Raw genomic sequence first — 56,169 nt, forward strand, 5'->3', positions numbered from 1 at the left:
CGTCTTTGGCGGCCCATATTCACGAGGCGCATCAGACCACCGCAACCCATTGCGATTGATGAAAATAATCCCACTTACAACACGCCGGTCGTCAACCCTCGGCTTGCCGTGGCTCTTCGGAAAGTAGGGCTGAAGGCGCTCCATCTGTTCGTCAGTCAGCCAGAATAGATTGCTCATGATACACCTCTGAAACTCAGTGGCTTGAAGCATGCAACAGAGACAGCAGCAACAAAATTAATGGGTCCAGAACCTAAGCACTTCCAGAAGTTATGCTGCGAAACCTGCTTTCAGCGGGTGTTTTTTTGTCGGCCCGCATGTGTTTCTGCAAGGTTACGAGTTTCGCCTGCACGCATATGGTTGAATAACTGATGGTTCGGGGATTTTCTATATATTATCAAATGGTTAATTTTGCTTTACTTAGATTGGCTACAAAAATTGAACTCTTATGCGTTACTGACACAAAATTTGGCGCCCTGAAGGTCAATTGACCTCCTGTGACAGTACAGCAAATATATACAGGGCCAATATCGGAGCCATCGAATGTTTCAGGCTGTGTTTCGATCGAGTATCTCCCCAGCCTCGTTGACCGTGGATTGCTTGGCGAACTTCTCATATTCCCAGTCAGGTCAGTTTTTGTGAAACTGGCGGAAAGATGCATGAGTAGGAATTCAGAAAGGCCGGCAGTTCGATCTACCCGACGAACCAGGAAGACCGGCCTGTTTAGGCACAGATTTTTGAAAGCCAAAGTATCGTGATTTCAGCTGAACACGGTATGAAATCAAACACCCCTGAGTGGCTGATCACCTCTGTGCTTGCAACCGCAGATGAACGCTGGCGTGATCCCTATTCACAAACCCAAAGGTCCCCCTTTCGCCAACCCCTTGCATTGACTATGTGTAGCTGAACGCCAGCGGAGCGTCGCCGGCCCTTGATGTCTGCCTTGAACAATCGGGAGCGCGCCAATGTTCTTTCTCCGTCCGGCACTTGCTGCATTTTGCGCATGCACATTGCCTGCAACCGCTATGGCACAGACCGAAGCAACTGCTTCGGGCGGCCTGCAAATCGAGCTGAATTCGGTTCAGGATGTCGAAAACGCATGTCGACTGACGTTTGTGGTGGAAAACCAAACCGGGACAGCCATTGACGAAGCCAGCTTTGAAACGGTGATCTTTGATGCTTCCGGCAGCGTGGTCAGCCTGACGCTCTTCAATTTCCGTGACCTACCGGAAGATCGCCTGCGTGTGCGCCAGTTCGTCTTGCGCGACAGGGGCTGCAGTTCGATTGGAAAGGCCCTGATCAACGGCACAAACACCTGCAAGGTGGCCGGGGAGGAGAGTTCGATATGTGAAGACAGTCTGAAACTGCAAAGCCGAATAGATGTGGAGTTGATTGGATGAGCCCCTTTGATGCGCTGCGCGAAATCCTTGATCTGGGCGGGCCTGTTGTTGCGATCCTGATTGCGATGTCGGTGGTGACCGTTGCGGTCACGCTTTATAAGCTCTGGCAGTTTGCCGCATCCGGCGTCGGGCGTCACCGAGTGTTGTCCGAGGCGCTGGCGGCCTGGGATGCAGGCGATCCGCAAACCGCCCACGCCCGCCTGGACAGAAGCCGCAGTTATCTTGCCCCCCTGGTACGGGCCGCGATGCAGGCCTCAGATACGCCGGGTCTGGACCAAAGGCTGGATGCCGAGGCCGGTCTGGCGCTTGCGGGGCTTGAGCGCGGCTTCCGATTGATGGACACCGTAGCGCAGCTTGCGCCGCTGCTGGGTCTGTTTGGCACCGTCCTAGGGATGATTGAGGCGTTTCGCAGCCTGCAATCCGCCGGGTCGTCGGTCGATCCATCATTGCTTGCCGGTGGTATCTGGGTCGCCCTGCTGACAACGGCTGTGGGGCTTGCCGTGGCGATGCCGACCTCGATGCTGTTGTCCTGGTTCGAAAGTCGCACGGCGCGCGAACGGGTCTTTGCGGACAAGGCGCTGCGCACAATTCTGGTGCCGGGGCAGGCCGTTCCGCAGGCCGACGATGTGCGGGCTGTGGCGACCGCCCCCGGACATGCGTAACACCGCACCCTTCGTACGGCGTCCCATGTCGATGACTCCGCTCATCGACGTGATTTTCCTGCTGTTGCTGTTCTTCATGTTGACCTCGACCTTTGCCAAATATGGCGAGATCGAGCTGAGCAATGCAGTGGGCGGCAGTACGACTTCGGCGACACCGACCGAGCGGTTGTTCCTGCAGTTGGGGGCGGAACGGCTGGTGCTGAACGGGCAAACGGTCTCTCTCAATGATCTGGAAACGCAATTGGAGGCCGGGCAGGTTCTGGTCAGTTTGGACCCGGATACAACGGCGCAGCGTGTCATCGACGTATTGGTCCGGCTGCGCGGGCGTGACGGGTTAAGCGTTCTGGTGCTGGAATGATCAAGTACAGGCGCCCCAAACGCAGACGTGACTCGACGATTGCCCTAATCAACGTCGTTTTCCTGATGCTAATCTTTTTCCTGCTCACCGGCACGCTGGCCCCGCCGTTGGATCCGGATCTTGAGCTGGTGAACACCGCAGACCTTGAAGGGCGCGAGCCACCTGATGCGCTGATCCTGCACGCCGACGGCACGCTGAGCTATCGTGGAACGCCAACAGATCCCGAAACGCATATGCGTGGCCAAGGGGGCGAAGCCGTGCGCATCGTGCCCGACCGAAACGCACCGGGCCCGCGTCTGATCGAGGTGACCGGTGCTTTACGCCGTCTGGGCGCGTCATCCGTCTTTGTTGTGACCGAGAAGGCGCTGGAATGATCCGCCGGTCGGTTATGATTGCGGTGGTGGCCATTCTGGTGTCGCTGTTTTTGCACCTGATGGGGTTAAGCGTGACCGGGCAGCGGCTTGCAGAAGACGCGCCAGGCGGCCAAGCGCCTGAATCAATTGAGCTAAGCACGACGTTCGAGGATCTTGCCGAGGTTGCCGCCGAGCCGGTTGAACCCGAACCGGCCGAGGCACCAGAGCCTCCGGTTGAAACACCGCCTGAGGAACCGGAAATCCCGGTCAGTGAGGCGCTTGTCGCGTCGGAAAACCCGCAGGAGGTTTACGCGCCCGATATCGGCGAAGCAGAAGTGGTTCAGCCGACTGCCACGGAACCGGTTGAGCCTGATGTGGCAGAGACCGAAAACACATCCGAAGGCGATGCCGCCGCCAGCGAAAATTTCAATGAAACACCGCCGGTCGAGGCGGAAACAGCAACCGAGGTGCCCGAAGGAATTCCCGAGGCAGAGGTCGTCGAGCCAGAGGTCGCGACCGAAGTCCAGCCCGTATCACCCCAACCGCAAGAGCTGGCGGCGCTGCCGGTCACCCCGTCGCCCGAGGCCGCGATTCCCGTTGTCCCGTTGGAGTCTGAGGCGATTGAGCCGGATGACCCGGTTGAACCGACCGACCAGGATGCGACGGAGGACGTGACAGAACTGGCCGTGACGTCTTCGATCCGGCCGCAGCGCCCCGACCGGCAACCAGCGCCCGAAAGGCGGGGCACACTGAACGGCGCGCGCGACTTCAGCGAGTTGCAGTTCCCGTCAGAGGTGGTTGAATCGCCCCTTTACGCCTACAGGCGCGAAGGTCTGGATGCCTTCACGTCGGGCAGCAGTGGCAGCCGTTCGGGCGGGCGTGGCCCCGGCAATTCGGACACCACCAATTATGCGGGTGAAGTCTTGGTCCACCTGAACCGCGCGCCCCCGGTATTTGTTGCTGCCCGGGGATTTGCCAAGGTGTTTTTCGAAATCAATCCCGATGGCACGCTGGCCTGGGTCGATGTCATCGACAGTTCAGGGTCGTCCGATGTTGACCGGGCCGCAAGGGCGCAAGTGCAGGCGGCCTCGCCCTTTCCGCTGCCGCCAGGTGGGGTCAGCCGCAAGTTGTCCTTCTTCTACACCAGCAATTGATTGGCGGGTTTAAGCGCTCCATCCGTCCAAACCAGGGCCAGTTTTGGGCGGGATTTCGCCCGAATCCACCATTTCCGGACATGCCGGTTAACAACTCTGGAAGTCTCATTTGCAAACCTGAACGATTTTTGCCATTTAAAGAGGTATCGCCGCATTTCTGTGATCAAATCTTTGTAATAAAATACGACTGAATACGAAAACACACGTAAATGCTCGGGAAATTGGACTGTCGGCATTTTCTGCATTTGCAAAGATGCAACAAGTGCCCAGTGTGCGCCACGAGAAATGCTGCGAAATCGTTGCGTGTGCTCGGAAATTGTTCGAATAGGCCAACGGTCGCTTTGGCGGCTACACTCCTCTCAAATCTTATGGGTTTACCATGAAAAATCTCCTCATTGCATCGACCGCGTTGATCGCAACCGCAAGCGTTGCTGCCGCGGATGTTAAATTCAGCGGCTACGGCCGTTTTGGTATTGGATATCAGGAAGACCGTACCGGTACTGTTGACAACTTCACCGTTGATCCGGCAACCGGCGCAGTTACCAGCGCCGGCACCGCGACCGTCGACACCGACAACACCATCCTGGTCTCGCGCTTCCGTCTGAACATCGACGGCACCGCAGAAACCGATGGCGGCGTTGAGTTCCAGGCACGTGTTCGTCTGCAGGCTGATGACGATTCCGGCAACGGCGAACAGAACAGCGCAGGCCTGAACGGCGCACGCTTCTCTGTCATCTACGGTGGTCTGCGTGTTGACGCCGGCAACGTTGCGGGTTCTTTCGACAACCTGGCAAACTACTTCGGTAATGAACCGGGCCTGGAAGAGTTCCTAGGTCAGTATTCGGGCGTTGACTACAGCTTCCTGGAGTACACCTCGACCGGTTCGGGCGCGAATGCCGTGTTCTTCCAGTACGCAATTGGCGATTTCGCATTTGGCGCGTCATATGACCAGGCAACTGTTGCTCTGGACGGTGTTCCGCAAGACGCAGACCGTTGGGACATCAGCGCAACCTACACATTCAACAACATTACTGCCGCTCTGGCTTATGGTCAGACCAAGGCGAACGTGAACAGCAGCAGCGAAAAGCAGTCGCTGACCGTTCTGACCCTGGGCGCAGAATTCGGTGACTTCTCGGGTACACTGTTCGTAGCTGACGATGACGTTGTTGATGACGCCGAGAACGGCACCGCATACGGTCTGTCGCTGGCATACGACCTCGGCGCTGCAACCACCCTGCAGTTTGCTTACGGTGACGGTTCCGCTGACAACGATACCCGCAATATCGGTATTGGCGCCATCTACGACCTGGGCGGCGGTGCATCGCTGCGTGGTGGTATCGGCGAAATCAAAACGGGTGACGAGGACGGGCGCATCCGCGCTGACTTCGGTGCGCAGTTCAACTTCTAAGTTGAGCTAAACCACAAAGTTTAAGGGCAGGTCTTCGGACCTGCCCTTTTCTTTTGCTGCTAGCTTATTTCTTCTCAAAGAACAGAATGACCTCGCCCAGCCGGACGCCATAACGCGAGACATAGGCTCGGTTCAGCAGATGGTCATCGTCCAGCAGCCAAATCCAGTCGTCAAAGTTGACCCGCATGGTGCCTTCTTTGATTGGCAGGTCGATCTTGTATGTCCAGTTGAACGTATCGCCGCGCTCGACACCGCTGGCGGTTCCAAGAACGCCGGGGGCCGTGCCGGTCCAGGTGTCCTCGCCCGTCTTGGTTAGCGTCCAGACACGCTGTTCGGTGGCGCTGTCATCATAGACGAAATCCTCAACCAGGGTCAGGGTTTCACCATCCCACGTTCCGTCGATATCCACCGTAAATCGGCGCGGTACGTTGCCCAGAACATCCTGAAACTGACCATAAGCGACGGTTTTACCTTCAAAAAACTCTTCAAGGTTCAGCTGCCGGTCTGACAGAAAGGTCTTGGGAATGCGCGGTTTAGCTGAACAGGCAGTCAGAACAGCCAACCCGGCGATCGCCAGACCCGCAACAAGGACCCGACGCGAGATCATTGCAGCGGCCTTTGTTCTGCGTCCGCAGCATAGCCGTTTGAACTGGGGACATGTGCGGATTTAACCTCGGGCGCGGGGCGCATCGTGGCAATCAGCTCTGCGACCTTGATGCCGAACTTGCGCATCTCGGACCGGTTCATGATTACACCGTTTTCGGTCAGGTACATCCAGTCGGTGACGTCCAAAGTGTGCCCACCGGCATCCTCGGGAAGAATAATGCGGTAGGTAAGTTTGACAGTTGATCCTGAAATTGTTCCATGACCTTCACCGACGATGTCATCCGCCGTGGCGATGAACGTATTGCCGGTGCCCAGCGTCAGATACCATTTACGTGTCATCTGTTTGCCGTTGGAATAGGTGAAATGCTCGGACAACGTGCCGGTGTTGCCATCCCAGTTCCCAACCATACGGGCGACAAAGCTGTTCGACATCTTGCCGTTCGGACCATAGATCAGCCCTTCGGACAGGATCTCTCCGTTCAGAACCTCTTTCATTTTGAATGCAGGCCCAGTGCCGGTGTAGTCGGCCGGTGTTTGCGACCGGAAGCTCAGGAAACGGTTCTTGGCGATAAACAAAGCGAGAGCGGCGAACAGTAAAACAACAAGCGTTTTCATTTGGCTGAGACCTCCGTAGGCAACGTCAGGACCATGCCAAACGCGCCAAGTTTCAGGATGCAGGGTAGTACCGCATAAGCCAGATTGAGTGTGTCCAGGGCTTGGGCGGAATTCGATTGGCCAGGTGAAAAGCCGCTGCGTTCCAGCAGGGGCAATGTAAAGAAGGCGGCCAGCGCAAGGCCCAGTTTGCCAGCAAAGGACCAGATACCGAACGCGGCTGAGGCGTTCAGGCCGGCGCGGGTCAAAACGACCGAGAACATGGCAGGCAGGACCACCATGTCAGCCCCGAGCGCCGCGCCAGAGGCAAGGCAAATCAGAGCAAAACCCAAAAGCTCACCCGCTGGCAACATCGCAGCCCCAATAAAGCCGGCTATGGACAGCGGCATTGCGATGATCAGAGTCTGTTTCGGACCAATGCGATTGCTGAGTTTGGCCCAAAGCGGCACGCTGGCGCCGGCGCTGAGGAAGAACAGGATCAGCAAGGGACCCGCTTTGCCCGGAAGTTGCAACCGGTCCTCGACGAAAAACAGAAACAAGGTCGAGGTGATGGCGACCGGCAGGCTGTTGACCAGAGCCAGCGCCAGAAGGCGCAGCGCCCCGGCCTGATCCAATCCGGTGAAAGACAGGCCCGCACCCGTAATCGGTGTCCGCCGCCACATTGGAAATGTCAGCGCGATGGTTACGATCGACAGGACGCCCAGAAACAGCCCAAAGGCGGGATATCCCTGCGCGCCGGCCCCTAATGCGACGAACAGGGCGGGTGCGCTGGCAGCAATGACAACACCTGCCAATTGTCCACCTTCACGGAAGGCTGCCAGTGTCATTAACTCTTTTGCGTCTGGTGTTTTGGCCAGGGTTGCGCTGCGCCCGTAAAGCAGGATGGTCCCGAGGCTGTAGGCCGAGAACAGCAGGATCAGGATCAGGATCAGCGATGTCACGCTTGCGCCCTGTGGCAAGGCAAAGAGCAGCGGAAAGCCAACCGCCAGCCCAACGGCGGCCATGGCGGCGAACAGCAACTGACCCTTCGGCCATCGGTCAATCGCCCAGCCTATCAGCGGGTCTTGCACAAGATCCACAAGCCGGATCAACAGCAGTACCGTTCCAATCACCCCAAGGCTAATCCCAAGGTTAACCGCAGCAAAACGCGGCAGGTGGATGTAGAGGGGAATACCCGCCGCTGCGAGCATCAGTGCATAGAGGCTGACCCGGGGATACAGCATCACTGTCCCTTCAATTGCCGCGTAAAGCTTGCGGATCTGGTATTGTCTCCCAGAAAGATCGACATGAATGTCTTTTTGACGCCTTGCCCGGACAGGGTGCAGGTTTTGCGCCCGTTCCGCCAGAAACCAACCTTGTTCGGCCCTTCCGAGATGGCCAGATAGCAGTCGCCTTTGCTGACAGCCTGAAAGCACTGTTCAAGCTGGGCTTGTGTCAGCCCGCTGTTTCCTTGCCGTGTCATCTCATCCAGCGTGGATTCGACCAGAGCCTTCTGCTTGAGGTTTTTGCGGTAGGTCAGCTGCAATCCGAAATCATCGCTCCAACTGAACGGGGCACCGTCTGGCGTGAACAGCTTTGCGTCATAGATCGGCAGGCCAAGGTAACGGAACGTGGCGGACCCGCGCAGTTCGGCGTTCGGCAATTCGTTCGACACGGTTGACGCCGCCAGCCCGACTGGGGCCAGCAAGGTCAGCGACAGCAGAGCAACGCACCAGACCGAGCTATTCGGCCGCGACAGGGATGACCGGGTCATTTTTGGCAACGCCATTTTCAGCTCCGATGGTTTGCGGGGTGCCATTCAACTGCGCGACAACATGCATCGCGCTGGCAATCCCGTCTTCGTGAAAACCATGCCGGTTATATGCACCGGCAAACCACGTTTTGTTCTGTCCCTGCATGTCGCGAATTTGCTTCTGGGCCTTCAGTGCGGCTTGATCGAAAACCGGATGGGCGAATTCGACTTCGTCATAGATTTTGTCTGCGGGAATATCCGCCGCAACATTGAGCGTTACAAACATCGGATCACTGTCCGGAATGTTCTGTAACCGGTTCATCCAGTAGGTAACGCCGACATTTCCGGCCTGTGAACGATAGGTCCAGCTGGACCAGCAGGCCCGCCTTTTTGGCATCTGGCCGGGATCGCAATGCAAGACGGCCTTGTTGGGTTGGTACTTGATCGCGCTAAGGGCGGCCGTTTCCTCGGCTGTTGCGCTGTCACCCAGAATGGCCAGCGACTGGTCGGAATGGGTGGCAAGGATGATCTCATCATAAAGGTCAGCCTGGCCTTCGCTGAGTACGGTAACGCCCAGTTCATCCCTCTGAACATGCTGCACGGGGGAGGCGACGCGGATTTCGCAACCGCGGGCGCGCAATGCAGCCTCGATCCGGCGGACATACTCAATGCTGCCACCTTTGACCGTCCACCACTGATGCTGCTTTGACCGATCACCGGCCAGCAAGGCATGGTTTTGGAAGAACTGCACCAGCGAACGTGCGGGAAAGCGGTCAATGAATTCCACGGGGGTGGACCAGATCGCGCCGCACATAGGCATCAGATAGTTGTGGCGGAACCAGTGGCCCAGTCTCAGTTGATCAATCAGTTCCCCAATCGTGGTGTCATCGTCCTTGGCTGCTTCTGGCGCCTCTTTTCCAAAGCGCAGGATGTCAGAGATCATCTTGTAATAGGCCGGCCGCATCAGGTTACGCTTTTGCGCGGTCAGAGTGCGCAGATTGTTCAGCCCGTATTCGAGGCGACCATTGTCGATCGTCGCACCAAAGCTCATCTCGCTTTTGATTACGGGGACGTTCAATTCATCGAACAATTTTGTCAGGTTCGGGTAGGTGGCATAGTTGAACACGATAAAACCGGTGTCGACCGGTTGATCACCATTTTTGCCAGCCATAACCGTTCGGGCATGGCCGCCCAGTCTTGGCTCGGCCTCATAGACCGTTACATCATTGTCTTCGGATAGATAGTAAGCTGCGGATAGGCCTGATATTCCTGCACCTACAATTGCGATTTTCTTGCGTGCGCCCCTTGGTTCGTCGAACATGTGATCCTCTTAGTTCGGCAATTTAAAAGGATTACGCATCAGATGCGGGTACGGATCAATCACGTTGGACTTTTTTTGAACGTGCGTTACATCGTGATGCCTTGCCCGGTTTTTTGAGCGTTAACGTGATCCAGCTTTGTTGCCGATCCGTAAAATCCTTAAAATGTCTGAAACAACACGAAACCAATGTCCGGGCCATATGTACCCGACAGTCCGGATGGCCCAAGCATGAGCAGTTTTGACGGAAAAACCTATTGGATCGTTGGCGGCAGTGAGGGGCTGGGCCGATCTTTGGCCCAGGCGCTAAGCCGAAAGGGGGCAAAACTGATCCTCTCGGCGCGCAATGCGGCGCGATTGGCCGAGATTTGCAAAACCCTTCCGAACGCGCGGGCGGTGCCGTTTGATGTGACCGACCTGGCGGCTGTGCGCCGGGCCGTTGCAGATGTCGGCGTGGTGGATGGGCTGGTCTACAATGCCGGTGCCTACGAGCCTATGAAATCGGCCGATTGGGATACCGAAGCTGTTCTGTCCATGACAGACGTGAACTACCTTGGCGCGCTGCGTGTGTTGGGTGAGACGGTGCCAGGGTTTCTACGGGCCGGACAGGGCGACATTACCCTGATCGGGTCTTTGTCTGGCTATCGCGGGCTTCCGGCTGCTGTCGGATACGCGGCCAGCAAGGCGGCGCTGGTCTCATTGGCTGAAACGATGCGATTTGATCTGGCGGGCACGGGGGTAACCGTGCGGATCGTCAATCCGGGCTTCATCAAGACCCGGTTGACCGAAAAGAACACTTTCAAGATGCCGATGCTGATGACTCCCGAGGACGCGGCGGACCGGGTGGTCAGGGCGATGTCACGTCGCCGGTTCCGCACCGATTTCCCGGCACCGTTCTCTTGGGTGATCCGTTTGCTGGATTACCTGCCGGATTGGCTGATTTACTGCGGAAAATAGACTCTAATCAGGAGTTCTAACCAAACTGCCCGTGACAGAACCAGCCTGCCGACATCGTGCCGCCATGGCCGTAAAACAGCCACAGCCGCTCACCCTGTTCGGTGACAACCACCCAGTAGTCCCGCACGCCGCTGCGCCAGTTGGGGTCGTCCAGCCACCATTCGGGTGCGATCCGTTCCGGACCGGTGGCCTGTGCCAACTGCCAGTCGCGCCCGCGCCAGCGAAAGGCGGCTGGAACATCCGGGGCTTCAGCGGCCATCACCGGTTCGGGCTGCCACATCTGCAACGGGCGTGGGCGCGACGGGGCAGGCCAGTCACGGGCGGGTTCCGACCACGCCGCCGCCAACGTCTGCGCGGTTTTTTCGGGGATATGTGAGGCCGCCGGGTGCCGCCGGGTGATCACGTCCAACCCGACCCGGGCGCCCAGTTTGCCGATCAGGTCATCCACGGCTGTATTGCCCTCAAGCCGATTGCGAGCCACGCGGCGCGCCTCGGCGTGACCGGCCACTGTGCGGGTGTGGATGGGCTCGGTCTGGATCGCCTCAAGCCGCAGCATGTCGATGCCATAGCCTGCGTCGATCTTATCGATTTTCATCTCTAACAAAGGGCGAATGCGGTGTTTGTCGTAAGTGGGCCGAGCCAAACCAACCTTGATGATCTCAGCCGCCTGATCGGCGCGATGCGCCTCAAGCCGCAGGGTGCGGACGCCACGCGCCTTCTCTTCGAGCTTCGCGCACAGCGTGGGCAGCACCCGGTCGATGGCGGCCATCACGTCCTCGATCAGGCCGATCGGATTGGGCAGGGTCATCCGCACCGCAAAGTGATGCGGCGGACGCGCGGGGGATACCGGTTCGGGCGCGCTGCCCATCGCTTGGTCCAGTCTCATCACCAGCCCGCGCCCGAACCGTCGGGCGAGAGAAGCCCGGGGTTGGCCCAAAAGATCGCCGATCCGGCGCAGGCCCAGCCGGTTCAGTTGTGCCACAACCTGATCTTCCAGCCGCAGCGCCGCAATCGGCAGGGGGCTGAGCGCGCCATAGGATTGGCCCGGTGCTGCGATCCGTGCGCCACCGCCCAGAGCCATCACCTGCGGCGCGGCCCCACCCTTGGTCCAGTGCCGCCGTTTCCCTGCGCGCGCGCGGGTGGCGCGTGCCTCTTGGCTGATGGCGTCGCCGTTGCGGTCAGACGTGGCCTCTTGCCCCGCATAACGCGCCAGCGCCCAGGCCGCGCCCAGCGTGTCGGCGATACCCATCTGAACGCTCAGCCCCATATCGGCGCAGTCGGTTTCAATGACGCTCAGCAGCGCCTCCTCCCCGCCGAACAGATGCGTGCAGCCCGACAGGTCGACGATCAGGCCATCGGGGACCTCTTCAGCCACCCATGGGCTGAACTTGCCGGCCCAGCGGCGCAGCGCGGTCAGAAACGCGGCCTCGGCGGGGGCGTTGCGGTGTCGTGTGATCAGGGTCGCGCACATGGCATGGGCATCACGCACGGGCTGCCCCGCACGCAGACCTGCGGCCTGCGCTTCTGCGTTCAATGAGGTGATCACCTGCATGTTCGACTGTTCCGCAACCACCGCCAAAGGGCCAACATGCAGCCCCCGCGCGGCACGGATCAGCCGTTCAGCCCCCAGACGGGGGAACCACAGTGAGAGTATTCGGCGTTTTGGCATTGGCAGACATCAAAATGTTCCCATTTTGTTCTTATCGTAGAATCATGCCTCGAGTCCACGCTTACCCGCAGGTCAGGCGTTGAATGATTCCGGCTCCGTTCACGAAAACATTCAGCCGGTCGATGCGATAATCCTGTGTGGCAATGTCATCAGGACCCAGAACACGCGACCGCTCGGGCAACTGGGCTTGGATGGTCGAAACCGGTTGGCCGATGGAATCGGCAAAATCGCCACCCAGGCAAAAGGCCAGATCAACCGGCGCGTCCGTTGAGGCAGGTGTTTCCACAGGTGCAGTCGTCTCGGCACAGCCTGCCAGCAGGATCAGCGCGGGAATAATTCGGTGCATTGGCGTTTCTCCTTCTGACAATGTCGTTACTGCAATATCAAACAATTAGCCAACCTGCCAACAAAGCGCAGTTGAAAACACCCTGCAATTGACGCAGGGTCGGGGCAAATAAGACAGGGAGACAACGATCATGCGCACCCGTGCCGCCGTCGCCATTCAGGCGGGCAAACCATTGGAAGTGATGGATGTGAACCTCGAAGGCCCCAAGGCGGGCGAGGTTCTGGTCGAAATCAAGGCCACCGGCCTCTGCCACACCGACGAATTCACCCGGTCAGGCGCTGACCCCGAAGGCCTGTTCCCGGCCATTCTGGGCCACGAGGGCGCGGGTGTGGTTGTCGATGTCGGTCCGGGCGTCACCAGCCTGAAGCCGGGCGATCACGTGATCCCGCTCTACACGCCTGAATGTCGTGAGTGCGAATACTGTCTGCATCCCAAGACCAACCTCTGTCAGGCGATCCGCGAAACCCAAGGCCGGGGCCTGATGCCCGACGGAACCTCGCGGTTTACGACTTTGGATGGTGACCCGATCCTGCACTACATGGGCTGCTCGACCTTTGCCAACCACACGGTTCTGCCCGAGATCGCGCTGGCCAAAGTGCGTGAGGACGCGCCTTTCGACAAGATCTGCTACATCGGCTGTGGCGTGACCACCGGCATCGGTGCCGTCATCAACACTGCCAAGGTTGAGATCGGCAGTCGCGCCATCGTGTTCGGTCTGGGCGGCATTGGCCTGAATGTCATTCAGGGCTTGCGTCTGGCCGGAGCGGACCAGATCGTTGGCGTCGACCTGAACCCATCAAAGGTCGAGATGGCGACCAGGTTCGGTATGACCGATTTCGTCAACCCATCCGAAGTTGAAGGCGATCTGGTGCCATATCTGGTGAACCTGACCAAAGGTGGTGCGGATTACACCTTTGATGCCACCGGCAATGTTGGTGTGATGCGCACAGCACTTGAGGCGGCGCATAAGGGTTGGGGAGAATCGATCATCATTGGTGTGGCGCCTGCGGGGGCTGAAATCTCGACCCGCCCGTTCCAGCTGGTCACCGGTCGTTCGTGGCGCGGCACCGCCTTTGGCGGCGCACGGGGTCGGACCGACGTGCCCAAGATCGTCGACTGGTACATGGACGGCAAGATCGAGATCGACCCGATGATCACTCACACCATGGGTCTGGACGATATCAATCACGGATTCGACCTGATGCACAAAGGCGAAAGCATCCGGTCTGTGGTCCTTTACTAAGGGTCTAAACCTTCGGAAAACGCTATTACGGCGCGCTAAACAGCGCGCCGTTTCTTATTCCCCCGGCCGCGTTGCCCCGGTATCTGACCGAGGTGATCGCACGCGCAGAACCGGGGTGTTGGCCGAGGTGGTGTTGATCCGGCTTTCGCGCCAGACCACATAGACGCCGGATGCGATGATGATGCTGGCGCCCACCGCAACCCAGATATCCGGGCGTTCACCAAAGAAGACCATGCCAAAGATCGTAGCCCAGATGATCTGGCTATACTGGCTGGGGGCAATAACTCCGGCGGGTGCCGCGCGATAGGCCAGAATGATCAGGTGCTGGGCGATGACCGAGAATACGCCTACCAATGCCATCATCGCCAGATGCAGCAAGGATGGCGGTTGATAGACAACGGGTTGTGCAAGGCTCATCACCGCGATGGCCAACAACATGGGGTACAGGATCAGCACGGCCGATCGTTCCTCATTCCCGATCTTGCGCACCAACACGGATGCAAAGGCGCTGCAAAAGGCGGCTGTCAGGGCGGCCAGATGGCCCAGCGTGATATCTGTTGCGCCGGGGCGTAAGACAATCAGCACGCCGATCAAGCCCACGCCCACGGCGGCCCAGCGCTGGACGCGGACTACCTCGCCGAGAATGGGGATCGACAGGACCGTCACGATCAGTGGAAAGGAGAACAGCAGCGAATAGACCTCGGCCAGCGGCAATACGGAAAAGGAGTAAAACGCGCAGGACATTGCGGTGACCATCAAGCCCGACCGCAGCAGCACCAGCCATGGGTGGCGGGGCAGGAAGTTCCCGGTTGTTCGGTCGGTCAGAATCGTGACAGCCATGGGCACAAAGGAAAATAGCGTGGCGAAAAAGATGATCTGCATCACCGAGTAGACGCCGCCAAGCGCCTTGATCAGCGCGTCATGGCTGGCAAAGACCGCAAAGCCCAAAAACGCATAGCCGAGTCCCCGGAGGGTGGAGTTCTGAGTGCTCATCTTTGTGGCCCCGGGTGATGTCTCGGTGTTGTGACTGTGCCATCACACCGCGTATGTTGCGGGTGGCTTGCCTTTGAGTAAACCCATTTTGGTGGCGCGCATAGCCCCTAATTTACCGCTAACATTGCATGGCCGCCATGACGTGGGATCATCGCAGGATCGGTGGTGCGTCCTTGGGTTGGCGTGCGGATTGCACGCCCGCTTTCATTCCCACCCCGATGCGACGGGCCAGCGCGACCCAAGGAGTCGCGGTTTCAGAGGGCAGCGTTTGGGTTGCGACCTCTTCGAACAGGTCCAGCCAATGGGCGAAGAACTCGGGCTTTACGTCGGGCCGCTCGATATGGACTCGTTGCGGGTTGCCGTCATAACTGCGCTCGAACAAAATCGCGTTGCGCCAGAACGCGGCGATCTTCTCCTCATGTGCGGGCCAATCGTGGACATGTTTGTTGAAGACCGGTCCCAGTGTCGCGTCCTCACGCACGCGGGCGTAAAAGGTGCGGACCTGCGCGTTGATCTGATCTGGCGTCGCGGGAAAGCGTGGGGGCAGGGTGGGTCTGCTCATTGGATTGGTCCGATTTTGACTCTGTTCCGGGGCAATATCCCGTTCTGCAGTCATGCGACAGGCGTGGTTTTGTCACGCTGCTTGGGCGTCAGCAGATGCCGCAGCAGGGCGACGGGATGCGCCTTGAGGCTGAGGCGGGTGGCGACGTAATCCTCGACCACCTGCTCGCCCAATGTCATTTTCGGCAGATAGGCCTCGGGTTCATCCAGCGCCTCCCCCTCCAGATCTTGCGAGAACAGCGGCAGGGGTTTGGCTGTGGCGATCGCTTTGGCCTGCCACAATGCCTCGCGCCGTGTCAGGTCGCAGGCGGCGAAGGCATCCGCCTCGGCCAGCCGTTCGATCACCGATGGTCCCAAACCGGCACGGCGCCAGACATCGTCGACCTGATGGTAGCCATTGCCGCGCGCGGCTGTCAGCCAGCTGGCATCTTCCTCGCTGAGGCCCTTGATCTGGCGGAAGCCCAGCCGCAGCGCCAGCCCTCCCTGACCGTCAGGTTCCATCACATTGTCCCAAAAGCTGGCATTGATGCAGACCGGGCGCACTTGAACCCCATGCTCGCGCGCATCACGGACGATCTGGGCGGGGGCATAGAACCCCATTGGCTGCGAATTCAGCAGGGCGCAGGCAAATATCCCCGGATGGTGGCATTTGATCCAGGCCGAGGCATAGACCAGCAGCGCAAAGCTGGCCGCGTGGCTTTCTGGGAAACCGTAAGAGCCGAAGCCTTCGATCTGGGAAAAACAGCGTTCGGCGAAGTCCTGTTCATACCCGTTGCGTTTCATCCCGCGCAAGAAAAGCGCGCGGAATTCGCTGACATTGCCGTGCTTCTTGAAGGTTGCCAGAGACCGGCGTAGCCGGTCGGCCTGTTCCGGGGTAAAGCCTGCGCCGACAATGGCGATCTGCATGGCCTGTTCCTGAAACAGCGGCACGCCCAGCGTTTTGCCCAGCACCTCGCCCAACTCGTCCGAGGGGAAGCTGACCTCCTCCTCTCCGTTCCGGCGGCGGATATAGGGGTGGACCATGTCGCCCTGAATGGGGCCGGGGCGGATGATGGCGACCTCAATCACCAGATCATAGAAATTGCGGGGCCGCATCCGGGGCAGAAAGTTCATCTGTGCTCGTGATTCCACCTGAAACACGCCAATCGAGTCCGCCTTGCACAGCATGTCGTAGACGACAGGGTCCTCGGGCGGCAGGGTCGCCAGCGTATAGCTGGTCTGATGGTGCTGACCGATCAGGTCAAAGGCCTTGCGAATGCAGGTCAGCATCCCGAGGCTGAGGACATCGACCTTGAGGATGCCCAGCGTGTCGATATCGTCCTTGTCCCAGCAGATGACCGTGCGGTCCTCCATCGTGGCGTTCTCGATAGGAACAAGCTCGTCCAGACGCCCCTCGGTGATGATGAAGCCGCCGACATGCTGAGACAGGTGACGGGGGAACCCGTCGATCTCATATACCAGCATTAGAGTCTGTTTTAGACGGCGATCTTCGGGGTCGAGGCCAATCTCGCGCATCCGTTCCGCCTCAAGCCCCGCAGCGGAGAAGAAGCCCCAAAGCTGAGATGAGAGCGCTGAGATCGTATCTTCGGTCAGGCCCATCGCGCGGCCAACCTCGCGGATGGCGCGTTTGCCGCGATAATGCACGACCGTTGCGCAAAGGCCGGCGCGATGGCGGCCATAGCGGTCATAGATGTGCTGGATCACTTCTTCGCGGCGCTCATGTTCGAAGTCGACGTCGATATCGGGGGGCTCATCCCGCGCCTCGGAGACAAAGCGTTCGAAGACCATCGTGCCCATCTCAGGGCTGACCTCGGTGATGCCGAGGCAGAAGCAGACCACCGAATTGGCCGCCGAGCCGCGTCCCTGGCAGAGGATGTCGCGCGAGCGGGCGAAATGAACGATATCGCGGACTGTCAGAAAGTAGGGTTCGTATTTCAGCTTGCCGATCAGGGCGAGCTCATGCGCCAGCATCTTTTTCGCCTTCTCGGACGCGCCTGCCGGATAGCGCCATTGCAACCCCTCATGCGCCAGACGATGCAGGCGTTGGGTCGGGGTTTCCTGCTCGCTGCCCTCGCTGGGGTACTCATAACGCAGCTCGTCCAGCGAGAATGTGAGCTGTTCGCTGAGTTCATGCGCGCGGGCAACGGCCCCCTCATAACCTTTGAAGATGCGCAGCATCTCGGCCTCGGACCGCAGGCGTTGTTCGCCATTGGCCAGCGCCTCGCGGCCCAACTCATCGACCTTGCGGCGCAGGCGGATGGCGGTCAGCACATCACCCAACTTGCGGCGGCCCCCGTGATGCATAATCGGTGTGGCGCTGGCGAGTGCAGGGATGCCGAGCTGTTTTGATTCAGTCTCTAATAAAGAGAAATATACGCTATCTGCGCCGTCATACCGGGGGTGCATCAACAGATGCATCCGCCCGGCAAAGCGGCGCGTCAGCTGTTGCGCTTGTGCCCGCCAGCCGTCCGCGCCGCCCGGAAATCGGGCCGTTTGTGGCCACAGCAGCAGGTGGAGACCGTCGGAAAACTCCAGCAGGTCGGTCAGGTGCAGGATGCAGCCGCCTTTCTCGGCGCGCAGCCGGCCCTTGGAGAGGATGCGGCACAGGTTGGCCCAACCCTGCCGGTTCAGGGGCAGGGCGGTAACCGTGGGTGCGTCGGTAAAGATCAGCCGTGCCGCCGATATAAGGCGGGGTACCGCGTGGATCGGGTGCGAGGGCGGTTTGGGGATGTGATCGGGGCAGGGTGGGCCTATGGAGGTGTTCTGCGCCTCCCACTCCAGCCGTTCGCGCACCTTGCGGGTGATCTCACGCGCCTGCGTATGGGCGCGGACGATCCCGGCGACCGAGTTGTCATCAGCGATGGCGATGGCGGGCAGGCCCAGGGTGACGGCACGCTCCATATACTCCTCGGGGTGGGACGCCCCGGTGAGGAAGGTGAAATTCGACGTGATCGACAGCTCGGCATACATGACGATTCCATATTATATTCACGTTTTGTTCTTTTTCGAGTCCTTTGCGCAGGAAACGGGTCGATTGGGTTTGGTCCGATCGGCAGTGTCGGGAAAAAGGAGACCCAAAATGTTCAAAATCACCGCATTGCCCACCGAGGACGTACGCGCCCTTCAGGCCGGTCACCCGGATTCCTATGGCGCAACGCCAGAACGGACCGTTTCAACGGGTGCCGGTAACCCGTGTCGCCATTGTTTGCAGAACATTCCCGAGGGCGAAGAAATGCTGATCTTGGCCCATAGGCCCTTTTTAGAGACACATCCATATGCAGAAACCGGGCCAATCTTTCTGTGTGCTGCACCCTGTGAGCGATACGAGGGGCAAGACCTGCCCGAGATCCTGACCTCGTCGCCCGACTACCTAATTAAGGGCTATGGCACAGATGACCGCATCGTCTATGGCACCGGGGCGATCACGCCCACGGATCAGATCGGTGCAAAAGTCAGAGATATCTTTGCCCGACCAGATGTGGACTACATCCACGTCCGATCTGCGCGAAACAACTGCTATCAGGCCCGAATCGACCGAGACTAAAGCTTGACCCTGTGCATCCCCCGGCGCGGCTGATCCGGATCAGCCGCCGGGGTGTCCCCTGTGCGGCTGGACGTCAAGGCGAGGAACACATCCTCTAGATCAGCCTCTTCAGTGCGGACGTCGCGAATGCGGATATTGGCTGCGCGGACGGATTCCAGAACTTGCTCGGCGTTGGTTTGGGCGCTGCGATATTGCAGAACAAGGTTACCATCGTCGCGCAAGGCGGCTTCGACCCCTTCGGTTGCGGGCAGATCGACGACTGGGCTGTCAGGAACGATGACCATGGTGCGGCTATCCATTCGGCCCAGCAGGTTGGCGGTGCTGTCCTGAGCGATTTTTTCACCGTGGTTGATGATGGCAATCTCGTCACACATTTCCTGCGCTTCTTCCAGGTAATGGGTGGTCAGGATGATGGTCATGCCCTGTTCGTTCAGCTTGCGCACATTTGTCCAGAGCATCTGGCGCAGTTCGATATCCACGCCTGCCGTCGGTTCATCCAGCACCAGAATCTTGGGGTGATGCACCAGCGCCTTGGCCAGCAGCAACCGCCGCCGCATGCCACCCGACAGGGTACGGGCATAGGCTTCGGCCTTGTCGCTGAGGCCGACCAGTTCAAGGATCTCATCGCTACGGCGCTCGGATTTGGGTACGCCGTACAAACCGGCCTGCACCTCCAACGCGCCGCGGGGGGTAAAAAACGGGTCAAGGTTCAGCTCTTGTGGCATCACGCCAATCGCGGAACGGGACTGGCGTGGGTTGCGGTCCTGATCGTACCCCCAGATCGACACTGACCCGGCCGATTTCACCACCAGACCAGCCAGAATGTTGATCAGGGTCGATTTACCGGCCCCGTTCGGGCCCAGCAGGCCAAACACCGAACCTCGTGGAATGCTCAGGTCAATGCCCTTCAGTGCCTGTTTCTCGGGCTGGCCCTTGCCGCCGCGATAGGTCTTGCGCAGTCCATCGATCCTGATTGCCGCATCGGTCATGAGACCCTTGCCCCCGGTTTGCTCATCGCTCATAAACGCACCTAATGCATGCCCGCGAGGCCGACAACCAATGAAGGATCGCCAGCCGTGACACTTGATGCACCGGAAACCAAGTTCGTCGAAACCGCACGTGTCGCCTGTGACGGCGGCGAAGGCGCATTGGGCCATCCGCGCGTTTGGTTGCAGATCCCCGAAGATACCGGCTGGGTCGAGTGCCCGTATTGCGATTGCAAATACGTACTGTCGGAGCACGACGCGCAATAAATTCGGAGGCCGGATGCTTTTTGCAGTGCAGCTTTTGCGGGTGTCCGATCAGGACCCGATTGCCAGCGGCGGACATCGAGATGTGTATGCCTGTCCAGGGCAATCGAACTTATTGATAAAGGTGACGCGCCCGCGCAAACGGCCCAACCGATCTTTTTCAAAACGGCTGATCCGGCGGCTTCTGCCCGATTCTGTTTTTCGCAATGCGCTGAAGGAAATCGAGGGTGAGATGAAGGCGGCGTTGAAAAGCGGCACCGACATCGAGCACCTGCCCTTGGCGCGATGTTTTGGCATAGCGCAAACCGACATTGGCCCGGCGATCATTGTGGAACGGATCGAATCCGATGACGGACAGCTGGCACACCCCCTTGCGAAGCTGTGCGAGGATGGAGCGCTGAGTGAAGATGTTCTGAATGAATTGAACAGCTTTGCCAAAAAACTGTTTAAGCTTCAGATTGTTGCCCGCGATATTCACGAGACCAACATTGTCTACGGGCTGCGCAATCAAACCCGGATGTTTCTGCTGATCGATGGTTACGGAGAGCGCAATCTAATTCCATTGCGTACATTGAGCCGCAAATTGAACGACCGGTCGCTGCACAAGCAGATGAATGGCATCGCCGAGCGTGTGGGACTGATCTGGGACAGAACCGGGCAGGAATTCCGCGTCGCGTGATTGACGGCCTGCGTTGACGTTCCGGCACAGTTTTCCGGCCTCTTGTGTGGATTGACCACCTTCTTTGCTGGCCACCCGCGCGGGCCTGTGGCAGAACCGTTTCCAACCAGAACGGAGCGCGCGCATGAGCAATTTCGGAAAAGGGTGTCACCTGCATCTGATTGACGGATCGGCCTTTATTTTCAGGGCCTACCACGCGCTGCCGCCGCTTACACGAAAATCGGACGGACTGCCGATTGGCGCAGTTTCTGGCTTTTGCAACATGTTGCAGAAATATGTTGAAGGGAACGCTGGCCCGGACGCACCGACCCATGTGGCGGTGATCTTCGACAAAGGTTCGCACACGTTCCGCAACGATATGTATGACCTCTACAAGGCCAACCGCGAAGCGATGCCCGAGGACCTGCGCCCGCAGATGCCCCTGACACGCGAAGCGACGAAAGCTTTCAACATCGCTTGTAAAGAGTTGGAGGGGTACGAGGCCGACGACATCATCGCGACCCTTGCGGTGCAGGCGCGTGAGGCGGGCGGGCGTGTGACCATCGTAAGCTCGGATAAGGACCTGATGCAGCTGGTTGGCGGCGGTGTCGAAATGCTGGATGCGATGAAGAACAAGCGCATCGACCGCGATGGCGTGATTGAGAAATTCGGTGTCGGCCCTGAACGCGTGGTTGATGTACAGGCACTGGCGGGCGACAGCGTCGATAACGTTCCCGGGGCTCCAGGCATTGGGGTCAAGACGGCGGCGTTGCTGATCAACGAATATGGCGATCTGGAAACGCTGCTGGACCGCGCTGAAGAGATCAAACAACCCAAGCGCCGCCAGACCCTGATTGAAAAGCGCGACCAGATCGAGTTGTCCAAGAAACTGGTGCAGTTGGACGAAAATACACCGCTGGACTTCACACTCGACGATCTTGAGGTGAAAGATCCCGAACCTGACACCTTGCTGGGTTTTCTGGCAGATATGGAGTTTCGCACGCTCACCAAGCGGATCGCGGACAAGCTGGGTGCCGAAGCGCCAGCGATTGCCGATGCGCCTGCGCCGGCTGCTGAGGTAGTCGAAGCCGAAGCCATCCCCTTTGATGCATCGAAATACGAATGTGTGCGGGATGCGGGTGCGCTGCAGAAATGGATAGATCAGGCGTATGAGCGCGGCTGGATCGCCGTGGATACGGAAACCACCGGCCTAAATGAAATGATAGCTGATCTTGTCGGCATCTCCCTGTCGGTTGAGCCGGGCGAGGCGTGTTATATCCCATTGATCCACCGGGAAAGCGCCACCGATGATCTGTTCGGCTCAGACGCGCTGGCCGACGGGCAAATGCCCGTCAATGAGGCCCTGAATCTGCTCAAACCTATGTTCGAAGACCCGTCGATCCTGAAGATCGGGCAGAACATGAAGTACGACGCCAAGATTTTCGCCCGCTATGGCGTGAATGTGTCGCCCATCGATGACACGATGCTGATGTCCTACGCGATGCATGGGGGTGAGCATGGGCATGGTATGGATACCTTGTCCGACCGCTATCTGAATCACACGCCGATCCCGATCAAACCGTTGCTGGGTTCGGGCAAGTCAGCGATCACCTTCGACAAGGTGCCGATCGATGAGGCAACGGCCTATGCGGCCGAAGATGCCGATATCACGCTGCGCCTGTGGAAGCTGTTCAAACCGCAACTGCATCAGGTGCAGGTGACAACCGTCTATGAAACGCTCGAACGTCCGCTGGTGCCGGTTCTGGCCGAGATGGAGATGCACGGCATCAAGGTCGACCGCGATGTGTTGAGCCGGATGTCCAACGCATTTGCCCAGAAAATGGCAGAGTTAGAGGCTGATATCCACGAATTGGCGGGCGAGAATTTCAATGTTGGCTCTCCTGCCCAGCTTGGTGAGATTCTGTTCGATAAGATGGGGCTGGAAGGCGGCAAGAAGGGGAAAACCGGAAAATACTCGACCGGGGCTGACATTCTCGAAGACCTCGCGACCGAGCATGAATTGCCACGCCGAGTACTGGACTGGCGGCAACTGTCCAAGCTGAAATCGACCTACACCGATGCGCTGCAGACCCATATCAATCCAGATACGGGCCGGGTGCATACGTCTTATTCCATCACGGGGGCGAATACGGGGCGTCTGGCCTCGACCGATCCGAACCTGCAGAACATTCCGGTGCGTACCGAGGAGGGTCGGCGCATTCGCGAGGCGTTCATAGCCGAACCGGGCAATGTGCTGGTCAGCCTCGACTACAGCCAGATCGAGCTGCGCATTCTGGCGCATATCGCCGATATTTCGGCTCTGAAACAGGCGTTTTCGGACGGGCTGGACATTCACGCCATGACCGCGTCCGAGATGTTCGACGTGCCACTGGACGAGATGACGCCGGATATCCGCCGTCAGGCCAAGGCGATCAACTTTGGTGTAATCTACGGCATCTCAGGCTTTGGGCTGGCGCGCAATCTGCGCATTCCGCGCGCCGAGGCACAGGGGTTCATCGACCGTTATTTCGAACGCTTCCCGGGTATTCGCAAGTATATGGACGACACTGTCGCCTTTGCCAAAGAGCATGGCTATGTGCAGACTTTGTTCGGACGTAAAATTCATACACCTGAGATTAACGCCAAAGGGCCTCATGCGGGCTTCTCGCGCCGGGCGGCGATCAATGCGCCGATTCAGGGAACGGCGGCGGATGTGATCCGGCGCGCGATGGTGCGGATGCCAGATGCGATCAGTGGTCTGCCCGCCAAGATGCTGCTGCAGGTGCATGACGAATTGCTGTTCGAAGTCGCCGAGGATGCGGTGGACCCTTTGATCGATGCCGCACGCGACGTGATGGAAGGCGCATCTGATCCAGCTGTGAAGCTGGACGTCAAGCTGAGCGTGGATGCCGGGCAGGGTGCGAACTGGGCCGAGGCGCACTAGAAATTCATCAAGCGGGCTGCGCTGCTCATCAGGCCTGGCGGGCCCTCTTTGCGGCGGGTCAGTCCTGCGGTCTGACCCACCCCTCGACCATACGTTTTACTGTTGGTCCAAGGGTCAGGATGACGGCAAAGGCGATGGGCCAGCAAAAAGCCCAGGAACCCATCCAGTCACCAAATGTTGACGGTCCGAAACCGACAGCTTTGACCGTGGCGATGCCAGTGACGATACAGGACATGAGGCCGGACATGATCAGTCCGAATACAGCGTGGGCCAAGCGGGCAGGGATCATTTCGGGCATCCTCAAGGTCGTGATGCCCCGGTTTTAGATATTTTCCCCCTGATTGCCAGACGGAATAGGGAATCTGGCGTCACATCCATCCCAGTGAATGCACGGTTCTGGATGTTGAAGGGGTGTATTCGGCACTAACCCAGCCAGAATATCCCGACGCCGTCATGGCGTTAAAAAGCTGAGTGAAATCCGTCGGACCGCGTCCCGGTTCAGAGCGGTCCGGGGCGGCTCCGACCTGGGCATGTACGACCCTTGGATGAAACTGTTCCCAAACAGCCAGCGCATCTCCGTGGATCATATGGGCGTGAAAGCTGTCATATTGCAGGCCGACATTCGGGCGATCCACACGGTCCAGGATGACAGCAGCCAGGTTGTAATCGTTGAGGAAGTAATCGGGCTGAGACACGGGGTTGAGCGGTTCAATCGTAAATCGTTGGTGCGGTGCAAGGTCGGCTGCCCATTGCAGGTTGTGCACCATGCATTCAAATGCGTCCGGTCCCGAGGAATAGCCTGACATGATGTGGATCAGCCCCGGGCGGAGCACCTGACCATAGCGCAAAACGCGGCGGATATCCGACTGGAACCGGCCTTCACCACCGGGAACAGCGGCATAACCGGGATCGCCGCCGGTGTAATTGGGTGGAGGCGCATTGATCAGCACCAGATCCAAACCGTTGGCCAGCAACGCGCGGTGTGTCTCTTTGGCGGCCAGTTCATAGGGAAACAGAATTTCGACCGCCTTGAACCCAGCCTCTGCGGCGGCCTGAAACCGGTCCAGGTAGGGAAGCTCGGCAAAGAGCAGAGAGATATTGGCTGCGAATTTTGGCATCGGAGGCCTTTGGTTAGCTGGTGCGCTGACCTTATCCGCGAGGCGATTTCAACGAAAGAGACTGAAAACGACAGTTTGTCGAAATTCGACCAGATCGGGCTGACTGAATCAGCGAGGTTTGGGGCAACGCGGCGAATCATTTCAGAACGCCGTGCCAACAAAAGGTTCGAACATTATGGCGATGAGCCCAGACCCCGCGCGCGGGAACGCCCTTTCTGCGTCTGCCGGGCAAAATTCGGCCCTGTCTGGCAATGGCTTGGCCGTAGCATCCATGCTGACGTGGGCGGCTGGGTTTCCGGCGGCCGAGGTGCTGTTACAGACATGGCCGCCAGTTGCGCTGTTGGTTGCGCGCATGGCCATGGCTGTTGCGTTTCTACTCCCGATTTGGGTCATGATAGATGGCCCGGAACGGGTTCTGTGCGCCCGTTGGAGGCATGCGTTTGTTGTCGGCGGGTTTGGCATCGGTCTGGGGATGTTTCTGCTGATCGTGGCGCAAAAACTGACTGACCCGGTCACAACGGCCATCATTGCCTCATGCGCGCCATTGATTGCAACGCTACTGGAACTTGCGTCTGGTACCAGACGGCTCAAGTGGAATTTTGCTGTTGGGGTTCTGATCTCGGTAGTGGGCGGATTGATCGCCACCAGCGCCGTAGCTCCGGCGCAGTTGGGTTTAGGCGCTGCCTGTGCCGTTGCGGCGACAGCCCTGTTTTGCTGGGGTAGCCAAGCAACCTCGCGAGATTTCCCCGAATTAAGCCAAACCGGGCGCGCAGCGGTTACATTTGTTGGCGGGTTCTTCATGGCAACCATCCTGATGGCCGGAGCACATCATCTGGGCATGGATATCGTGCCGTCCATTTCTATAGACTCACGTCAAATTGGAATGCTGGCGATCTATTCGCTGATTTCCATGGCGCTCAGCCAGATCCTGTTTGTTGCATCGATTGGCAAACTGGGTGTCGCGCTTACGTCCTTTCACATCAATGTCGCCCCCTTCTACGTGATGCTGATCATGCTAGTGCTGGGCGAAGAGTGGAACTGGACCCGTGCGCTGGGCGCAGGGGTCGTGGCAATGGCTGTTGTTCTGGCACAGGACCGTCGGGTCGCAAAACCGGCCTAGTCGGTCAGGCTGTCCGACCGGACAAGTGGGAAAAACTGCCCACCGGACCAGACGCCGAACCAGCCATCTTTGTGCGTTGCGATGTCCACAAGACGATAAAAGCTTTTGCGATCTATGCGCGCCTCAAGATTTGCGCGAACCAATACATAAGGTGACGGCTCATCTGTTTCGGGATCGATGACAATCCGGATTGGCTGATCAGGGCCAGCAATCGCGGTATCACCAACACGGGTCGTAAATGTCAGTATTTGGGCCCGACCCTCGCCTGTCGCGTCAAAATCCACGGCCACAAACGGCGCATCCTCGACAGTGATTCCCACCTTTTCCACCGGGGTCACAAGGTAGTATTTCCCGTCTTCTTTCTTAAGAATTGAGGAAAAAAGCTTCACAAGCTCGAACCGGTTGATCGGTGACCCTAAATAAGTCCAAGACCCATCTTTTGCGATATGGATGTCCAGATCGCCGCAAAACGGAGGATTCCACAGGTGAACAGGGGGTAAACCCCTGGTTTTGGCCGCTTTGACCGAGGCCGCCAGCCCGTCCGGAGAGGGGGTCACAGGTTTTTGTCCGCTCATTGCTTTTGCCATTTCCTTTTCGCGCGATACACTTCAACCATAATAGCCCACGGAAGGGAAAGTCATGACCGAACCTGCCGACCTCGTGTCCGAGATCGAAGCGCTGGAAATCAAACTGCAAGAGGCCAAGGCCTCGATCACCCGTCGCTTTATCGGACAGGAAAGGGTCGTGGACCTGACGCTGACCGCCCTGTTGTGCGGTGGCCACGCCCTGCTGATCGGCCTGCCTGGGCTTGGCAAGACGCGGCTGGTTGAAACGCTGTCGACCGTGATGGGTCTGCACGGCAACCGCATCCAGTTCACACCCGACCTGATGCCCGCCGATATTCTGGGGTCCGAGGTTCTGGACACAGCCGAGGATGGCAGCCGCCACTTTCGCTTTATTTCCGGTCCGATCTTCTGTCAGCTGCTGATGGCGGACGAAATCAACCGCGCCAGCCCCCGGACTCAGTCAGCGCTTTTGCAGGCGATGCAGGAACGCACTGTGACTGTGGCTGGCGAAGACCGCGATCTGGGTGAACCATTCCACGTATTGGCGACGCAAAACCCGATCGAACAAGAGGGTACTTATCCACTGCCCGAGGCGCAGCTGGACCGCTTTTTGGTGCGGATAGACGTGGATTATCCCGATCGCCAGACCGAGCGCGATATTCTTTTGGCCACGACTGGCGTGGAAGAGGACGAAGCGCACGAGATTTTCAGCAAGGAAGAGCTGTTGGCCGCTCAGACCCTGTTGCGCCGGATGCCGGTCGGGGACTCGGTTGTGGAACTGATCCTCGATCTTGTCCGCGCCTTCCGCCCCGAAGAGGCGGGTGTTACCGAACGGGTGGCTGAAACCGTCGCCTGGGGCCCCGGCCCCCGTGCTGCACAAGCGCTGATGATGACAGTGCGCGCCCGGGCGATGCTGCAGGGGCGTTTGGCCCCAAATTCCGAGGATGTGCTGGACATGGCGCGTCCGGTGCTCAGCCACCGGATGGCGTTGAACTTTGCGGCGCGGGCGCGCGGTGACAGTTTGGCTGACCTGATCGACTCTACTGCCGCTGGTCTTGTCCGCACCGAGGCTGCGGCGTGAATGCGGCGCTAACCCTTCGAGAAAGATCTGAAGCCGAGGCGTCCCGGCTGCCGCCGTTGTTGGCACGGGCTGAGCAATTGGCCGGAACCGTTCTGCTGGGCGACCACGGCCGCCGCCGCGCGGGGCTTGGTGATGACTTCTGGCAATATCGCCCTGCTCAGATCGGCGACAGCCGCCGGATGATCGACCATCGGCGCTCTGCCAGGGGGGATCAGCAATTTGTGCGCGAACGTGAGTGGCAAATTGCGCAATCGGTAATGCTGTGGGTCGATCAGGGCGCGTCGATGCGGTTTGCGTCCGACAAGAACCTGCCCACCAAGGCCGACCGCGCTCGTCTGCTGGGGTTGGCAACCGCGATCCTGCTGGTGCGCGGGGGTGAGCGCGTCGGCTTGACCGGCACGACCCTGCCGCCACGGCGCGGCAACGCGCAGGTCATCCGACTGGCAGAAGCATGGTCCGAGGATGCTGAGTCCGACTATGCGCCACCCGAACACCGCGCCATGATCCCGCATGCCCGCGCCGTTTTCATTTCCGATTTCCTTGGTCCGCTGGATGAGGTTGAACTGGCCCTCACCAAAGCCGCCGACCGTGGGGTGCGAGGCTTGGTGCTGCAGGTTCTTGATCCCGGAGAAGAGACCTTTCCCTATCGCGGTCGTACGATCTTTGAAAGCGTCGGCGGTTCCGTTCGCCATGAAACCCTAAAGGCCGGAGATCTGCGTGAGCGGTATCTGGAACGGCTTGCCAAGCGTAAGGATGCGCTGACACGGCTGTGCCGTGCGACGGGGTGGCAACTGGGGCTGCATCACACCAATGACAGTGCGCAAGCAGCTTTGTTGTGGCTCTATCGTGCGCTCGATGGGGGTACGGGATGACGATTCTGGCGGGCATTGGCTTTACCGCACCGTGGGTGTTGATGGGTCTTTTGACCCTGCCGATCCTGTGGCTGATCTTGCGTGCCGTGCCACCCGCGCCGATCCGTCGGTTGTTCCCGGCCGTGACACTTCTGCTGGGGTTGAGGGATGACGAAAGCGTTTCTGACCGCACCCCATGGTGGCTGCTGTTGCTGCGCATGCTGGCGGCCGCGGCGATTATCATTGGATTGGCCGGACCGGTCCTGAACCCCTCGCGCGATCAGGCAGGCTCGGGTCCGTTGCTGCTGGTGCTGGATGCCAGCTGGGCCGGGGCGACCCGCTGGTCAACGACGCTGGATCAGATCGATGTGCAGCTGACCGAGGCCGGGCGCGCGGGTCGTACCGTGGCCATCCTGCGCCTGACCGAACCTGAAGCCCCCGTTTTCCAAGCCGCCGAAGCATGGCGCGGCCGTTTGCCGGGGCTGACCCCGACACCGTGGCAGCCGACCCGGGCGCAAGTCGAAATGGCGCTGGCTGCCATGGATCAGGTGGACGGAGGGTTTGATACCCATTGGTTCAGCGACCGCCTGACCTACGAGGGGCACGAGGCGATTTTGGCTGCCCTGCGCGCGCGCGGTGATGTGACAGTCTATCAGGCCCCGACGCCTGCGCTTGCGATTCTGCCTGCTACATATCAGGACGGGGTTATTCAATTGTCCGCGCAACGGGCGGAACCCGGTCCTGCAGATCGAATCACGATTCTGGCTCAGGGGCGTGACCCCGCCGGTGCAATGCGTGTTCTGCAATCGGCCGAGATGGAGTTTGCCAGCGGTGAGACACAGACGCAGGTAGAACTGTCGCTGCCTTCCGAACTGCGCGCGCGCATCACCCGGTTCGAGATTCAGGGTGAGCGTTCGGCAGGGGCCGTCACGCTGACCGATGACAGCTTGCGGCGGCGCGAAGTCGCCCTGATTGCCGGATCGCTGAACCGCGAAGGGTTAGAGCTGTTGTCGCCGTTGCATTACCTGACTCAAGTTCTGACCCCTACGGCGGACTTTGTCGATGGCGGATTGCTGGAAGTCCTGCCCGCCAATCCCGATGTGATCGTGCTGGCCGATGTGGCGAAACTGGCCGGGTCCGAACAAGCGGCGCTGGTCGAATGGGTGGAACAGGGCGGTTTGCTGCTGCGCTTTGCCGGTCCGCGGATGGCAGCCAGCGATCTTGGCCGGGATGCCGAGGATACCCTGTTGCCGGTGCGCCTGCGCAGCGGCGGACGCTCGGTCGGTGGCGCGATGAGCTGGGGCGAAGCCAAAGGGCTGGCACCTTTCCCGGAGAACTCGCCCTTCTACGGACTTCAGGTGCCGGAAGATGTCACAGTGACCACGCAAGTCATGGCGCAACCAGACCCTAATTTGGCGGATCGGGTTATTGCCTCACTTTCGGATGGCACGCCCTTGGTGACGCGAAAAGCGTTGGGTTTGGGGCAGGTTGTACTGTTCCATGTCACAGCAGATGCCGAATGGTCCAGCCTTCCCTTGTCTGGGCTTTTTGTTGAAATGCTGGACCGGCTGGCGGTGTCATCAGCGGCGAAATCGCGGCAGGAGTCACAGTTGCAAGGCACCACATGGGAACCGATTCAGGTTATGGATGGCTTTGGCGTTCTGTCTGATGCCGGAAATCTACCGGGCGTCGATGGTGTTGAGCTTGTGACCGGTCAGATCGGTCCCGATCTGCGACCCGGCCTTTACGAAAGCGGCAAACAGAAATTGGCACGCAATGTTCTGACCGATGAAACGGTTCTCAGCCCAGCGGTCTGGCCGTCGGATGTTCCGATCAAGGGTCAGGAGGTCAGCACCGAAACACCCATTGGGGGTATACTGCTGAGCCTTGCATTGTTGTTACTGACGATCGACGTCATCGCCTCGCTGGCGTTGTCCGGTCGTCTGGGTCTGGCCAGGGCAGCGGCTGTCGTACTGGGGGCAATTTTGCTGGTGCCCGAAGTACAGGCGCAAACGCCCGAAAGTACAGATTTCGCTTTGAGCGCCACACAGGAATTGGTTCTGGCGCATGTTCTGACGGGTGATCAACAGGTTGACGATATTGCGGCCGCCGGAATGCGCGGATTGGCTCAGACGTTGTTTTTCCGAACATCGGTAGAACCTGCTGAACCCATAGGCGTGGATCTGGAACGGGACGAGTTGGCGTTTTTCCCGCTGCTTTATTGGCCGATCTCACCTGACCAGCCGCAACCGTCGGCTGAGGCTTATGCCAAGCTCAACGCTTACCTGCGTTCGGGAGGAATGATCCTGTTCGACACACGCGACGCGGATGTGGCGCGCTTCGGGGCCGCCAGCCCGAATGGGCGCAAGCTGCAACAGATTGCGGCTCCGCTGAATATCCCTTCGTTAGAGCCTGTTCCGCGTGACCATGTCCTGACCCGTGCCTTCTACCTTTTGCAGGATTTTCCGGGTCGCTACGCGGGCACCGAAGTGTGGGTCGAGGCCGCACCCATGGATGCCGAACAGATCGAAGGCATGCCGTTCCGCAACCTCAATGATAACGTGACGCCAGTGGTGATCGGCGGCAATGACTGGGGTGCGGCCTGGGCCATCGATCGCAACGGTCAGGCACTGCTGCCGGTCGGCCGCGGGTATGCGGGTGAGCGGCAGCGTGAGCTTGCAAACCGCTTTGGTGTCAATCTGGTGATGCATGTGCTGACCGGGAACTACAAATCAGATCAGGTGCACGTGCCTGCCTTGCTGGACAGGTTGGGACAATGACAGGAACCGTCATCTTCGATCCGCTGATCCCTTGGCCCATTCTCGCCATCGTAGTGGCGATTGCTGTCGCTGGGGTTGTTCTGGCCCTGTGGCGCGGTCTGTCTGGCTGGGCTTTGCGCGGTTTGGCGGCGCTGGTTGTGATCGCTGCGCTGTCAGGTCCGGTCTATCAGATCGAAGATCGCGCGCCGCTGACCGATATCGTTCTGATGATCGAGGATGAAAGCGCAAGTCAGACCCTTTCGGACCGGGCGGACCAGACAACACAGGCCGCCGAGGCACTGGCGGTTGAGATTGAATCCCGCAACAATACGGAACTGCGTCGGATCAAGGTGGGTGATGGTGATGGGGACGAAGGCACGCAGGTGATCGCGGCGCTGAACGAAGCGTTGGCCGAAGAGCCGCGCGCGCGGATCGCGGGCATCCTAGTTGTATCGGACGGCATCGTGCATGATGCCGATCAGGCCCCCGATCTGCCTGCGCCCATGCACCTTTTGCAGACAGGGCGTACAACGGATTGGGATCGCCGCCTGATCGTCCGCAATGCGCCTGCCTTTGCCATTATTGATGAACCCGTTACCTTGACCCTAAGGGTTGAAGATAGCGGTGCAGCACCCACTGGGGCCTCGACCGCGCCGCTCGAAATTTCGGTCGACGGGGCCGAAGCCGAACAATTCACGATTCCCATTGGTGTTGATGTTGAGCTGCCGATCACGCTGCCCCATGGCGGGCGCAATGTGATTCAGTTCACCGTGCCAGAGGCTGAGGGCGAACTGACCGACCGTAACAACACCGCCCTGATCCAGATGAACGGCGTCCGCGACCGGCTGCGCGTGTTGCTGGTGTCCGGAGAGCCGCATCCGGGCGGGCGGACATGGCGCAACCTGCTGAAATCTGACAGTTCCGTGGATCTGGTACATTTCACCATCCTGCGCCCCCCTGAAAAGCAGGACGGGGTGCCGGTGGATGAATTGTCACTGATCGCCTTCCCGACGCGCGAGCTGTTTCTGGAAAAGATCAACGATTTCGACCTGATCATCTTTGACCGATACAAGCGGCGTGGCATCCTGCCTGCTATCTATCTGGACAATGTCACCAACTATATCAACGAAGGCGGTGCCGTTCTTGTTGCTGCCGGACCGGATTTTGCCAGCGCCGACAGTATCTTCCGCTCGCCTTTGGCACCAATCCTGCCTGCGCAACCCACCGCGCGGGTGATCGAGGAACGCTATGTGCCGATGGTAACCGATTTGGGGCATCGCCATCCGGTCACGACTGACCTTGGCGACTCGGATAACTGGGGTGCTTGGCTGCGCCAGATCGACGTCAATCACCGCACGGGTGAGGTGTTAATGACGGGCGTGGATGACCGGCCCCTGTTGGTGCTCAACCGTGTTGGCGAAGGGCGCGTGGCGCTGCTGGCCTCGGACCATGCCTGGTTGTGGAGCCGGGGATTCGAAGGTGGCGGACCGCAGCTGGAATTGCTGCGCCGATTGGCGCATTGGATGATGAAAGAGCCCGAGCTCGAGGAAGAGGCCTTGTGGGCCGAGGCCAATGGTCAGGTGATGCGCATCATCCGTCAAACGCTGGGGGATGAGGTCGGGCCGGTAACCGTAACCCGCCCGAACGGCGAAACGGTCGAAATTACCTTGGATGAGGTCTCGCCGGGGCGGTTCGAAGCACAGTATTTCGGGCCGGAAATCGGCCTCTATCGCCTTCAGGAAGGGGAGCAATCCACCGTCATCGGGCTTGGCCCCGCGGCACCCAAGGAATTCGAACGCACGATCGCAACGGCCGAGGTTCTGGAACCTGTGACGGCAGAATTGCGCGGCGGTACGGTGCGTTTGGAGGAGGGTTTGCCGTCGATCCGCAACGTACGTGCCGGGCGTCCCGCATCAGGGCGCGGATGGATCGGTCTGACCCCGCGCAACGCCTATGAAACACGTGACGTGACGCAGGCCGGGCTATTGCCACCTTGGCTTGTATTGCTGCTGGCGGGCGGGTTCCTTCTGGCGGGCTGGCTGCGCGAGGGACGGTGACAGGTCAGTCAAACACCACGCTGACCGTGGGATTGCCGGGCAAGCCGTCGTAAGACACTGATGCCCCGCCTTTACCCTTTGCAGGCGGGAATAACGGCCCGAATGATCCGACGGAAATCAAGTCCCCCGGTTGAAATTCAATCCCTTTGGACATCAGCCAAAGGGCGGCATTGGCCGGATGCCCCAGTACCGCTGTGCCCGGTACCTGCGCCAGAATCTCGTCATCTGCGGCGCGGAGGGTGACAGTCATATCAGCCAAGGCCTGCACCATAGCTGCCGGATCGGACACAGGGATTTCTGCACCCAAAACGCCCAGTTTCGGAGCAACGCCAATTGCTGTCAGCGTGACCGGGGTGATCGGTTCACCCTCGGCAAAGGTCAGGTCAGGTAGTTCGATAAACGGGCGGATGGCTGAGACGCCTTGCAGCACCTCCTCTGGCGATGTGGCCTGATTGATATCCGCGTCGCCCACAACCAGCACCAGATCGGCCTCAAACACCGGTCGCGCGCCCCAGTCTGATGGAACGGTCGCGCCGTCATTCAGCATCATGTCGCGGAACAATACGCCCTGAACCGGTTCAGAAGCGCCAAATCTTTCTTGTGCAGGCGCGCTGGTCAGACCGGCCTTGTAGCCGATAACCGGCCCTAAATGTGGCTCTAATGCAGACACTATGAGCGCTTGCGTGCACAGCGCGTCATTCATTGTGCCATCAGATGAAAGGGCAGGTGTGGGTGCAGCTGAGAGGTAATCCGCGACGAACCGATCGATCTGGCCATCCGTTGCGCAGCCCGCCGCCACAGGATGAGCAAATACGCCACAGGCCAACAACGCGCCGAAGAAACACCGCATATCACACCTCCGTTTTGGCAAGAGTGGCACGAGATTCGATCATTGGGCAACGGCTTAAACAGTTCTTCACTCTCTGCCCGGATGCTGGACACAGATTGTCCCGGAAACACCAAAGATGAGTCTTGCAGGAAAACTGTCACAGGAACGGCGCGCACGTCTGGCGGCCGAGCGGTTGTTGGAAATGAAACAGGCAGAGCTGTCGGCCGCGAACCGCAAACTGGGCTTGCATGCGATGGCATTGACCAGGCGGATCGGTGAAACCCAGGCCGAGGTTGAAACGGTCCGGGGTGAAAATGAAAAGGTCAAGTCCGATCTGACGGTCGCCAACGCCAAGATCGAGGTGGCCGAGCGCCGCTTGTGGCATTCAATCCAAACCATTCAGGATGGATTCGCGTTCTTTGACGAGGAAAGTCGCCTGATTGGGGCAAACGCGGCTTACTTAAGCGTCTTTGACGGGCTGGAAGAGGTTGCGCCGGGTGTGACCTATCCGAGGATTCTGGAGATCCTGACGACCGAGGGGCTGATTGATCTTGGGTCCGAGCCGACGCCCGGCTGGCGCGATAGAATGCTGCAAAGATGGGCCATGCCGCATCCACAGCCCGAGGTTATCCGGCTGTGGAACGGCCATTACATTAAGCTGATCGACCAGCGCGGTCATGGTGGCGATGTGGTGAGCCTGGCCCTGAACATCTCGGCATCCGTGCGCCATGAGGCCGAATTGACCGCTGCTCGTGAACGGGCCGAGTCGGCAAACCGCGCCAAATCGGCCTTTCTGGCCAATATGAGCCATGAAATTCGAACCCCGGTGAACGGCATCGTGGGCATGACCGAATTGCTGACCGAAACACCTTTGGATGAAGAACAACGGCTGTATTTGAACACCATCCGCAATTCCGGCGAAGCGCTTTTGGTGATTATCAACGACGTCCTGGACTATTCCAAGATCGAGGCGGACAAGCTGACCCTGCACCCGGAACAGTTCGACTTTGAACGCTGCATTCTTGAAGTCGCGATGCTGCTGCAACCCAGCGTTCGGGACAAGGGGCTTTCGTTGCTGGTGGATTACGATCTGTTCCTGCCCACATTGTTTGTCGGCGATCCGGGGCGGGTCCGGCAGGTTTTGACCAATCTCGTCGGCAATGCGGTCAAGTTCACGTCCGAGGGCCATGTCCTGATCCGTGTCACCGGTGTGCCGAACCCGGATACCCAATCCTGCGACGTGCATGTTGCAATCGAAGATACCGGCATCGGCATCGACGAAGACAAGATCGGGCACATTTTTGGTGAATTCAATCAGGTCGAAGACGAACGGAACAGGGCCTTTGAGGGGACCGGTCTGGGCCTTGCCATTACCAAGCGACTGATCACATTAATGGGCGGTGCTATCTGGGTGGATAGCGAGCCGGGGCAGGGGTCCTGCTTTGGCTTTCGTGTCTCACTGCCGACCGCTGAAGGCCCGCAACCTGCCCCGCCCGATCTTGACGGGCGCCTGCGCCATGTGATGATCGTCGAGGATTTGGCCGCCAACTGCGCGATCCTGTCAAAACAGCTAGGGCGGCTGGGGGTTCAGGGCACCGTTTGCACGTCGGGGCGAGAGGCGCTGACGGCGCTGGACGACAGTGTGGACCTTCTGCTGTGCGATCATGACCTGCCCGACATGGACGGGCTTGAGCTGGCTGTCCTGCTGAAAGACAGGTGGTGGGGCGCTCTGCCGGTTGTCGTGATGTCGGCCAATCCCGGTGTCATTCACGCCCACCCCGCACGCCACCTGATCCAAGGCGTTCTGCAAAAGCCGATCCCCAGGGCCGAGCTATACGCCCGCCTGAAAGCGCTTGGCAATCCAAAGGGCGTCGAGACGCCTTCGGAGACCGCACCGATCAGCCAGGCACTCAACCAGCCCGCATGTGAAGGAACGCGGCGCATCATGCGTGTTCTGGCGGCCGAAGATAACCTGACCAATCAACTGATTCTTAAGAAGATGCTCAAAGATTTAAACATTGACTTGCGCTTTGCCGGCAACGGGATCGAAGCGGTGCAGGCGTATCAGGAGTTTGACCCAGACCTTATCTTTATGGATATCTCGATGCCTAAAATGGACGGCAAACAGGCCACAGCCGAAATCCGGCGCCGTGAGATTGAGACTGGCCGCCATGTTCCTATTGTCGCCCTTACGGCTCATGCGATGGCTGGTGACGATCAGGGAATCTTATCTGCCGGACTGGATCACTACCTGACCAAACCGCTGCAAAAGCAGACGATTCACCATATGGTTCTGACCCATAGGCCGGATGATTGTTGCCCGGTTGTTGCAGAGGAAATCCGGGCTGACTAGATTGAACCCATGTCTGAAGATCGTGGATTTCAGCCCCGCGCGCTGGGTGAGATTGCCATCCGCTGTGTGGATATGGCCGCCATGGTCGCGTTTTATGAAAACGTGATCGGGTTAAAGCGTCTTAGCGGTGACCACAACAGCGCGATCACTTTTTTCCAAATCGCGCCCGGATATGGTGGCCATACGCAGGTTCTGGCCCTGTTTCACCACACTGCCGCCCCGCGACCAGGGTTGCACCCGACCGGGTCGCAAAACCCGGTGACGGGTGGCGCGTCATCCCTTCATCATATCGCATTGTCGCTGCCATTTGACGAACAAGATGCGGTAATGCGGTGGTATGACCACCTTGGCCAGCCCTACCGCGTCGAGCAGTTCGGATGGATCGGCTGGCGCGGCATCTTCACCGAAGACCCCGAAGGCAATACGGTCGAACTGGTCGCTTATGACCCATCTATGTTGGATCAGGCCTGATAGGGGCGCACGAAGACTGGTTTGTTTTCTTCTGACAAATCGGGGCGGTATTCATAACCACCTGAGTCAAAGTCCAGCAGTCCTTTGGGGGCGTCCAGCCTGTGCTGAATGACATACCGTGCCATCGCACCGCGCGCTTTTTTGGCAAAAAAGCTCACGATCTTAGGCGTGCCTGCTTTGTCTTCCATGAAAACAGGGGTGATAACGCGCAGCTTCAGTGCTTTAAGGTCTACTGCGCCGAAATATTCCTGGCTGGCGCAGTTCACCAGGACTTCTGATCCAACCTCAGCACCTTGCGCATTAAGCGCTTTGCTCAGTTGATCGCGCCAGTACTCATACAGGTTCTTTCCGCGGCGGGTTTTAAGCTTGCTGCCCATCTCAAGCCGATAGGCCTGAATGGAATCCAGCGGGCGCAGCACACCGTAAAGACCGGACAGAATGCGAAGATGATCCTGCGCCCAGGCCATCTCCTCGGCATCCAGCGACGCAGCTTCGAGCCCCTGATAGGTGTCGCCCGCAAAGGCCAGCGCGGCGGGGCGTGTCACTTCCTCCTCGGGCGCGTCTGAGAATGCGCGATACCGGTCGCGGTTCAGGCGCGCGAGATCATCGCTTAGGTCCATCAGTTTTTTCAGATCACCCAACGTCAGATTGCGGGCGGTTTTCGACAGGCGAATGGCATCGTCCTGAAAGTCTGGCTGCGTGACTTCGACATCCCGTTCTGCCCAGTCCAGCCGCTTGGCCGGGGAAATAACTACCAGCATATCCGCTCTCTTTCCTTGCCTGTTCTGGGCCGTATCTAGTCCGTCTGTCGCAGCACGTCCAGAAAGGCCGCTCCAAACCTTTCGTGACGGCGGTCACCCAGAACATGTTCGATCGCGCGCGGGTCACCTGACCGCAACTGTGCGACCTTGGCCAGTTGCGAGGCCGAGCAAGTTAGCGGCTTGTCGATCCCCTCCGGACCGCGTGACAGCTGCGACTGCACTTCAAGCAACTGATCATAGATATCGCCCTGATCGCGGCCAGCCAATTTGCGGCGCGCGGGATGAACGGCTTCAACCTCACCGGTGACGACTTCAAGAAACGTGTCACCATAACGTTCCAGCTTTTTCGCGCCGACCCCGCCAATTCGGGCCATATCGTCCAGCGACAGGGGGCGTTTCTCAGCCATTTCGATTAGCGTGCGGTCAGGGAAGATGACATAGGCCGGTACCCGCGCGGCTTCGGCCAAAGCGCGCCGTTTGGCTTTCAAGGCCGATAGCAGCGGCGCGTCTTCTTCGGACACCATCATTTTGACCGCCGGGCGGCGTCCGGCCTTGCGCAATGTGTCCTTGCGCAGGTTGATCCGGGCCTCACCCTTCAGGATGGGCTTGGCAGCCTCGGTCATTTGCAGTGCGCCGTGGCGTTCGGGGTCCGGGCGGACCAGATCATGCCCCATCATCTGCCGGAAGATGGCCTGCCATTGCGGGCGCGACCACTCTTTGCCGATCCCATAGGTCGACAGTTGGTCATGACGTCGCGCGCGGATCTTGTCGGTTTCATTGCCCAGCAGGATGTCGATCAGGTGGCCGGCGCCGAACCATTCCTCGGTGCGCAGGATTGCAGACAAGGCCATGCGGACGGGCGTGGTCCCATCGAACACTTCGGGCGGGGTGTCACACAGATCGCACTTGCCGCAAGGTTCGGCCTGTTCACCGAAGTAGCCCAACAGAGTCTGACGGCGGCATACCAATGCTTCGGCCAGACCCAATAGAGAATTCAGGCGTGCATGGTCGGCCATGCGACGTTCTGGCGGGGCCAACCCTTCGTCGATTTGCGAGCGGCGCAGGCGAATATCGTCGGGGCCAAACAGGGTCAGCGTTTCGGCAGGGCCACCGTCACGGCCGGCACGGCCGATTTCCTGATAATAGGCCTCGATGGATTTGGGCAGGTCGGCATGGGCGACCCATCGAATGTCGGGCTTGTCGATGCCCATGCCAAAAGCCACGGTGGCAACCACGATCAACCCGTCTTCGCGGGCAAAGCGGGTTTCGACGATACGGCGATCCTCGGCCTCCATTCCGCCATGATAGTGGCAGGCAGAGTGACCTTCCGCGCGTAAGGCTTGCGCGAGCACCTCGGTTTTGTTGCGCGTGCCGCAATAGACGATGCCAGATTGCCCTTTTCGGGCACTGGCAAAGTCGAGGATCTGTTTGCGGGGGCCATCCTTGGCCCCAAAGGCAAGGTGGATATTTGGTCGGTCGAACCCGCGCAGAAACTTGTTGGGGGGCGTGCCGTCGAACAGTTTTTCGACAATCTCGTCCTGCGTTTCGGCATCCGCGGTGGCGGTGAAGGCGGCGAGGGGGACGCCCAGTGCGCGGCGCAGTTCTCCGATCCGCAGATAGTCTGGCCGGAAATCATGGCCCCACTGGCTGACGCAATGGGCTTCATCCACGGCAATCAGACTGACGTTGATCCGGCGCAGCATTCCCAGCGCCGACCCTGCCGCCAGACGTTCGGGGGCCATGTAAAGCAGCTTGAGCCGCCCGGCCTCCAGCGCTTCCCACACGGCATCTGTTTCTTCGGGCGTGTTGCCTGAGGTCAAAGCACCTGCTTCAACGCCGGCCTCTTGCAGCCCGCGAACCTGATCGCGCATCAGGGCGATCAGCGGGGAAATCACCACCGTCACGCCATCCCGCATCAACGCAGGCAGTTGGAAACACAGGGATTTACCGCCGCCCGTCGGCATGATCGCCAGCACGTTTTCACCTGCGGTCACGGCATCGACGATCTCTTCCTGCCCGGGACGGAAGTCGTCGAATCCAAAGACATCTCGCAGCATCGGTGCGGCGTCGAACATGTGCGGGGTTGCCCTGTTTTAAGGTTTATCTGCTCTTAAGACAGGACAATCACATACTAAGATTCGGTGAACAAGAGGGATCAGACTCAGCTCAGGGCCAGAAAGAGTTCCGGCAGGACGTAGCTTCGCAGTGAAATGATGATGATCAACACGACCAGTGGCGTCAGATCGATGCCGCCAAGATCGGGCAGCACTTTGCGAATAGGGCGATAAATCGGCTCCAGAATCCGATTCAACCCGTACCAAATCTGGGCAACGAATTGCTGGTGAAGGTTCAGAACCTGAAAGTTGATCAGCCAGCTCATTATGACCTGAATCAAGACGAACCAATAGGCGATGCTCAATACCAAGTCGATCGGGCCGAAAATTGCCATCATATTCGTATTCTCCAAGTCACGTTTCGCGAGAGGTAGTAGCTAGCGCGGCAAAGAGCAAGTGTGCGCTAACAGAACCCTTGCGAAATAGGCCAAAGACCCGTCTTATGAAAACAACGATAAACAGGGGCAGTCATGGCAGAAATTTCCAAGCGCAAGCGCATTTGGGGTTGGTGGTTTTTCGACTGGGCCAGTCAACCGTATCATACATTGCTGGTTACCTTTGTCTTTGGTCCCTACTTCGCCGGAGTTGCGGCAGAGTATTATCTGACGTCAGGTCTGGATGCTGATGCGGCCGATGCGCGGGCGCAGACGGTGTGGGCGAATTGCATGACCATCATTGGGTTGATCATCGCCTTTGGCGCACCGTTGATGGGGGCCATGGCGGATGTTTCGGGTCGTCGAATGCCATGGATTTTCGCGTTTTCGGTGATGTATGCGGTGGGGTCCGCCGCGCTTTGGTACACGATGCCCGACGGGTCGAATATGTGGCTGATGTTGTCGGCCTTTGGTCTGGGCTTTGTTGGCGCGGAATACGCGCTGATCTTCATCAATTCGCAGCTGCCCGATTTGGGGGACGAAAATGAAGTTGGTGAGATTTCGGGGTCAGGATTTGCTTTTGGCTATTTTGGTGGGCTGATCTCACTTGCGATCATGCTGGCGCTGTTCGTCGAGCAGGCCAATGGCAAGACCCTGATCGGAATGGATCCGCTGTTTGGGCTGGATGCCTCACTGCAGCAAGGCACACGTTTTGTGGGGCCATTCACGGCGGTTTGGTTCGTTCTGTTCATGATCCCCTATTTCCTGTGGGTCCGTGATGATGCGCCCACCGACAAAAAAGGCAGTGTGGGCGATGCGCTGCGCCTTCTGGCCAATTCGATTTCCAATCTGCGCCACCGGGTCAGCCTGGCCACCTACCTTGGATCATCCATGTTCTACCGTGACGCGTTGAACGGGCTTTACACCTTTGGCGGTGTTTATGCGCGGCTGGTGCTGGAATGGGACCTCATCAAGATCGGTGTCTTTGGTATCGTCAGCGTTCTGGCTGCGGCTGCGTTTTCGTGGGTCGGCGGTAAGTTGGACAAGAAATACGGCCCTAAACCAGTGATTTTGGTGGCTATCTGGGTGCTGATCTTTGTTTGCATCACCATCGTGTCGATGGACCGCACACAGATCTTTGGCATGTCTTTACCCGAAGGATCCGGCCTGCCTGATCTGATGTTCTTTGGCTGTGGGGTTCTGATCGGCGGTATGGGCGGTATTCTGCAATCTGCCAGCCGTTCGATGATGGTGCGACACACCGACCCCAAAGCCCCGGTCGAAAGCTTTGGGCTTTATGGTTTGTCGGGTCGTGCCACAGCCTTTGCCGCCCCCTTGCTAATCGGAATAGCCACAACTGTAACCGGCAGTGCAAGACTGGGGGTGTCACCCATCGTTCTGTTGTTTATTCTGGGCCTAATACTGATGCGCTGGGTGAAACCGGAAGGGGATCAGAGCAGATGATTTTATTACGTTTTTTGACGATACTGGCCGCGATTGTTCTGACGAACACTGCTACGGCGCAGCCTCTGGCAAAGCAGTTGTTCGGGGCGCAGAAAGTAAGTTCGCAGCAGAAATCCGCCGCCTTCGGCAGTTATTCGCGCGGGTGCGCCGCAGGGTCGGTGCAATTGCCCGAGACGGGACCGACATGGCAGGCGATGCGGCTGTCACGCAATCGCAATTGGGGACATCCTGAGGCGATTGATTATGTGCAGGACCTCAGCAAGTTCGCGGCAAAGCAGCCCGGGTGGAACGGGCTATATGTCGGCGATATCAGCCAGCCGCGCGGTGGGCCGATGACATCCGGGCACCGCAGCCATCAACTGGGTCTGGACATCGATATCTGGATGCTGCCCGGCGACAACATGCGCTTAAGCCGCAAGGCGCGTGAGAATATCTCGTCGATTTCATTGCGCCGATCGAATGGCGCGTTCGTCAACGGTAACTGGACAAAACAACACCATGCTGTGCTGCGTGCGGCGGCCAAGGACAAACGTGTTGCGCGAATTTTCGTCTTTCCCGGCGCCAAGGTTGAGATGTGTAAAAACGAGAAGGGCAATCGTGCCTATTTGCGCAAGATCAGGCCCTGGTGGGGACATCATTATCATTTCCATGTCCGTCTGAAATGCCCACGCGGCTCTAAAGGTTGCGTTAATCAGGATCCTCCGCCAAAAGGGGATGGCTGTGCCGAGGCGCAGCAATGGGTGAAAAACATTCTTAATCCACCCCCACCCGACCCAAATGCCCCAGCGCCCAAGAAACGGCGTGAATATCGATTGGCCGATCTTCCTCAGCAATGCACACAAGTTCTGCAATCCAACTGATCGCCGCGGTATTGCTGGCCGGGGCGGCTTGGGCAGTTGATCTCAAGACACCCAACCACCTTGGCAGTTTCACTTGGCGTCACACGGCCGAGTGGTTTGGTGGGATTTCTGCCATCCACCTCTCTGATGATGGCCGCCATTTGATTGGAATGACCGATCGTTCGACACTGATTACCGCACGGGTCGAGCGTAACGATGACGAAATTTCCGACATTCAGATCACTAAAAATTGGCCTCTTATTTCCAGCAGAGGGCGCCCTCTGACAGGTGGGGTCGGGGATTCCGAAGGCATAGCCATTGCCCCTGATGGCGCCCTGTTCGTCTCGTTCGAAGGTATCCACCGCGTGGTATATTACCCCGCGCCGGGGAACAAAGCGCAGGTTCTGCCGCGGCCCAAGGCGTTCGACGGCTTTGAGGTCAACGGCTCACTTGAGGCGTTGGCCATTGATCAGCGCGGCCACATTTTCACAATGCCCGAGGAAAACCGAACAGCGACGGGTGATATCCCTGTCTATCGGTGGGACGGTCAGGTGTGGTCGACGCCTTTCGTTCTGCCGCAACGGGGGGACTTTCTGCCGGTTGCAGCGGATTTCGGACCGGATGGCAGGCTTTACGTTTTGGAACGGGATGTCGGTTGGATCGGGTTCCGTTCGCGTCTGCGGCGATGGGAGTTGGACGGTGACACCCCAAGCGCCGAAGAGATTCTTTTCCAAACTGGGACCGGTGCACATGACAACCTCGAGGGTTTGTCTGTCTGGCGCGACGACGAGGGCCGCTTGCGGGCCACTATGGTGTCAGATGACAATTTTCTGGCGCTTCAGCGTACTGAACTGGTCGAGTATGCTCTGCCCGATTGACACGTCCAAAGCAAAGGTCTAGAAGCGCGGCTTGCCTTGGGACGGTCCCTTGGCCAAGTCGCCGCTACCTTGTCAAAACGGGCATCTGAAAATGCAACGCGCTTATATACCCGGCATTATTGCCATGGCTGCCATTGTTGTGGCCTCGAATTTTCTGGTTCAGTTCCTGATCTTTGACGGGCTGCTTACCTGGGGTGCTTTCACCTATCCGCTGGCCTTTCTGGTCACCGACATCATGAACCGCGTCTATGGCGTGGCGACCGCCCGCAAAGTCGTGTTTGCCGGGTTTATCACCGGTATCATCTGCTCGCTGATCGGCAGCCAGATCATGCTGCAAGGTGACGGTTTCACTTATGCCGCTGTGCCGCTGCGAATCGCCGTTGCGTCCGGGACCGCTTTCCTGCTCGCGCAGCTTACGGACGTCACCGTGTTCAACTCATTGCGTGGCGGCCGTTGGTGGCGCGCGCCGCTGGTCTCGACCCTGATCGGATCGGCGTTGGACACCACTTTGTTCTTCACCATCGCATTCTCGGCTTCGATTACTCTCTTTGGTGCCGACGCCGACGCCGCAATCAGCTGGGCGTGGGAGCCTGTACCCTTCATGCTGACCGGTCCGATGGCGCCCCTGTGGGTAACGCTGGCCTTTGCGGATTGGCTGGTGAAATTGTCGCTGGCGATGATCGCGCTGATCCCGTTCAAGGTGATCGTGGCGCGACTGACCGCTCAGCCGGCGTAAAAAAAAACGTTTTGAGTTTCGTGCAACTCGTGGCACGATTCCAGTAACCGAAACAGTTTGAAAGGAGGTGATCCAATGTCGAGAAAGGGATTGGAGAGAGGTGTTGGAACAACCGGGGGGATCGCCTGTTAAGGCAGCCCTTGGCGGAGCGCTCGCTCCGGCTGGTCGATTGATCTAACCGACCCAACCTCCTGAGCTTTCGAAGGGCCGTCCCATGCGGGGCGGCCCTTTTTGTTTTCGGATCAGGCCTGTAAGGTCAGCCTCATGTTGCGCATCACCGACGATATCACCCTGCAAGACTGGGAAATGACCGAGAGCTTTGTTCGCTCATCCGGTCCCGGCGGGCAGAACGTGAACAAGGTGTCCACCGCCGTCGAATTGCGGTTCGAGGCGGCGCGCTCACCTTCTTTGCCTGATCCCGTCAAATCGCGGCTCAAGCGACTGGCGGGGCGACGCTGGACCAAAGAGGGCGCGATCATCATTCAATGCGACGAAACCCGCAGCCAGGCGCGCAACCGCGAAATAGCGCGCAACCGGCTGGCCGAGCTGATCACCCGCGCTATGCTTAAACCCAAGCGCCGTATCGCCACCAAACCCACCTATGGCTCGGTCAAACGACGTCTGGCGGCCAAGAAAGCACGGTCGGACGTCAAATCCCTGCGCGGTAAAGTTTCCGAAGATTGATCTGGTATCTTTGCGGCGCATCGCTACTCTGACCCGGCGCAGTTGCAAGAGGACAAGATCATGAGGTTAGAGGGAAAAACCGCCATTGTAACCGGCAGCGCATCAGGCTTTGGTGCCGGTATCGCGCGGAAATTCCTGTCTGAAGGTGCCCGCGTCATGATCGCCGATATCAACGGTGATGCGGCCGAGGTTCAGGCCAATCAATTGGGCCCGAACGCCTTTGCACATCAGGTCGATCTGGCCAACGGCCCATCGGTTGAGGCGATGGCAGACGCAGCCTTTGATCGACTGGGGCATCTCGATATCCTAGTCAACAACGCCGGCGTCACCCACCTTCCCACCCCGCTGGAGGATGTGAGCGAAGAGGATTTCGACCGCGTTTTCAACGTGAACATGAAATCTGTCTATCTAACGGCCCGTGCATTGGTTCCGCATATGAAATCGCGTGGTACCGGCGCGATCCTGAACGTGGCCTCGACAGCGGGGCTGTCGCCACGACCGAACCTCAACTGGTACAACGCCTCCAAAGGTTGGATGATCACCGCGACCAAGACGATGGCAGTCGAACTGGCACCATCAGGCGTCCGGGTGAATGCCATCTGCCCGGTGGCGGGCGAGACACCTCTGCTCAAATCCTTCATGGGAGAGGACACGCCCGAGATGCGGGCCAAGTTCCTGTCGACCATACCGCTGGGCCGATTCTCAACGCCTGAGGACATGGCCAACGCGGCCTGTTTTCTGTGTTCCGACGAGGCCAGCATGATCACCGGCACTGCATTGGAGGTCGACGGTGGCCGCTGCATCTGATCCGCTCTTCATTTGGCAAAAAATATCTCGACCGGAGGCAGCGCGGTTGCGCGCTCTTCTGCTCCAACATCTTAAAAACCAATGAACCCCGGACCCAGAAACCTGATCACCGATGTCCCTGGCCTTTTGGTTGGAAACGCTCAGGATGATGCACTCAAATCCGGCGCAACAGTCCTGACGGCCGCTGATCCCTTCACGGCCTCCGTTCATGTGATGGGCGGCGCGCCAGGTACGCGGGAAACTGACCTGTTGGCGCCCGATAAGTCGGTGTCGCGTGTGGATGCGATCGTTTTGTCCGGCGGGTCGGCCTTTGGTCTGGACGCCTGTTCCGGGGTGACCGACGCCCTGCGCACGCAACACCGCGGTTTTGAGGTTGGCAATGTCGTCGTCCCCATCGTTCCGGGGGCGATCCTGTTTGACCTTCTCAACGGCGGCGACAAAACCTGGGCCGAGAACCCCTATCGCGCGCTGGGGCGTCGAGCATTTGAAGGCGTATCCGATCAGTTCGATCTGGGCACCGCTGGTGCGGGGACTGGTGCCTTGGCTGCCATGCACAAGGGCGGGCTGGGATCTGCCTCGTTTGTGATGGAAAACGGGGTCACGGTTGGCGCCTTGGTTGCCGCCAATCCGCTCGGCAGTGTCACCACGCCCGGTGACCGTCATTTCTGGGCAGCACCGTTTGAAATGGGCGATGAATTCGGCGGATTAGGGCCTGATACCAGTACTGGCCTCGGTCGCAGCATGACTAGCCGAAAAGCCAAGGCAATGAGGCCGACCGAACCGGGCAAGGGCAATACCACCATCGCAATTGTTGCGACAGATGCCGCGCTGTCCAAGTCGCAATGCAAACGGATGGCGGTTGCGGCACATGACGGGATCGCGCGGGCGATTGTCCCCGCGCACACGCCGGGAGATGGCGATCTGGTGTTCGGCGTCAGCACGGGCAATCACCAACTGTCTGAGGGCGAACTGGGGCTTCTCGGCCACGTGGCTTCGATCTGTCTGGCGCGGGCGATTGCACGAGCCGTGTTTTTGGCGGTCCCCGCACCAAGAGATCTATTGCCCTGTTGGTCCGACATACATGACTTAAGTTAAGGACGGCCTATATGCCGCAGTGGCACAGTGCCCTCGCGCGGCAATCTGCGCGTTGACTCTTTTTTGCGCCGACGGTCCATTCGGTGCAGCCAATTCGTATCGGAGCAAAAGCTATGAATCGCATTCTCGCGACCGCAATCGTCGGCCTTCTGGCCCTTCCCGTATATGCCGAAGGCGACGCCGAAGCCGGCAAGAAGACCTTTAACAAGTGCAAATCCTGTCACCAGATTGCCGACTCTGAGGGTGAAGTCATCGTAAAGGGCGGTAAAACCGGTCCGAACCTGTATGGGATTGCAGGCCGGACCGCAGGCACCGTCGAAGACTTCAAATATGGCGATAGCATCGTTGCCGCTGGTGAAAACGGTCTGGTCTGGGACGAAACGACATTCGTTGAATACGCAAAGGACCCCAAGGCGTTTCTGAAAGATTATCTGGGTGAAACCTCGGCCAAATCCAAAATGACCTTCAAGCTGAAGAAGGGTGCCGAGGATGTTTACGCCTATATCGTAAGCGTGTCTGGCGAATAAAGCCGCAGACCAAACACCGTTTGAGGTTACAAAAGGCCGCAGCCCCTGCGGCCTTTCGTGCGCTTGATAACCGCGTTGAACAGCGCCAATTTGAAAGCGCGCGGTTTTTCATGCATTGCACGCATAAATTCGCAGAGCCAAGCCGACCCGGTGGCAGCCAATTTCGAATTTCCGGCCCTTCGGGTGGATCGGCAGCAGGAGACGACAGATGGGAATCATGATCCCGGCCTGGGTTGATGGCGAGTTGACCCCAGTGGACAAGCTTGAGGCGCATGAAAAAGGCCTGCGGCACAAGGCGGTGTCGGTCTTTGTCGTGCGCGGGACCGAAATTTTGATGCAGCGTCGGGCTTTAGGAAAATATCACACCCCTGGCCTTTGGGCGAATACCTGCTGCACCCACCCCGATTGGGGTGAGACGCCGTCTGTCTGCGCCGTGCGCCGACTGCGCGAGGAATTGGGAATTACCGGGCTTTACCCGGAATACCGTCACCGGTTGGAATATCACGCTGATGTTGGCAACAACATGATCGAGCATGAAGTGGTCGACATCTTTCTGGCCCATGTGCGCGGCCCGCTGAAGATTGAGCCCAACCCGGAAGAGGTCATGGAAATTCGCTGGATCGATTACCACGATCTTCTGGCCGAAGTGCAGCGCTATCCCGAGCGATTTACACCGTGGCTCAAGATCTATTTGCACAATCACGCCGACACGATTTTCGGACCTGATCTGATTATCTCGGCCACCTCCTGAAGGCTACGCCTTGCAAGGGCCGCCCAAGCCGCATAGATCAACGCGTCATGGCTAAGCAAAAGACAGACCCGAATTACAAAGTCATCGCCGAAAACCGGCGCGCACGCTTCGATTACGCAATCGAGGACGATCTTGAGTGTGGCATTATGCTGGAAGGGTCCGAGGTCAAATCCCTGCGTGTAGGTGGGACGAACATCGCCGAAAGCTATGCCTCGGTCGATGATGGCGAGCTGTGGCTGGTCAACAGCTATATCGCCCCCTATGAGCAAGCGAAATCGTTCAAACACGAGGAACGCCGTCGGCGCAAACTGCTGGTGTCACGTAAGGAATTGTCGAACCTGTGGAACGCGACCCAGCGCAAAGGCATGACACTGGTGCCGCTGGTTCTGTATTTCAACCACAAGGGCAAGGCCAAGATCAAAATCGGTATCGCCAAGGGTAAGAAAAACCACGACAAGCGCGAAACCCAGGCCAAGCGTGACTGGTCACGTCAAAAGCAGCGGTTGATGAAGGATCATAGCTGATCCTTCATACCTCTCAGAACGCCATCGCAGCTGATACCGCACGTTTCCATCGGTCATAGGCGGCATCACGCTCTTTGGCAGAGAGTTCCGGTTCGAACCGGCGATCCAGCGCCCAGGTTTCCGCAAATCCCTGTTGATCCGGATAAACGCCTGCGCGCATACCGGCCAGCCAGGCCGCGCCCAATGCGGTGGTTTCCTGCATTACCGGCCGGTCAACCTCGGCGCCCAGGTAGTCCGACAATCCCTGCATCGCCCAGTTTGACGCGCTGGCGCCACCGTCTACACGCAGGATAACGTCGGTATCTGCACCCCAGTCGCCCTGCATGGCGTGCCACAGATCGCGTGTCTGATATGCGATACTTTCCAGCGTGGCCTTGGCAAACTCGGCGCGGCCTGAATTCCGGGTCAGACCGAACACCGCGCCACGGCAATCCGGCTTCCAGTAAGGCGCGCCGAGGCCGGTAAAGGCGGGCACCAGCACGACATGCTGGTTCGGGTCTGCCTTTTGGGCCAGCTCGCCACTTTCCGGGGCGCTCTCGATGATCTGCATCGCGTCGCGCAGCCATTGCACCGCTGCACCGGCCACAAAAATTGACCCTTCCAGGGCATAGGTCCGTTTACCGTCCAATTGATAGGCGATGGTGGTCAACAGGCGGTTCTTCGACTCGACCGGCTTATCCCCTGTGTTCAGCAGAGCAAAACAACCGGTGCCATAGGTGGATTTCATCATGCCGGGTTGGAAGCAGGCCTGACCGATGGTGGCGGCCTGTTGATCACCGGCAACACCAAGAATCGGGATATTTCCCCCAAACAGGGTCGTATTTCCAAAATCCGAGGCGCAATCATGCACCTCGGGCAGCATGTTCATTGGCACGTCCAGCAGATCACAGATCTCGGCGCTCCATTCACCCTTGTGGATGTCGAACAGAAGCGTGCGCGCCGCGTTGGTGGCATCCGTCGCGTGGTTGCGCCCTTCTGTCAGGCGCCAGATCAAGAAACTGTCGATGGTGCCGAACATCAGCTCTCCGGCCTCGGCCCGGTCCCGCGCTCCCGGCACGGTGTCCAGCAACCATTTAACCTTGGTGCCCGAGAAATAGGGGTCCAGCAGCAGCCCGGTCTGGGCGGTCACGTCATCCTCGCACCCGGCTTGTTTGTAACGCGCGCAGATCTCGGCTGTGCGGCGGTCCTGCCAGACGATTGCGTTGTGGATTGGCGCGCCAGTAGCGCGGTCCCATACAACAGTTGTTTCGCGCTGGTTGGTGATGCCGATGCCCGCGATCTGATCAGAGGTCGCCCCGACACTGTCCATAACTTCGCGGCAAACCCGCAGGACGCTGTCCCAGATTTCCTCGGCATCATGCTCGACCCAGCCTTCCTGCGGGAAGTGTTGAGTGAATTCGTGCTGTGCGGTGCCCGCGCGCTGCATCTCTGCGTCGAATAGAATTGCCCGCGATGATGTGGTGCCCTGATCAATGGCAAGAATGTAGGTCACGCCTCATGCCCCTCCCGTTTCGTTTTGCGGGACTTTAGCGCAAACAATGACGAACGTGCCAGAGCGTTCAGACAGGAATGTTGTCGATCAGTCGCACCCCATCGGCCCAGGCTGCGGCGAACAGACGGGCAGGACGGTTGGCGTGGGTGAGAGGCTCCAGCGTTTCTGCGCAGCGCAGTTGGATGTATTCCACCTGCGAAAAACCTGCGGCCAGCAAATCGGTCTCGGCCTGTTTGGCCAAAGGATCAAACTGCGCGCCGTCTTTAAAGGCGGCTGCCAATTCCCGCATGATCCGGTTTTTATGGGCGGCAGTATCCAGCCCCTTGGACGACAGTCGCAGGTTGCGCGATGACATGGCCAGACCAGAGCGTTCGCGAACCGTCGGGCATCCAACGACCTCGGTCGGAATGTCCAGATCGCGGGCCATGCGGGTTACGATCATCAGCTGTTGATAGTCTTTTTCTCCAAAATAGGCTCGATCTGCCTGCGTTTGTAGGAACAGTTTGGCCACAACTGTGGCAACGCCGTCGAAATGGCCGGGGCGGAACTCGCCCTCCATCACATCGGTCAGGCCCGCGACGGAAACGGTGGTGGCAAAGCCCTGCGGATAAATCTCTTCGGGTTCCGGAACATAGATCGCATCAACGCCGTATGGGGCCAATTTCTGCGCATCCTCGTTCTCGGTGCGCGGGTATTTTGCCAGATCCTCGGGGTTGTTGAACTGTTTGGGATTCACAAAGATCGTGACGATCACGCGGTCGCAACCTGCCTTGGCGGCCTCAACCAGCGACAGATGCCCCTGATGCAGCGCGCCCATAGTCGGAACCACGCCGATCTCTTCACCCTTCCGCGTCCATTCCGAGGTCAAGGCACGCAGGTCGGCCAGACGGCGAAAGATTGGGGCGGTCATGTCTTGGGTCCTTTGGTCGGGGCCTGATCGGAAAAAACGTGTTCGTCCGCCGGGAATGTTCGGGCGCGTACCTCGGCTGCGTATTCGGCAATGGCGGCTTCGGCCAATGGGCCAAGCTCAGCATAGCGTTTGACGAATTTCGGTTTGAAGGCGGTGAAAAAGCCAACCATGTCGTCGACAACCAAAATCTGACCGTCGCACCCGGCCGAGGCGCCGATTCCGATTGTTGGGATCGCGATTTCGCCGGTGATCTGATCGGCCAGCTTCTGCGGTACTTTTTCCAGCACAACCGAGAACGCGCCCGCCTCGGCCACAGCGCGGGCATCTTCCAGTACAGCCTCGGCCTGTTCGTCGCGACCTTGAACCTTGTATCCGCCAAGTGTGTTGATCGACTGCGGGGTCAGGCCAATATGCGCCATCACCGGAATCCCGCGCTTGACCAGAAAGCGGATGGTCTCGGCCATTTCGACGCCGCCTTCCAGCTTAACCGCGCCTGCGCTGGTTTCGGACATCAGCCGTGCGGCGTTCCGGAACGCCTCAGCAGGTGAGTGCTCGTAACTGGCAAAGGGCATGTCGATGACCATCATCGCACTTTCCAGACCGCGCGCGACGGCCTGACCATGCATCACCATCATCTCCATCGTCACGCCCAGCGTCGATTCCAGCCCGTGCAGCACCATGCCGACGCTGTCGCCCACCAGAACGAAATCACAATGATCGTCCATCAACCGCGCCATTGGCGTGGTGTAGGCGGTCAGACTGACCAGCGGCTCGCCGCCTTTGCGGGCGCGAATATCCTGCGCATTCGGGGCTTTTTTACGGGCGGTGGCGCTCATTGTCGCTCCTCCGGTTGTCATGTTGCAGCGCGGCATAACAGATGGGAGCGGGCTATAGAAACCCCGGTTGCGCGAACATTTCCTTGAATGACCTAAGGTTTAAAGGGAAGTTGGGTGCAGTACGGCCCAAAAAAACGCAGGTTTCCATTTTCAGTGGGGAGTAATTTACATGACAAAGCAGACATTTCGGTCCTTTGCTTCGGTGCTGGCGGTTAGCGCCAGCCTGTTTGGTACACAGGTTTTCGCTAAATCCGACATTACCATAGCGTTGCAACTAGAGCCGCCGCATCTGGACCCGACCAGTGCCGCAGCGCAGGCCATCGATTCGGTGGTTTACACCAATATCTTCGAAGGCCTGACCCGGTTTATGGGTGACGGATCGGTGGTTCCTGGTCTGGCTGAAAGTTGGGAAATCTCGGAAGATGGCAAGGTCTATACCTTCAAGCTGCACGATGGGGTTACCTTCCACGACGGCACCACGATGGATGCCGAGGACGTCAAGTTCAGCCTGGACCGCGCCCGATCCGAGGATAGCGCAAATGCGCAAAAAGCCCTGTTTGCCGGGATTGAAAACATCGAGGTGGTCGACCCGCTGACCGTCAAGGTGACCCTGTCTGAGCCAAACGGGAACTTCCTGTTCAACCTGGCCTGGGGTGATGCGGTTATTGTCGCGCCCGATAGTATCGAGGGCATCAAGACCAACCCTGTCGGAACCGGCGCTTTTACCTTTGGTGAATGGGTTCAGGGCGACAGTATCACTCTGAACCGCAACCCGGACTATTGGGGCGATCAGCCTGCGTTAGAGACTGCTACATTCAAATTCATCTCGGACCCGACGGCGGCTTTTGCGGCCATGATGGCCGAGGATATCGACGTGTTCGACAATTTCCCCGCGCCAGAGAACCTGCCGCAATTTGAGGCTGATCCGCGCTTTCAGGTGCTCGTCGGCTCGACTGAAGGGGAAACCATTCTGTCCACCAACAACAAGATGCCACCCTTCGATGATATCCAAGTGCGTCAGGCATTGGCCCACGCGATTGACCGTCAGGCGATCATCGATGGAGCGATGTTTGGCTACGGCACGCCCATCGGCACCCATTTCGCGCCGCACAATCCGGCCTATGTCGATCTGACCGGGAACTCGGCCTACGACCCCAAGAAGGCCGCCAAGATGTTGGCCGATGCTGGATATGCGGAAGGGTTTGAAACGACGCTGCATTTGCCGCCCCCATCCTATGCCCGCCGCGGGGGTGAGATTGTGGCCGCCCAACTGGCCGAGGTCGGGATCACGGCCAATATCGTCAACGTCGAATGGGCCCAGTGGCTGGAATCGGTGTTCAAAGGAAAGGACTTTGGTCTAACCATCGTCAGTCATACCGAGCCTATGGATATCGGGATCTATGCGCGCCCTGACTATTACTTCCAGTATAACAGCACCGATTTCCAGGCGCTGATGGACACGCTGAATTCAACGACAGACCCCGAAGAACGCACCCGTCTGCTGGGTGAGGCGCAGCGCCTGATCGCAGACGACTACGTCAACGGGTATCTGTTCCAGCTGGCCAAGCTGGGCGTGGCCAAAGCCGGAGTTCAGGGCCTGTGGGAAAACGCGCCCACGGCCGCAATCGATCTGACGCAGATCAGCTGGTCCGAGTGACTCAAGGCAGGGGCCGCTGGTTCACGGCCCTTGCATTTAATGTTGTCGAGCGAGCCAAGGATGATTTTGTTTCGTGTCCTGTTTCTGGTTTTTGTGACCGTTGCCCTGGCGGCAACGACTGTGGAACCGGTTGTGGCGCAGAACATTCTGGACAGTCGGTTGGATACACCTATCGGGACGCCAGAGAACCCGCTGGATGTTGGCATCGGTATTCGAATCGATCAGATCACCAGCGTTGACCAGAAGGCCGAAAACTACGGTGCCGTGGTTGTGCTGCGAGTTGAGTGGACCGACCCTGCGTTGGCTTTTGACCGGCAAGAACTGGGGCGCGATTTCCGGGTTTTCAACCCCCCGGCGCTGGCCGATCATGCCGCTGAGATCGGGACGGTGGTACCAGCATTCGTCATTCACAACCAACAATCCAACAAGTGGATTCACGAAGCCGCCGCCTCTCTGCGATATGACGGGCGGGTGTTGTACGTCGAGAAATCCTCGCTGACATTACAGGCCCCACATTTCGATTTTCGGAAATACCCTTTCGACACACAGGAGTTTCATTTCGAGGTCGTTTCGATCTTTCCATCCCAATATGTGTCCTATCATCCGATAAACGAGTTTTCGGGCCTTGGTGACCTGCTGGGCGAAGAAGAGTGGATTCTGGATAATGCGCGACTTGAAACCTCTCAGGTCACGGGCCTTTCCGGTCAGGACAGCGATCAGGTTGCGCTGATTTTCGAAGGCCACCGGCATCTGACCTACTATGTCATTCGGGTGTTTTTGCCGATGCTGGTGCTGATCTCGGTTGGCTGGGCACTGTTCTTTCTTGATGAATACCGCAAAAGGATCGAAATTGCCGGAGGAAACTTGCTGGTATTCGTAGCTTTCAATTGGGCGATTTCTGCTGACCTGCCAAAGCTGGGATATCTGACATTTCTGGATTTCGTTCTGCAATGTATGTTCCTGATGACAGGGGCATTGATTGTGTTCAATGTCGCCTTGCGCAGGCTCAAAGTCTCGGGTCGCGAATCCGGGGCGCGCAAGTTGGATAACTACGCCGTCAAGTGGATTTACCCGCTGGGTTACGCCGCAATCGTTGGCTATGCGGTTTTTGCCTATCTTCTGGTTTCATAGGTGCTGGACCCGCAGGGCGCGCACCCCTAACGTGGCCTCGATGCTTCGCTATGCCCTCAAACGACTGATATCGCTGGTGATCAGCCTCGCCGTCGCCTCGGTGGTCATATTTGCCGTGATTGAGGTGGCACCCGGCGATCCGGCGTCATTCATGTTGGGCGTCAATGCGCAAGAGGATACGCTTGCCGCTCTGCGGGCCGAGTTGGGTTTGGATGTCTCCAAGGTGCAGCGGTATTTCAATTGGGTTGGCGGGATGATGGTGGGGGATTTCGGAACCTCTTACACCTATCGCACGCCAGTATCGCAGATGATCGCGGATCGGCTGTGGGTCTCGCTGCCCTTGGCGCTGTATGCGCTAACTCTGTCCACCGCGATTGCGTTTCCGATTGGCATCTACGCTGCCGCGCGCCGGGGCAAACCGGGCGATCTGACGGTGATGGGGGCCACACAGCTGGGCATTGCAGTGCCGAATTTCTGGTTCGCGATGATGCTGGTCCTAATCTTTGCCATCAACCTGCGCTGGTTCAATGCCGGAGGGTTCGCAGGCTGGGATATGGGGTTCTGGACCGGAATGCATTCCCTGACGCTGCCCGCAATCGCGCTGGCCCTGCCGCAGGCGGCCATTCTGGCGCGGGTCATGCGGTCGTCGTTGCTGGATATTTTGGGTGAGGACTTCATGCGTACCGCACGTGCCAAGGGGTTGTCGCGGCGACAGGCCCTGTGGCGGCACGGGGTGCGCAACGCGCTGATCCCGGTTCTGACCATCATCGGGTTGCAGTTTTCCTTCCTGCTGGCGGGATCTATTATTATCGAACAGGTCTTTTATCTGCCCGGTCTTGGGCGATTGGTGTTTCAGGCAATCTCGGCCCGCGATCTGATTGTAGTGGAATCCGTGGTAATGCTGCTGGTCTTTGCGGTCATTACCGTGAACTTTCTGGTCGATCTGGCCTATGCAGCCGTTGATCCAAGGTTAAGGAGCCGGACATGAGCCGGAGCCTGATCCTTGGGGCTTGTCTGTCCTCGCTGGTGCTGCTGGCGGCGGCGGTTTCATTTGTCTGGACGCCCTATGACTACGCCGCACTGAACATCCCCGACAAACTGCAGCCACCAAATGCTCAAAATTGGTTTGGCACGGATCATTTCGGACGTGACATGTTTTCGATGATCATGGTCGGTGCCCGTACCTCGATAGCCGTGGCTTTGGTGGCGGTGGGGATTGGTATGGCGCTGGGCGTGCCTTTGGGCCTGACAGCGGCTGCGCGCAAAGGGTCGGCGCTGGACGAGCTGATCATGCGCGGCAACGATCTGGTCTTTGCCTTCCCGTCTCTGGTCATCGCCATCCTGATCACTGCTGTGTTTGGTGCTGGCGCGATAAATGCGATCATCGCCATTGGCATTTTCAACATCCCGGTTTTTGCACGCATCACTCGCGGCGCGGCGCTTTCACTGTGGGAGAGGGAGTTCATCCTGGCCGCGCGCGTTTCGGGCAAAGGTGCGGCACGGATATCGGCCGAGCATATCCTGCCTAACGTCGCCAACCTTCTGATCGTTCAGGGCACCATCCAGTTCTCGTTGGGAATTCTGGCCGAGGCAGGCCTTTCCTATGTCGGTCTGGGCGC

At 58.7% G+C, this 56,169-nt stretch carries 55 protein-coding genes (1 of these 55 only partly in view); 33 read left to right on the forward strand and 22 right to left on the reverse strand.

The window, feature by feature from the left end; genetic code table 11:
* A partial coding sequence (locus AC2FJC_RS10525) for a transposase (protein ID WP_496739623.1) occupies positions 1-177 on the reverse strand: 177 nt, incomplete at its 3' end.
* 785 nt (positions 178-962) lie between these two features.
* On the opposite strand from AC2FJC_RS10525, the gene AC2FJC_RS10530 reads away from it, so the two are divergent.
* The 6 genes from AC2FJC_RS10530 to AC2FJC_RS10555 all read left to right on the forward strand — a co-directional run bounded on the left by AC2FJC_RS10530 (position 963) and on the right by AC2FJC_RS10555 (position 5,332).
* Positions 963-1,397 (forward strand): hypothetical protein, encoded by a 435-nt coding sequence (locus tag AC2FJC_RS10530; RefSeq protein WP_496739463.1) that lies wholly within the window; start codon positions 963-965, stop codon positions 1,395-1,397.
* Positions 1,394-2,059, forward strand: coding sequence for a MotA/TolQ/ExbB proton channel family protein (locus tag AC2FJC_RS10535; protein WP_496739464.1), 666 nt, complete (start codon positions 1,394-1,396; stop codon positions 2,057-2,059). Before AC2FJC_RS10530 ends, AC2FJC_RS10535 begins: the two co-directional genes overlap by 4 nt.
* Before the next feature lie 31 nt (positions 2,060-2,090).
* Positions 2,091-2,417 (forward strand): ExbD/TolR family protein, encoded by a 327-nt coding sequence (locus tag AC2FJC_RS10540; protein WP_472722620.1) that lies wholly within the window; start codon positions 2,091-2,093, stop codon positions 2,415-2,417.
* Positions 2,414-2,791 (forward strand): ExbD/TolR family protein, encoded by a 378-nt coding sequence (locus tag AC2FJC_RS10545; protein WP_496739465.1) that lies wholly within the window; start codon positions 2,414-2,416, stop codon positions 2,789-2,791. Before AC2FJC_RS10540 ends, AC2FJC_RS10545 begins: the two co-directional genes overlap by 4 nt.
* The gene (locus AC2FJC_RS10550; protein ID WP_496739466.1) at positions 2,788-3,924 is read left to right on the forward strand and encodes an energy transducer TonB family protein; all 1,137 of its coding nucleotides are present in this window, start codon (positions 2,788-2,790) and stop codon (positions 3,922-3,924) included. The genes AC2FJC_RS10545 and AC2FJC_RS10550 overlap by 4 nt, the downstream gene beginning before the upstream one ends.
* 379 nt (positions 3,925-4,303) lie before the next feature.
* Positions 4,304-5,332 carry a porin gene (locus AC2FJC_RS10555; RefSeq protein WP_496726467.1) on the forward strand — a complete coding sequence of 343 codons (1,029 nt, stop codon included), beginning with the start codon at positions 4,304-4,306 and terminating at the stop codon, positions 5,330-5,332.
* Between the two features lie 64 nt (positions 5,333-5,396).
* On the opposite strand, the gene AC2FJC_RS10560 is transcribed toward AC2FJC_RS10555, so the two are convergent.
* Genes AC2FJC_RS10560 through AC2FJC_RS10580 form a run of 5 tightly spaced genes read right to left on the reverse strand, consistent with a single transcriptional unit; the run spans position 5,397 to position 9,603 of the window.
* Positions 5,397-5,939: a DUF3833 family protein gene (locus AC2FJC_RS10560; protein ID WP_496739467.1), complete on the reverse strand. Its 543-nt coding sequence runs from the start codon at positions 5,937-5,939 to the stop codon at positions 5,397-5,399.
* Positions 5,936-6,553, reverse strand: a complete 618-nt coding sequence (locus AC2FJC_RS10565; protein WP_496739468.1) for a DUF3833 domain-containing protein — start codon at positions 6,551-6,553, stop codon at positions 5,936-5,938. The genes AC2FJC_RS10560 and AC2FJC_RS10565 overlap by 4 nt, the downstream gene beginning before the upstream one ends.
* Positions 6,550-7,773 carry an MFS transporter gene (locus AC2FJC_RS10570; protein ID WP_496739469.1) on the reverse strand — a complete coding sequence of 408 codons (1,224 nt, stop codon included), beginning with the start codon at positions 7,771-7,773 and terminating at the stop codon, positions 6,550-6,552. The genes AC2FJC_RS10565 and AC2FJC_RS10570 overlap by 4 nt, the downstream gene beginning before the upstream one ends.
* Complete coding sequence (locus tag AC2FJC_RS10575) at positions 7,773-8,318, reverse strand: hypothetical protein (RefSeq protein WP_496739470.1); 546 nt, start codon at positions 8,316-8,318, stop codon at positions 7,773-7,775. Before AC2FJC_RS10575 ends, AC2FJC_RS10570 begins: the two co-directional genes overlap by 1 nt.
* Positions 8,272-9,603, reverse strand: a complete 1,332-nt coding sequence (locus AC2FJC_RS10580) for an NAD(P)/FAD-dependent oxidoreductase (RefSeq protein WP_496739471.1) — start codon at positions 9,601-9,603, stop codon at positions 8,272-8,274. The genes AC2FJC_RS10575 and AC2FJC_RS10580 overlap by 47 nt, the downstream gene beginning before the upstream one ends.
* Before the next feature lie 228 nt (positions 9,604-9,831).
* On the opposite strand from AC2FJC_RS10580, the gene AC2FJC_RS10585 reads away from it, so the two are divergent.
* Entirely contained in the window at positions 9,832-10,557 is a 726-nt protein-coding gene (locus AC2FJC_RS10585) for an SDR family NAD(P)-dependent oxidoreductase (protein WP_496739472.1), read from the forward strand.
* 16 nt (positions 10,558-10,573) lie between these two features.
* On the opposite strand, the gene AC2FJC_RS10590 is transcribed toward AC2FJC_RS10585, so the two are convergent.
* Both AC2FJC_RS10590 and AC2FJC_RS10595 read right to left on the reverse strand, forming a co-directional pair.
* Complete coding sequence (locus tag AC2FJC_RS10590; RefSeq protein ID WP_496739473.1) at positions 10,574-12,226, reverse strand: DUF6504 family protein; 1,653 nt, start codon at positions 12,224-12,226, stop codon at positions 10,574-10,576.
* A 61-nt stretch (positions 12,227-12,287) separates the two neighbouring features.
* The gene (locus AC2FJC_RS10595; protein ID WP_496739474.1) at positions 12,288-12,572 is read right to left on the reverse strand and encodes an I78 family peptidase inhibitor; all 285 of its coding nucleotides are present in this window, start codon (positions 12,570-12,572) and stop codon (positions 12,288-12,290) included.
* A gap of 130 nt (positions 12,573-12,702) precedes the next feature.
* Between AC2FJC_RS10595 and AC2FJC_RS10600 the strand changes: the two genes are divergently transcribed.
* A complete protein-coding gene (locus tag AC2FJC_RS10600; protein WP_496739475.1) occupies positions 12,703-13,815 on the forward strand; it encodes an S-(hydroxymethyl)glutathione dehydrogenase/class III alcohol dehydrogenase in 1,113 nt (370 codons plus the stop codon).
* Between the two features lie 54 nt (positions 13,816-13,869).
* Here the strand turns inward: AC2FJC_RS10600 and AC2FJC_RS10605 are convergent, their stop codons facing one another.
* The 3 genes from AC2FJC_RS10605 to AC2FJC_RS10615 form a co-directional block, all read right to left on the reverse strand.
* Positions 13,870-14,808 (reverse strand): DMT family transporter, encoded by a 939-nt coding sequence (locus AC2FJC_RS10605; RefSeq protein ID WP_496739476.1) that lies wholly within the window; start codon positions 14,806-14,808, stop codon positions 13,870-13,872.
* A 148-nt stretch (positions 14,809-14,956) separates the two neighbouring features.
* Complete coding sequence (locus AC2FJC_RS10610; RefSeq protein WP_496726457.1) at positions 14,957-15,370, reverse strand: group III truncated hemoglobin; 414 nt, start codon at positions 15,368-15,370, stop codon at positions 14,957-14,959.
* A gap of 50 nt (positions 15,371-15,420) precedes the next feature.
* On the reverse strand, positions 15,421-18,339 hold the full coding sequence (locus AC2FJC_RS10615; RefSeq protein WP_496739477.1) for an error-prone DNA polymerase: 2,919 nt from the start codon (positions 18,337-18,339) through the stop codon (positions 15,421-15,423).
* A gap of 109 nt (positions 18,340-18,448) precedes the next feature.
* Here AC2FJC_RS10615 and AC2FJC_RS10620 point away from each other — a divergent pair, with 109 nt between their 5' ends.
* Positions 18,449-18,913, forward strand: coding sequence for a DUF1203 domain-containing protein (locus tag AC2FJC_RS10620; protein WP_496705513.1), 465 nt, complete (start codon positions 18,449-18,451; stop codon positions 18,911-18,913).
* Here AC2FJC_RS10620 and AC2FJC_RS10625 read toward each other — a convergent pair.
* Entirely contained in the window at positions 18,910-19,902 is a 993-nt protein-coding gene (locus AC2FJC_RS10625) for an ABC transporter ATP-binding protein (protein WP_496739624.1), read from the reverse strand. The genes AC2FJC_RS10620 and AC2FJC_RS10625 overlap by 4 nt on opposite strands.
* Before the next feature lie 87 nt (positions 19,903-19,989).
* Here AC2FJC_RS10625 and AC2FJC_RS10630 point away from each other — a divergent pair, with 87 nt between their 5' ends.
* From AC2FJC_RS10630 to polA, 3 genes are all read left to right on the forward strand, one after another.
* Entirely contained in the window at positions 19,990-20,166 is a 177-nt protein-coding gene (locus AC2FJC_RS10630) for a zinc-finger domain-containing protein (protein WP_108859985.1), read from the forward strand.
* Between the two features lie 13 nt (positions 20,167-20,179).
* Positions 20,180-20,842: a YrbL family protein gene (locus AC2FJC_RS10635; protein ID WP_496739478.1), complete on the forward strand. Its 663-nt coding sequence runs from the start codon at positions 20,180-20,182 to the stop codon at positions 20,840-20,842.
* A gap of 124 nt (positions 20,843-20,966) precedes the next feature.
* A complete protein-coding gene (polA, locus tag AC2FJC_RS10640; RefSeq protein ID WP_496739479.1) occupies positions 20,967-23,765 on the forward strand; it encodes a DNA polymerase I in 2,799 nt (932 codons plus the stop codon).
* A 58-nt stretch (positions 23,766-23,823) separates the two neighbouring features.
* On the opposite strand, the gene AC2FJC_RS10645 is transcribed toward polA, so the two are convergent.
* Together AC2FJC_RS10645 and AC2FJC_RS10650 are read right to left on the reverse strand one after the other, a co-directional pair.
* Complete coding sequence (locus tag AC2FJC_RS10645; RefSeq protein ID WP_082637211.1) at positions 23,824-24,054, reverse strand: DUF2798 domain-containing protein; 231 nt, start codon at positions 24,052-24,054, stop codon at positions 23,824-23,826.
* Between the two features lie 79 nt (positions 24,055-24,133).
* Positions 24,134-24,883, reverse strand: coding sequence for a hydroxypyruvate isomerase family protein (locus AC2FJC_RS10650; RefSeq protein WP_496739480.1), 750 nt, complete (start codon positions 24,881-24,883; stop codon positions 24,134-24,136).
* 181 nt (positions 24,884-25,064) lie between these two features.
* Between AC2FJC_RS10650 and AC2FJC_RS10655 the strand changes: the two genes are divergently transcribed.
* Entirely contained in the window at positions 25,065-26,003 is a 939-nt protein-coding gene (locus AC2FJC_RS10655) for a DMT family transporter (RefSeq protein ID WP_496739481.1), read from the forward strand.
* On the opposite strand, the gene AC2FJC_RS10660 is transcribed toward AC2FJC_RS10655, so the two are convergent.
* The gene (locus AC2FJC_RS10660) at positions 26,000-26,578 is read right to left on the reverse strand and encodes a DUF1285 domain-containing protein (RefSeq protein WP_496739482.1); all 579 of its coding nucleotides are present in this window, start codon (positions 26,576-26,578) and stop codon (positions 26,000-26,002) included. The genes AC2FJC_RS10655 and AC2FJC_RS10660 overlap by 4 nt on opposite strands.
* 64 nt (positions 26,579-26,642) lie before the next feature.
* Between AC2FJC_RS10660 and AC2FJC_RS10665 the strand changes: the two genes are divergently transcribed.
* Genes AC2FJC_RS10665 through AC2FJC_RS10680 form a run of 4 tightly spaced genes read left to right on the forward strand, consistent with a single transcriptional unit; the run spans position 26,643 to position 33,317 of the window.
* Positions 26,643-27,650 carry an AAA family ATPase gene (locus AC2FJC_RS10665; protein WP_496697336.1) on the forward strand — a complete coding sequence of 336 codons (1,008 nt, stop codon included), beginning with the start codon at positions 26,643-26,645 and terminating at the stop codon, positions 27,648-27,650.
* A complete protein-coding gene (locus AC2FJC_RS10670) occupies positions 27,647-28,522 on the forward strand; it encodes a DUF58 domain-containing protein (RefSeq protein WP_496697334.1) in 876 nt (291 codons plus the stop codon). Before AC2FJC_RS10665 ends, AC2FJC_RS10670 begins: the two co-directional genes overlap by 4 nt.
* Positions 28,519-31,281 (forward strand): DUF4159 domain-containing protein, encoded by a 2,763-nt coding sequence (locus tag AC2FJC_RS10675; protein ID WP_496739483.1) that lies wholly within the window; start codon positions 28,519-28,521, stop codon positions 31,279-31,281. The genes AC2FJC_RS10670 and AC2FJC_RS10675 overlap by 4 nt, the downstream gene beginning before the upstream one ends.
* Complete coding sequence (locus tag AC2FJC_RS10680; protein ID WP_496739484.1) at positions 31,278-33,317, forward strand: hypothetical protein; 2,040 nt, start codon at positions 31,278-31,280, stop codon at positions 33,315-33,317. Before AC2FJC_RS10675 ends, AC2FJC_RS10680 begins: the two co-directional genes overlap by 4 nt.
* Positions 33,318-33,321: 4 nt before the next feature.
* Here AC2FJC_RS10680 and AC2FJC_RS10685 read toward each other — a convergent pair whose 3' ends face one another.
* On the reverse strand, positions 33,322-34,167 hold the full coding sequence (locus AC2FJC_RS10685; RefSeq protein ID WP_496739485.1) for a 2-keto-4-pentenoate hydratase: 846 nt from the start codon (positions 34,165-34,167) through the stop codon (positions 33,322-33,324).
* A gap of 115 nt (positions 34,168-34,282) precedes the next feature.
* On the opposite strand from AC2FJC_RS10685, the gene AC2FJC_RS10690 reads away from it, so the two are divergent.
* Both AC2FJC_RS10690 and AC2FJC_RS10695 read left to right on the forward strand, forming a co-directional pair.
* Entirely contained in the window at positions 34,283-36,499 is a 2,217-nt protein-coding gene (locus AC2FJC_RS10690) for a response regulator (protein WP_496739486.1), read from the forward strand.
* A gap of 9 nt (positions 36,500-36,508) precedes the next feature.
* Complete coding sequence (locus AC2FJC_RS10695; RefSeq protein ID WP_282119644.1) at positions 36,509-36,970, forward strand: VOC family protein; 462 nt, start codon at positions 36,509-36,511, stop codon at positions 36,968-36,970.
* Here the strand turns inward: AC2FJC_RS10695 and yaaA are convergent.
* From yaaA to AC2FJC_RS10710, 3 genes are all read right to left on the reverse strand, one after another.
* The gene (gene yaaA / locus AC2FJC_RS10700) at positions 36,961-37,731 is read right to left on the reverse strand and encodes a peroxide stress protein YaaA (protein ID WP_496739487.1); all 771 of its coding nucleotides are present in this window, start codon (positions 37,729-37,731) and stop codon (positions 36,961-36,963) included. The genes AC2FJC_RS10695 and yaaA overlap by 10 nt on opposite strands.
* A gap of 35 nt (positions 37,732-37,766) precedes the next feature.
* Positions 37,767-39,806, reverse strand: coding sequence for a DNA helicase RecQ (recQ, locus tag AC2FJC_RS10705; RefSeq protein WP_496739488.1), 2,040 nt, complete (start codon positions 39,804-39,806; stop codon positions 37,767-37,769).
* 86 nt (positions 39,807-39,892) lie between these two features.
* Positions 39,893-40,183 (reverse strand): YggT family protein, encoded by a 291-nt coding sequence (locus AC2FJC_RS10710; RefSeq protein ID WP_108860000.1) that lies wholly within the window; start codon positions 40,181-40,183, stop codon positions 39,893-39,895.
* Positions 40,184-40,315: 132 nt separating this feature from the next.
* Here AC2FJC_RS10710 and AC2FJC_RS10715 point away from each other — a divergent pair, with 132 nt between their 5' ends.
* The 10 genes from AC2FJC_RS10715 to smpB all read left to right on the forward strand — a co-directional run bounded on the left by AC2FJC_RS10715 (position 40,316) and on the right by smpB (position 48,524).
* The gene (locus AC2FJC_RS10715; RefSeq protein WP_496739489.1) at positions 40,316-41,683 is read left to right on the forward strand and encodes an MFS transporter; all 1,368 of its coding nucleotides are present in this window, start codon (positions 40,316-40,318) and stop codon (positions 41,681-41,683) included.
* Positions 41,680-42,543 carry a penicillin-insensitive murein endopeptidase gene (gene mepA, locus AC2FJC_RS10720; protein ID WP_496739490.1) on the forward strand — a complete coding sequence of 288 codons (864 nt, stop codon included), beginning with the start codon at positions 41,680-41,682 and terminating at the stop codon, positions 42,541-42,543. Before AC2FJC_RS10715 ends, mepA begins: the two co-directional genes overlap by 4 nt.
* A complete protein-coding gene (locus tag AC2FJC_RS10725; protein ID WP_496739491.1) occupies positions 42,516-43,400 on the forward strand; it encodes an esterase-like activity of phytase family protein in 885 nt (294 codons plus the stop codon). The genes mepA and AC2FJC_RS10725 overlap by 28 nt, the downstream gene beginning before the upstream one ends.
* 91 nt (positions 43,401-43,491) lie before the next feature.
* Positions 43,492-44,136: a queuosine precursor transporter gene (locus AC2FJC_RS10730; protein ID WP_058279096.1), complete on the forward strand. Its 645-nt coding sequence runs from the start codon at positions 43,492-43,494 to the stop codon at positions 44,134-44,136.
* 264 nt (positions 44,137-44,400) lie between these two features.
* Positions 44,401-44,820, forward strand: a complete 420-nt coding sequence (arfB, locus tag AC2FJC_RS10735; protein ID WP_496739492.1) for an alternative ribosome rescue aminoacyl-tRNA hydrolase ArfB — start codon at positions 44,401-44,403, stop codon at positions 44,818-44,820.
* Positions 44,821-44,880: 60 nt separating this feature from the next.
* Positions 44,881-45,627, forward strand: a complete 747-nt coding sequence (locus tag AC2FJC_RS10740) for an SDR family oxidoreductase (protein ID WP_496739493.1) — start codon at positions 44,881-44,883, stop codon at positions 45,625-45,627.
* An 81-nt stretch (positions 45,628-45,708) separates the two neighbouring features.
* Positions 45,709-46,722, forward strand: a complete 1,014-nt coding sequence (locus AC2FJC_RS10745) for a P1 family peptidase (protein WP_496739494.1) — start codon at positions 45,709-45,711, stop codon at positions 46,720-46,722.
* Between the two features lie 113 nt (positions 46,723-46,835).
* Complete coding sequence (locus AC2FJC_RS10750; RefSeq protein ID WP_496726436.1) at positions 46,836-47,249, forward strand: c-type cytochrome; 414 nt, start codon at positions 46,836-46,838, stop codon at positions 47,247-47,249.
* 208 nt (positions 47,250-47,457) lie between these two features.
* A complete protein-coding gene (gene idi, locus AC2FJC_RS10755) occupies positions 47,458-48,000 on the forward strand; it encodes an isopentenyl-diphosphate delta-isomerase (RefSeq protein WP_496739495.1) in 543 nt (180 codons plus the stop codon).
* 47 nt (positions 48,001-48,047) lie between these two features.
* Entirely contained in the window at positions 48,048-48,524 is a 477-nt protein-coding gene (gene smpB, locus AC2FJC_RS10760; RefSeq protein ID WP_058272887.1) for an SsrA-binding protein SmpB, read from the forward strand.
* Positions 48,525-48,537: 13 nt separating this feature from the next.
* Here the strand turns inward: smpB and glpK are convergent, their stop codons facing one another.
* The 3 genes from glpK to panB form a co-directional block, all read right to left on the reverse strand.
* Positions 48,538-50,016, reverse strand: coding sequence for a glycerol kinase GlpK (glpK, locus tag AC2FJC_RS10765; protein ID WP_496739496.1), 1,479 nt, complete (start codon positions 50,014-50,016; stop codon positions 48,538-48,540).
* Between the two features lie 67 nt (positions 50,017-50,083).
* Positions 50,084-50,926 (reverse strand): pantoate--beta-alanine ligase, encoded by an 843-nt coding sequence (panC, locus tag AC2FJC_RS10770; protein ID WP_496739497.1) that lies wholly within the window; start codon positions 50,924-50,926, stop codon positions 50,084-50,086.
* Positions 50,923-51,762 carry a 3-methyl-2-oxobutanoate hydroxymethyltransferase gene (panB, locus tag AC2FJC_RS10775; protein WP_496697307.1) on the reverse strand — a complete coding sequence of 280 codons (840 nt, stop codon included), beginning with the start codon at positions 51,760-51,762 and terminating at the stop codon, positions 50,923-50,925. The genes panC and panB overlap by 4 nt, the downstream gene beginning before the upstream one ends.
* A 169-nt stretch (positions 51,763-51,931) precedes the next feature.
* Between panB and AC2FJC_RS10780 the strand changes: the two genes are divergently transcribed.
* The 4 genes in view from AC2FJC_RS10780 to AC2FJC_RS10795 are tightly spaced (at most 60 nt apart) and all read left to right on the forward strand, a layout consistent with a single transcriptional unit that may run on beyond the window.
* Positions 51,932-53,419, forward strand: a complete 1,488-nt coding sequence (locus AC2FJC_RS10780) for an ABC transporter substrate-binding protein (protein WP_496739498.1) — start codon at positions 51,932-51,934, stop codon at positions 53,417-53,419.
* 60 nt (positions 53,420-53,479) lie between these two features.
* On the forward strand, positions 53,480-54,550 hold the full coding sequence (locus AC2FJC_RS10785) for a ligand-gated ion channel (protein ID WP_496739499.1): 1,071 nt from the start codon (positions 53,480-53,482) through the stop codon (positions 54,548-54,550).
* Positions 54,551-54,590: 40 nt separating this feature from the next.
* A complete protein-coding gene (locus tag AC2FJC_RS10790; protein WP_496739500.1) occupies positions 54,591-55,538 on the forward strand; it encodes an ABC transporter permease in 948 nt (315 codons plus the stop codon).
* Positions 55,535-56,169: the 5' portion of an ABC transporter permease gene (locus tag AC2FJC_RS10795; protein ID WP_496739501.1), read on the forward strand. It continues 181 nt past the right edge of the window; only the first 635 of its 816 coding nucleotides appear in the window; the start codon lies at positions 55,535-55,537; the stop codon falls past the right edge of the window. Before AC2FJC_RS10790 ends, AC2FJC_RS10795 begins: the two co-directional genes overlap by 4 nt.

Source organism: Ruegeria sp. CDSB117 (assembly GCF_059611005.1).

Coding starts and splice junctions, on each gene's coding strand:
- AC2FJC_RS10790 (WP_496739500.1), top strand. CDS start 54,591: ATGCTTCGCTATGCCCTCAAACGACTGATATCGCTGGTGATCAGCCTC.
- AC2FJC_RS10740 (WP_496739493.1), top strand. CDS start 44,881: ATGAGGTTAGAGGGAAAAACCGCCATTGTAACCGGCAGCGCATCAGGC.
- smpB (WP_058272887.1), top strand. CDS start 48,048: ATGGCTAAGCAAAAGACAGACCCGAATTACAAAGTCATCGCCGAAAAC.
- AC2FJC_RS10600 (WP_496739475.1), top strand. CDS start 12,703: ATGCGCACCCGTGCCGCCGTCGCCATTCAGGCGGGCAAACCATTGGAA.
- AC2FJC_RS10745 (WP_496739494.1), top strand. CDS start 45,709: ATGAACCCCGGACCCAGAAACCTGATCACCGATGTCCCTGGCCTTTTG.
- AC2FJC_RS10715 (WP_496739489.1), top strand. CDS start 40,316: ATGGCAGAAATTTCCAAGCGCAAGCGCATTTGGGGTTGGTGGTTTTTC.
- AC2FJC_RS10595 (WP_496739474.1), bottom strand. CDS start 12,572: ATGCACCGAATTATTCCCGCGCTGATCCTGCTGGCAGGCTGTGCCGAG.
- AC2FJC_RS10650 (WP_496739480.1), bottom strand. CDS start 24,883: ATGCCAAAATTCGCAGCCAATATCTCTCTGCTCTTTGCCGAGCTTCCC.
- panB (WP_496697307.1), bottom strand. CDS start 51,762: ATGAGCGCCACCGCCCGTAAAAAAGCCCCGAATGCGCAGGATATTCGC.
- AC2FJC_RS10675 (WP_496739483.1), top strand. CDS start 28,519: ATGACGATTCTGGCGGGCATTGGCTTTACCGCACCGTGGGTGTTGATG.
- AC2FJC_RS10560 (WP_496739467.1), bottom strand. CDS start 5,939: ATGATCTCGCGTCGGGTCCTTGTTGCGGGTCTGGCGATCGCCGGGTTG.
- panC (WP_496739497.1), bottom strand. CDS start 50,926: ATGACCGCCCCAATCTTTCGCCGTCTGGCCGACCTGCGTGCCTTGACC.
- AC2FJC_RS10585 (WP_496739472.1), top strand. CDS start 9,832: ATGAGCAGTTTTGACGGAAAAACCTATTGGATCGTTGGCGGCAGTGAG.
- AC2FJC_RS10610 (WP_496726457.1), bottom strand. CDS start 15,370: ATGAGCAGACCCACCCTGCCCCCACGCTTTCCCGCGACGCCAGATCAG.
- AC2FJC_RS10710 (WP_108860000.1), bottom strand. CDS start 40,183: ATGATGGCAATTTTCGGCCCGATCGACTTGGTATTGAGCATCGCCTAT.
- AC2FJC_RS10530 (WP_496739463.1), top strand. CDS start 963: ATGTTCTTTCTCCGTCCGGCACTTGCTGCATTTTGCGCATGCACATTG.
- AC2FJC_RS10545 (WP_496739465.1), top strand. CDS start 2,414: ATGATCAAGTACAGGCGCCCCAAACGCAGACGTGACTCGACGATTGCC.
- idi (WP_496739495.1), top strand. CDS start 47,458: ATGGGAATCATGATCCCGGCCTGGGTTGATGGCGAGTTGACCCCAGTG.
- AC2FJC_RS10615 (WP_496739477.1), bottom strand. CDS start 18,339: ATGTATGCCGAGCTGTCGATCACGTCGAATTTCACCTTCCTCACCGGG.
- AC2FJC_RS10540 (WP_472722620.1), top strand. CDS start 2,091: ATGACTCCGCTCATCGACGTGATTTTCCTGCTGTTGCTGTTCTTCATG.
- AC2FJC_RS10555 (WP_496726467.1), top strand. CDS start 4,304: ATGAAAAATCTCCTCATTGCATCGACCGCGTTGATCGCAACCGCAAGC.
- AC2FJC_RS10605 (WP_496739476.1), bottom strand. CDS start 14,808: ATGAGCACTCAGAACTCCACCCTCCGGGGACTCGGCTATGCGTTTTTG.
- AC2FJC_RS10635 (WP_496739478.1), top strand. CDS start 20,180: ATGCTTTTTGCAGTGCAGCTTTTGCGGGTGTCCGATCAGGACCCGATT.
- polA (WP_496739479.1), top strand. CDS start 20,967: ATGAGCAATTTCGGAAAAGGGTGTCACCTGCATCTGATTGACGGATCG.
- AC2FJC_RS10685 (WP_496739485.1), bottom strand. CDS start 34,167: ATGCGGTGTTTCTTCGGCGCGTTGTTGGCCTGTGGCGTATTTGCTCAT.
- arfB (WP_496739492.1), top strand. CDS start 44,401: ATGTTGCGCATCACCGACGATATCACCCTGCAAGACTGGGAAATGACC.
- yaaA (WP_496739487.1), bottom strand. CDS start 37,731: ATGCTGGTAGTTATTTCCCCGGCCAAGCGGCTGGACTGGGCAGAACGG.
- AC2FJC_RS10680 (WP_496739484.1), top strand. CDS start 31,278: ATGACAGGAACCGTCATCTTCGATCCGCTGATCCCTTGGCCCATTCTC.
- AC2FJC_RS10535 (WP_496739464.1), top strand. CDS start 1,394: ATGAGCCCCTTTGATGCGCTGCGCGAAATCCTTGATCTGGGCGGGCCT.
- AC2FJC_RS10565 (WP_496739468.1), bottom strand. CDS start 6,553: ATGAAAACGCTTGTTGTTTTACTGTTCGCCGCTCTCGCTTTGTTTATC.
- AC2FJC_RS10730 (WP_058279096.1), top strand. CDS start 43,492: ATGCAACGCGCTTATATACCCGGCATTATTGCCATGGCTGCCATTGTT.
- AC2FJC_RS10655 (WP_496739481.1), top strand. CDS start 25,065: ATGAGCCCAGACCCCGCGCGCGGGAACGCCCTTTCTGCGTCTGCCGGG.
- AC2FJC_RS10645 (WP_082637211.1), bottom strand. CDS start 24,054: ATGATCCCTGCCCGCTTGGCCCACGCTGTATTCGGACTGATCATGTCC.
- AC2FJC_RS10625 (WP_496739624.1), bottom strand. CDS start 19,902: ATGACCGATGCGGCAATCAGGATCGATGGACTGCGCAAGACCTATCGC.
- AC2FJC_RS10620 (WP_496705513.1), top strand. CDS start 18,449: ATGTTCAAAATCACCGCATTGCCCACCGAGGACGTACGCGCCCTTCAG.
- AC2FJC_RS10750 (WP_496726436.1), top strand. CDS start 46,836: ATGAATCGCATTCTCGCGACCGCAATCGTCGGCCTTCTGGCCCTTCCC.
- AC2FJC_RS10780 (WP_496739498.1), top strand. CDS start 51,932: ATGACAAAGCAGACATTTCGGTCCTTTGCTTCGGTGCTGGCGGTTAGC.
- AC2FJC_RS10695 (WP_282119644.1), top strand. CDS start 36,509: ATGTCTGAAGATCGTGGATTTCAGCCCCGCGCGCTGGGTGAGATTGCC.
- recQ (WP_496739488.1), bottom strand. CDS start 39,806: ATGTTCGACGCCGCACCGATGCTGCGAGATGTCTTTGGATTCGACGAC.
- AC2FJC_RS10590 (WP_496739473.1), bottom strand. CDS start 12,226: ATGCCAAAACGCCGAATACTCTCACTGTGGTTCCCCCGTCTGGGGGCT.
- AC2FJC_RS10580 (WP_496739471.1), bottom strand. CDS start 9,603: ATGTTCGACGAACCAAGGGGCGCACGCAAGAAAATCGCAATTGTAGGT.
- AC2FJC_RS10575 (WP_496739470.1), bottom strand. CDS start 8,318: ATGGCGTTGCCAAAAATGACCCGGTCATCCCTGTCGCGGCCGAATAGC.
- mepA (WP_496739490.1), top strand. CDS start 41,680: ATGATTTTATTACGTTTTTTGACGATACTGGCCGCGATTGTTCTGACG.
- AC2FJC_RS10665 (WP_496697336.1), top strand. CDS start 26,643: ATGACCGAACCTGCCGACCTCGTGTCCGAGATCGAAGCGCTGGAAATC.
- AC2FJC_RS10570 (WP_496739469.1), bottom strand. CDS start 7,773: ATGCTGTATCCCCGGGTCAGCCTCTATGCACTGATGCTCGCAGCGGCG.
- AC2FJC_RS10725 (WP_496739491.1), top strand. CDS start 42,516: ATGCACACAAGTTCTGCAATCCAACTGATCGCCGCGGTATTGCTGGCC.
- AC2FJC_RS10550 (WP_496739466.1), top strand. CDS start 2,788: ATGATCCGCCGGTCGGTTATGATTGCGGTGGTGGCCATTCTGGTGTCG.
- AC2FJC_RS10690 (WP_496739486.1), top strand. CDS start 34,283: ATGAGTCTTGCAGGAAAACTGTCACAGGAACGGCGCGCACGTCTGGCG.
- AC2FJC_RS10660 (WP_496739482.1), bottom strand. CDS start 26,578: ATGAGCGGACAAAAACCTGTGACCCCCTCTCCGGACGGGCTGGCGGCC.
- AC2FJC_RS10785 (WP_496739499.1), top strand. CDS start 53,480: ATGATTTTGTTTCGTGTCCTGTTTCTGGTTTTTGTGACCGTTGCCCTG.